The organism is Streptomyces smaragdinus (assembly GCF_009604385.1).
Lineage (GTDB): Bacteria > Actinomycetota > Actinomycetes > Streptomycetales > Streptomycetaceae > Streptomyces > Streptomyces smaragdinus.
Genome location: NZ_WEGJ01000002.1, coordinates 449,295 through 506,965, shown reverse-complemented (window position 1 = coordinate 506,965; position 57,671 = coordinate 449,295). Strand labels below are relative to the sequence as shown.

Genomic DNA, 57,671 nt, shown 5'->3' with positions numbered 1-57,671 from the left:
CGCCCGGGTGCTGAACCGCGAACGCCTGCGCGACCCGCGGCTGCGATCGCTGCTGGTGGTGGTCACCGACGGCCGGGCCACCGACGGCGCCGACGCCGTCGCCCGATCGCTCCGGGCGGCCGACCACCTGGCCGCCCTGGACGTCACCACCACCGTCGTCGACAGCGAGAGCGGACCGCTGCGCCTCGGTCTGGCCGCACGGCTGGCGGTCCGGCTGCGGGCCGAGCATCTGCCGGTCGCCGAGGTCAGCGCCGACACGCTGGCCGGCGCCGTACGCCTGCGTACCACCTCGACGGGAGCGGCCTGATGCCACAGGGACAGCCGCTGAACGTCCCCGACGACGGACTGACGACCCGTCAGCGCCGCAACCGGCCGCTGCTGATGGTGCACACCGGTGACGGCAAGGGAAAGTCGACCGCCGCGTTCGGTCTGGCCCTGCGGGGCTGGAACCAGGGATGGCGGATCGGGGTGTTCCAGTTCGTGAAGTCCGCCAAGTGGCGCATCGGGGAGCAGACGGTCCTCGAACGCCTCGGCCGGCTCCACGAGGAGACCGGGGAGGGCGGCCCCGTTCAATGGCACAAGATGGGCTCCGGCTGGTCCTGGACCCGTAAGCACGGGGAAGCCGGGGACCACGCGGCGGCCGCCGCCGAGGGCTGGCGGGAAGTCACCCGCCGGCTGGCGGCGCAGACCCACGACCTGCTGATCCTCGACGAGTTCACCTACCCCATGGCCTGGGGCTGGGTCGACGTCGACGAGGTCGTCGAGACCCTGACGAACCGGCCCGGCCACCAGCACGTGGTGATCACCGGCCGGCGCGCGGACCCCCGCCTGCTCGCCGCGGCCGACCTGGTCACCGAGATGGGCAACGTCAAGCACCCCATGGACACCGGCAGCAAGGGCCAGAAGGGCATCGAGTGGTGACGCTCCCCCGCCTGGTGATCGCCGCCCCGTCCACCGGCCAGGGCAAGACCACCGTCGCCACCGGCCTGATGGCCGCCCTGCGCGCTGCCGGCCACGAGGTCAGCGGCCACAAGACCGGCCCCGACTACATCGACCCCGGCTACCACGCCCTCGCCACCGGCCGCCCCGGCCGCAACCTCGACCCGCATCTGGTGGGCGCCGAACGCGTCGTACCGCTGCTGCTCCACGGCGCCTCCGTGCCGGCGCCCGCCGGCGTGGCCGTGATCGAAGGCGTCATGGGCCTGTACGACGGACGGCTCGGCACCGACGGCTTCGCCTCGACGGCACATGTCGCCGCACTGACCCGAAGCCCGGTCGTCCTGGTCCTCGACGTGGCACGGCTCTCCCGGTCGGCCGGGGCGATCGTCGCCGGCATGGCCGCCTTCGACCCCCGGGTGCGCCTCGCCGGAGTGGTCCTCAACCGGGCCCGCTCCGCCCGCAACACCGCCGAGATCACCCGGGCCGTGGAACGGGCCGGCCTGCCCGTCCTGGGCGTGCTGCCGTACGACGAGTCGCTGGCCGTACCCTCCCGGCACCTCGGACTGGTCCCGGCGGCCGAACGCGACGGCGCGGCCCGCGCGGTGGAACGCCTCGGCGCCGCTGTGGCACGCCACCTCGACCTGGACGCACTGCTGCGGACCGCCGCCACCGCCCCGGACCTGGACGCCGATCCCTGGCGGCCGGGCAACGAGGTCCGCTCCCCCGGCACCGGGCGGCCGGTCGTCGCCGTCGCCGGCGGGCGGGCCTTCACCTTCCGCTACCCGGAGACGGAGGAACTGCTGCGGGCCGCCGGCTGCGACATCGCCGTCTTCGACCCGCTGTCCGACCCGGCGCTCCCCGACGGCACCGCCGGCCTCTACCTGGGCGGCGGCTTCCCCGAGATGTACGCCGGTGAACTCGCCGCCAACCGGGGCCTGCTGGACGACCTGCGCCGCGCCGTGGAGGCGGGCACGCCCACCGTCGCCGAGTGCGCCGGACTGCTCTGCCTGGCCCGCGCCCTGGACGGCGTGCCGATGGCCGGTGCGCTGCCCGTGGACGCGGTCATGACCGAGCGCCTGACGCTGCGTTACCCCGTCGCGGTCGCCGCGGGCGACTCGCTCCTCACCCGGGCCGGCGAGCGGGTCAGCGGCCACGAATTCCATCGCACCCGCACCTCACCGGGGGCCGGTGAGGAGGCCGCCTGGCGGCTCGACGACGGCCCCGAGGGCTTCGCCTCCGCCACCCTCCACGCCTCCTACCTGCACGTCCACTGGGCCGGACACCCCCGCCTCGCCCAGCGGTTCGCCGACGCCGTCCACCACGCACGCCCGCTCGTACCCGCGCCCCCCGTCATCAGGGCAGAGCCCGAGACCCCCGTGGCCCACCCGCTGCGCCACCACGGCGACGCCGAAACCGGCGCCGGACTGCTCGACTTCGCCGTCAACGTCTTCCCCGGCCCCCGCCCCGCCTGGCTCGACCGCGCCCTGCACAACGCCGTGGACGCGGCCGGCGCCTACCCCGACGCCGCCCCCGCCCGCACCGCCCTCGCCCGCCACCACCACCGGCCCGAGACCGAGGTGCTGCCCACCGCCGGCGCCGCCGAGGCGTTCACCCTGATCGCCCGCCTGCGGCCCTGGCGGCGCCCCGTCGTCGTACACCCCCAGTTCACCGAACCGCACGCCGCCCTCGAACAGGCCGGACGAACCGTCACCACCGTCCTGTGCCACGCCGAGGATGGTTTCGCGCTCGACCCCGCCGCCGTCCCCGAGGACGCCGACCTCGTCATCGTCGGCAACCCCACCAACCCCACCGGCGTCCTGCACCCGGCCACCGCCGTACGGTCGCTGCTGCGCCCCGGGCGGCTCGTGGTCGTCGACGAGGCGTTCATGGACGCGGTCCCCGGCGAGACCGAGTCGCTGGTACGCGAGCGGCTCGACGGCCTGCTCGTGATCCGCAGCCTGACCAAGCACTGGTCGATACCCGCGATCCGCGCCGGATACGTCACCGGCGATCCGCGGACCGTCGGCGCGCTGGCCGCACTCCAGACCCCCTGGTCGGTGTCCGGACCGGCCGTCGCCGCCACCGTGGCCTGCCTGACGACCACGGCCGCCGCCGAGGCCCAAGACCGCACCGCCGCCCTCACGCGCTGGCGGGAGCACCTGGAGGACGGCCTGCGCGAACGCGGCATCGCAGCCGTCCCGTCCACCGCCCCCTTCGTCCTCGCCCGCCTCGGCGAGGGCGCACGCGGCGCCCTGCGCGAACGCGGCGTCGCCGTCCGCCGCGCCGACACCTTCCCCGGCCTGGACCCCGCCTGGGCCCGGATCGCGGTCCGGCCGCCCGGGACCACGGACCGTCTGCTCGGCGCCCTCGACGCGGCGGTGGTCCCGTCATGAGAAGCCGCGCCGCCGGACTCCTCCTCGGCTGGGCCGCCGACCGGCTCCTCGGCGACCCGCGTCGGCACCATCCGGTGGCGGCCTTCGGCACGGTCGCCCTCGCGGTCGAGCGGCGCCTGTACGGCGACTCGCGGCTGCGCGGTGCCGTCCACACGACGCTCCTCGTCGGCGGGGCCGCCGTACTGGGAGCAGCCGCCGAGCACGTCGCCGCCCGCCCGCTCGCCCGTACCGCGCTGACCGCCGCGGCCACCTGGACCGTCCTGGGCGGACTCTCCCTCGAACGCGAGGCCGCCGCCGTCCACCGGCACCTGGCCGCGGGCGACCTCCCCGCGGCCAGGCGGCGGCTGACCCACCTGGTCGGCCGGGACACCGGCGCACTGGACGCCGCCGAGATCTCCCGCGCGGTCGTCGAGTCCGTCGCCGAGAACACCTCCGACGCGGTCGTCGCCCCGCTGGTCTGGGGCGCCGTCGCGGGAGTGCCGGGGCTGCTGGCGTACCGCGCGGCCAACACCCTGGACGCGATGGTCGGCCACCGCAGCGCCCGCTACGCGAGATTCGGCTGGTCCTCGGCCCGCCTCGACGATCTGCTCAACCTCCCGGGATCGCGCCTGGCCGCCCTCCTCACCCTCGCCGCCGCACCCCGCCGCGCCCGCAGCGCCCGCCGGACCTGGCGGCGGGACGCGGCCGGACACCCCAGCCCCAACGCCGGAGTGGTGGAAGCCGCCGTCGCCGGGGCCCTGGGCATCCGGCTCGGCGGCACCAACCACTACCCGGGCGGCCGGACCGAACACCGTCCCCCGATGGGCGACGGCCGCAGCCCCCGGCCCGCGGACATCCCCCGGGCCAACGCCCTCGCCCGCCGCATCGGGCTGCTCGCCGCCTGCTGCTGCGCCGCGGCGGCAGCGGCGCGGTATGCCCGGACACGCCGGTGATCCAGTGAGCCCACCCGCGCGCCCGACGCAGGTCTCAGGCCGTCACCGCGTCAACTCCCGCACCCAGGTGACTGCCTCGTCGACCCGCCGGACGGTCGGCACACCAACCGGCCCCGCCGGACGTCGTACGACGACCACCGCGGCGCCGAGTTCCGCCGCCGCCCGCATCTTCGGCCAGGTCCAGGTGCCGCCGGAGTCCTTGGTGACCAGCACATCGGCGGCGTGCCCCCACATGAGGTCGAGTTCACCGTCGAGGGTGTAGGGCCCGCGGTCCAGGAGCAGCCGCCAGGCGGCGGGCAGGTCCGCTTCGGGGCGGTCGACGACGCGGGCCAGCACGGCGCGGTCGGCGAGGGCGGGGACGAAGCGGGCCAGTTCCCGGCGGCCGACGGTGACGAAGGGGCGCGTCCCGAGGGCGGCGGTCAGGGTCGCGGCGTCCTCGTGGGTGTCGGCGTAGTGCCAGGCGGGGTCGGGGGTCCATCCCGGCCGTTCCAGCCGCAGCAGCGGCAGACCGGTGCAGGCGGCAGCGGCGTTGGCCGTCATGCCCCGGGCGAAGGGGTGGGTGGCGTCGACCACGGCGTCGTAGCCGGCGAGGGCGGCGCGCAGTCCGGGGACGCCGCCGAAGCCGCCGATGCGTACCTTCCCGACGGGCAGCCGGGGGCGGGCGACCCGGCCGGCCAGCGAGGACGTGACGTCGATGCCGTCGGCGACCAGGCGGGCGGCCAGGTCGCGGGCCTCGGCGGTCCCGCCGAGCAGCAGCAGTCTCAGGGGCATCCGGTGCCTCCGGGCGGCAGCAGGGGAAGGGAGGCGGGGGCTCCGTCGCGGGCGAGGGCGAGCAGCGCGTCGACGTCGAGGTGCTGCTCCATCAGGTCGCCGAGCAGGTCGAGGCGGCGTTCGCGGGCGGCGGGGAAGGAGACGCCGGAGGGCGCGAGGCCGAGGGTCTCGGCGAGGAACGCCCGCCGCAGCGCGTCGCCCTCGAGGCTGCCGTGCCACATGGTGCCGAACACCTTGCCGGTGCGGGCGCCGCCGAGGAAGGGCTCCGCGTCGCCGCGGGTCACCCGGCCGTGGTGGATCTCGTAGCCGGCGGCGGGGACGCCGAGCGCGGTTCCGGCCGGCAGACGGAGGTGCTTGTCGGGCGTGAAGTCGGTGCGTACGTCCAGCAGTCCGAGGCCCTCGGCCTCGGCCCCCGACTCGCCCTCGACACCGTACGGGTCGGAGATGACGCGGCCGAGCATCTGGAACCCGCCGCAGATACCGAGCAGCGGGCGGCCGCGGCGCGCGTGCTCGGCCAGGGCCCGGTCCAGGCCCCGCGAGCGCAGCCAGGCCAGGTCGGCGAGGGTGGCGCGGGTGCCGGGCAGGACGACGAGGTCGGCGTCGGTGAGGTCGCGGGGGCCGGCGGCGAAGACGACGTCGAGGCCGGGTTCCAGGCCCAGGGCGTCGACGTCGGTGAAGTTGCTGATCCGGGGAAGGCGGACGACGGCGACCTTGCGGACGCCGGCGCCGCCCGAGCGGCGGCCCTCGAGGTCGAGGGCGTCCTCGGAGTCGAGCCACAGGCCGGGGTTCCAGGGCAGCACCCCGTACGTCCGGCGTCCGGTCAGCCGCTCCAGGGTGTCGACGCCCGGTGCGAGCAGGGACAGGTCGCCGCGGAACTTGTTGAGGACGAAGCCCGCGATCAGCTTCTGGTCCTCGGCCTCGAGCAGCGCCACCGTGCCGAAGAGGGCGGCGAAGACACCGCCCCGGTCGATGTCGCCGACCACCACCACGGGCAGCGCGCCGTGGCGGGCGAGGCCCATGTTGACGTAGTCCCCGGACCGCAGGTTGATCTCGGTCGGGCTGCCGGCGCCCTCGGCGACGACGAGGTCGTGCCGGGCGGCCAGGTCGTCGTAGGCGGCGTGCGCGGCCTCGGCCAGCGGGCGGCGCCCGGCCTCCCAGTCGCGGGCGGAGAGGTCGCCGGCCGGGTGTCCCATCAGCACGACGTGGCTGCGGCGGTCGCTGCCCGGTTTGAGCAGGACCGGGTTCATGGCGGGTTCGGGAACGGCCCCGGCGGCGAGCGCCTGCACCCACTGGGCGCGTCCGATCTCCGCGGTGCCGCCGTCCGGACCGGCGCAGACCATCGAGTTGTTCGACATGTTCTGCGCCTTGTACGGGGCGACCTTCAGCCCCCGCCGGGCGAACGCGCGGCACAGCCCGGTGGTGACGACGCTCTTGCCCGCGTCGGAGGTGGTGCCGGCCACCAGCAGCCCGCTCACCGGCCGGCCTCCGGGGCGCGGAGCAGGCACAGGTCCATGACCCAGCCGGCGGCCTCTTTGGCGCGGGCCCGCGCGGCGGCGACATCCTCGCGGACGTCGGCCGCCCGCCCGGCGACCAGTTCCTCGCCCCGGGTGCCGAGGTTGGCGCCCCACCACAGGGACCAGTCGTCGAGTCCGTCCGGTGCGGGGGCGGTGCCGCCGAGCATGACGACGATGTTGCGCCGGCCCGCCGCGACGGCCTCGTCCAGCCGCCGGGCGGTGGTGATGTGCACGGGCGCGCCCACCGGGTGCAGCACGATCCGGTGCCGGGCGGCCAGCAGCTGCGGGGCGCTGATGCCGGGCAGGACGTCGTACTCGGCCGGCAGCCGCCGCGCGAGTTCCCCGACGATGCGCAGGGTGGAGTCGTACAGCGACGGGTCGCCCCACACCAGGAACGCGGCGGTGCCGCCGCGTGTCCGCAGGACCCGCGCGTAGGCGTCGGTGCGGGCGCGGTGCCAGGCGCGGACGGCAGCGGGGTAGTCGGCGGGGTCGGCGCGGTCGCGCTCGGGGTCGGGCACGGCGACCAGTTCCGTGCCGTGCGCGGCGGCGGTCTCCCGGCGGACGGCGAGCAGCGGGTCGTCGCCGCCCTTGTCGGCGGCCACGACGTAGTCGGCGCCGCGCAGGGCCTCGGCGGCCTCGGCGGTGAGGTGGTGGGGGCCCATGCCCATGCCGATGACGCGGATCCTCATTCGGCGCGGTCCTCCAGTTCGCCCTCGACGTCCAGGTAGACCTGGTTCACGGCGGCCAGGGTGTCGGGGTCGGGGTCGGCCCACAGGCCGCGCCGGGCGGCCTCGTTGAGGCGTTCGACGACGGAGTGCAGGGCCCAGGGGTTGGAGCGGCGCAGGAACTCCTGGGTCGCCTCGTCCAGGACGTACTCGCTCGCGAGCTTCTCGTACATCCAGTCGTGCACCACACCGGCCGTGGCGTCGAGGCCGAAGAGGTAGTCCACCGTGGCGGCGAGTTCGAAGGCGCCCTTGTAGCCGTGGCGGCGCATCGCGGCGATCCAGCGGGGGTTGACGACCCGGGCGCGGAAGACCCGGGCGGTCTCCTCCGCCAGGGTCCGGGTGCGTACGGCGTCGGGCGAGGTGGAGTCGCCGACGTAGGCCTGCGGCGAGGAGCCCGTCAGGGCGCGGACGGTCGCGACCATGCCGCCGTGGTACTGGAAGTAGTCGTCGGAGTCGGCGATGTCGTGCTCGGCGCTGTCGGTGTTCTTCGCCGCCACCTTGATCCGCCGGTAGTTGGCCCGCATGTCGTCGGCCGCCGGTACGCCGTCCAGGCCGCGGCCGTACGCGAAGCCGCCCCACGCCGTGTACACGTCGGCGAGGTCGCGGTCGTCGCGCCACGACCCGGACTCGACGAGCTGCAGGATGCCCGCCCCGTACGAGCCCGGCGCGGAGCCGAACACCCGGGTGGTGGCGCGGCGCACATCCCCGTGGCCGGCCAGGTCGGCCTGGGTGTGCGCGCGGACGAAGTTGGCCTCGGCGGGCTCGTCCAGGCCCGCCGCCAGCGCCACCGCGTCGTCCAGCATCGTCACGACGTGCGGGAAGGCGTCGCGGAAGAACCCGGAGATCCGCACGGTGACGTCGATCCGCGGCCGGCCGAGCTCGGCGAGCGGGATCGCCTCCAGCCGGCCAACCCGCCGCGACGCCTCGTCCCACTCGGGCCGCACGCCGAGCAGCGCCAGCACCTCGGCGATGTCGTCGCCGCTGGTCCGCATGGCGCTGGTGCCCCACACGCTCAGCCCGACGGACTCCGGGTAGCGGCCGTGTTCGTCCAGGTAGCGGCGCAGCAGGGAGTCGGCCAGCGCCTGCCCGGTCTGCCAGGCGAGCCGGGACGGTACGGCGCGGGGGTCGACGGTGTAGAAGTTACGGCCGGTCGGGAGCACGTTGACCAGGCCCCGCAGCGGCGATCCGGACGGCCCGGCCGGGACGAAGCCCCCGGCCAGGGCGTGCAGCACCGCGTCGAGTTCGCCGGTCGTACGGGCCAGGCGCGGGACGACCTGCGCGGCGGCGAACGCCAGCACCCCGCGCACCCCGGGGTCCTCGTGCACGGCGGGCACGGCGGCCGGGTCCCAGCCCGCGGCCTCCATCCGCTCGACCAGCTCCCGGGCCCGGGCCTCGACGGCGTCGACGGTCCGCAGATCGGCGCCGTCGGTCAGGCCGAGGGCGGCGCGCAGGCCGGGGACGGCGTGGCCGACACCGCCCCACACCTGGGCGGCGCGCAGGATCGACAGCACCAGATTGACCCGCGCCTCCCCCGTCGGCGGCTGCCCGAGGACATGCAGACCGTCGCGGATCTGGGCGTCCTTGATCTCGCACAGCCAGCCGTCGACGTGCAGCAGGAAGTCGTCGAAGTCCGTGTCCTCGGGCCGCTCGTCCAGTCCGAGGTCGCGGTGCATCTCGGCGGCGCGCATCAGGGACCAGATCTCGCCGCGGACCGCCGGGAGCTTCGCCGGGTCCATCGCGGCGATGTTGGCGTGCTCGTCCATCAGCTGTTCCAGCCGGGCGATGTCCCCGTACGACTCGGCGCGGGCCATCGGCGGCACCAGATGGTCGACGATCACGGCGTGGGCGCGGCGCTTGGCCTGGGCGCCCTCGCCCGGGTCGTTGACCAGGAACGGGTAGACGAGCGGCAGGCTGCCGAGGGCCGCGTCCGGCCCGCAGGACGCGGACAGTGCGGCGTTCTTGCCGGGCAGCCACTCCATGGAGCCGTGCTTGCCCAGGTGCACCACGGCGTCCGCCCCGAAGCCGTGCTCGATCCAGCGGTAGGCGGCGAGGTAGTGGTGGCTGGGCGGCAGCTGCGGGTCGTGGTAGACGGCGACCGGGTTCTCGCCGAATCCGCGCGGCGGCTGGATGAGGATCACGATGTTGCCGGCCGTGAGGGCGGCCAGCACCAGGTGTCCGGAGTCGTCGACGAACAGGCTGCCGGGCGCCTCGCCCCAGGCCCGTACCATCTCCTCGCGCAGACCGGCGGGCAGATCGGCGGTCCACCGCGCGTACTGGGCGCCGGTGACCCGGACGTGGGCGTCGGTGAGCTGATCGCCCGTCAGCCAGTCCTCGTCCTGCCCGCCCGCCGCGATCAGCGCGTGGATCAGGGCGTCCCCGGCGGCGCTGTCGCCCTCCCGGCCGGCGCGCTCCAGGACCCGTACGACGTCGTTGTCCGCGCCCAGGTCGTACCCCTCGGCCCGCAGCCGGCGCAGCAGCCGGACGGCGGAGACGGGGGTGTCCAGGCCGACGGCGTTGCCGATCCGGGCGTGCTTCGTCGGGTACGCGGACAGCACCAGCGCCAGCTTCTTGCGGCCGTTGGGGATGTGCCGCAGCCGGGCGTGGTTGACGGCGATCCGCGCCACCCGGTCGCAGCGCTCCGGGTCGGCGACGTAACGGGGCAGGCCGTCGGCGTCGATCTCCTTGAAGGAGAACGGCGCGGTGATGATCCGGCCGTCGAACTCCGGGACGGCGATCTGACTCGCCGAGTCCAGCGGGGTCACGCCGTCGTCGGAGGCCTCCCACCGGGCACGGGAGGAGGTCAGGCAGAGGGCCTGCAGGACGGGGATGTCGAGGGCGGCCATCCGCTCCACGTCCCACGCCTCGTCGTCCCCGCCGGCACCGGCCGCGGCCGGGACGCTGCCGCCGGCCGCGAGCACGGTGACGACCAGGGCGTCCAGGCCGGCGAGCGCGGCGTACAGCTCGTCGGGCGCGGAGCGCAGCGAACCGGCGAAGACCGGGACGCCGACCGCCTGCCCGGTGGCGTCGATCGCGTCCGCGAGCGCGTGGGCGAACCCGGAGTTCCCGCTGGTCTCGTGGGCGCGGTAGTAGAGCACCCCGACCCGGGGCAGCCCGTCCCCGCCGCCGCTCCCGGCGCGGTCGGCCCAGCCCCAGGCCGGAACCGTCAGCGGCGGTTCGAAACCCACACCGGTCAGCAGCACCGTGTCGGACAGGAACGCGTGCAGCTGGGCCAGGTTCGCGGGGCCGCCCTCGGCGAGATAGCGGTGCGCCTCGGCGGCGACGCCCATGGGCACCGTGGACAGCTCCATCAGCTCGGCGCTGGGCTGCAGCTCACCGCCCAGGACCACCAGCGGCACCCCCCCCTCCCGTACCGCGGCCAGCCCCGGCCACAGGTCCTGCGGGGAGCCCAGCAGCCGGCAGACGACCAGGTCCGCGCCGTCGATCGCCGCGGTCAGGGCGGTGTCGTCGGCCCGGCTCGGATTGGCCCAGGTCCAGTCGGCGCCGCAGGCGCGGGCCGAGAGCAGATCCGTATCGGATGTGGAGAGCAGGGCAAAACGGATCGGCGCGGCCACGGGCAGCGGTCCTCCTCCGGGGTTCTCGCCCCGTACGTCGGTCGGATCACCCGCGGCCAGTATCTGGCTGCCCCGGCCCTGCCGGCCGGGATCACAGTGGCGGAACCGCCCCGGAATCTCACCGGGTTCCTGCACCGCGAGCGTGCCCGAAGCCTACGGGAGATTCCCCGGACCGTCTCCACCCGGCCCTCCCGTCCCGAAGGCGTGGTTGACGGCAGTCGGGAATCAGCGGGTACGGTGCACCCAGTGACAGCATGAGGAAGCCGGTGGGATTCCGGCACGGTCGCGCCACTGTGAACCGCCGCCTTTGAGCGGACGGCAAGTCAGACCCTCCCTGTCACGCCGCTCGAACGACCAAGGGACGCACGATCCCACGAGGAGGCACTTGTGAGCAGTCTGTCCGCATCCCCCGCCATCCCCGTTCCGGTGGTCCTGTCCGCCGCCAGGGCCGCCGCCTGGCTGACCGGAACCGCGGTGCTGGCCCTGCTGGTCTACTACTTCATCGGCGTCGACCAGGGCGCGTACTCCGTGCTCGGCAACGACACGCACATCCACGAATTCGTCCACGACGCCCGCCACTTCCTCGGCTTCCCCTGCCACTGACCCTGACGGGAACCGAGGACAACCGCACATGGAGAAGAAGCTCATCCTGCGCGGCCTCCTGGCCGGCGCAGTCGCGGGCCTGGCCGCCTTCGTCTTCGCACGGATCTTCGCGGAGCCGCTGATCGGCCGGGCCGTCGACTACGAATCCGCCCGCGACACGGCCCAGGCAGCCCTCGACCAGGCCGCCGGCACACCCGTGTCCGGGGGAGAACACGAGATCTTCACCCGCGCCGTCCAGGCGAACGCCGGCATCGGCCTCGGCATGATCGTCCTCGGCGCGGCCATGGGCGCGCTGACCGCCGTCGTCTACGCCGTCTGCCTGGGCCGGACCGGCAGGATCCGCCCCCGCGTGCTGGCGCTCCTCGTCGCCGCGGGCGGATTCGCCGGGTTCTACCTGATGCCGTTCCTGAAGTACCCGGCGAACCCGCCGTCCATCGGCCACGAGGACACCATCCGCGACCGCTCGAACCTCTATCTGGCGATGGTGGGGTGCTCGATCGTCCTGCTGGTCCTCGCCGTATGGCTCGGCAGAAGACTCGCCGTCCGGTACGGCAACTGGAACGCGACCCTGCTGGCCGGCGCCGGGTACGCCGTGGGCATCGGCCTGGTCATGTGGGGTCTGCCGGATGCCGGTGAACTCGCCGCCAACGTCGAGGTCTACGGCCACCACGCCACCGAGACACCACTGCCCCTCGAGAACGCGCGGGGCACCATCGTCTTCCCCGGATTCCCCGCGGACGACCTGTACCGGTTCCGGCTCTACTCCGTGCTGGCCCAGGCCCTGCTCTGGGGCTGCCTGGGCCTGGTCCTCGGACCGCTGGCCGAGCGTCTGCTGGCCCGGGATCTTCCTGCCTCGCCCCGTCCGACGTGAACCACCCCGACGGGTCCCCGAGGGCCGCGACGCCGTATCGGCTCGCGGCCCTCGGCCCGCATTTCGCCGTGCACACCCATGTCCCCGGTACGGTCCCATCCGCCGACACACCCTGGCGCACCATCGCCGAGCTGCGCCACGACCCCACCCTCCTGCGCGACCGCATGGACGCCACCCGCGCGCTGCTGGCCACCGCCGGAGGTCGCGACCCGCAGGAGATCGAACCGCCCGTCGCCGCCTCCGCCGCACACCTGGGCCTCATCGCCCGGCTCACCGCTCCCCTCCTCGCCCTCACCGCGCTTCACGACACGGTCCCCTCCGCCGACCCGGAATCCGTGTGGTGGCGTCCGCAACCGGGCGCCACGTTCCCGCTCTCGGTTCCCGCCGACCACGCCCGAGCCGTCACCACAAGTCCCGCCCCTCCGGCGACCACTCGCCCCGATCCACCGCGCCTGGCAGCCGTTCTCCTCGACGACCTCGCCCAGTTCCTCGCGGACACCTTGCGCCCGTACGGCCTCCACCCGCCTCTGGCCTGGGGAAACACAGCCTCCGCGATCCACTCCGCCTCGACCGCACTCACCACGGCCCGCCCCCACGAGGCCGACCGCCTTCGCACCCTGACCGTCCACCTGCTGGCTCACCCGTCCCTGCGCGACACCCACAACGACCGTTCCGGCCCGGCCTTCCGCCGCCGCACCTGCTGCCTCATCCACCGCGCGGCTCCGGCGGCCACCGGGCGGCCGTCGGCGGCCCTGCTCTGTGCCGACTGCCCGCTGGCGGGACGGTAGACCCGGCAACCGCCGCCAGTGAGTGGATGATCGGCGCGGGCCGCCGGCCGCCTTCACCGCCGGTTGTCGTAGGGGCCGTCTACCGTGTCCGGCATGAGCGATCGACTCCCCGATGAGGATGTCCTGGTGGTCCCGGATTCCTGGCGCGCGGTATTCCACCCGCGGCGTGGTGGCCTCGTGCCCGAGCCGGAAGTCGTCCCCGATCCGGGTGCTCGGGAGCGGGTGCGGAAGCGGCTCGAGGAGATCCGGCCGGATGTCGAGCACATCGTGGACAAGTTCACCCGGACCGCCCGAAGCGATGCCGAGGTGGCCTTCGTCAGGTCCATCTCCTCCTATCTGCGGGGTCGGCCGGATCCGGTGGGCGCGGCCGCGCTCGTACGGATCGAAAGTAGGTTTGTCCTCGAAGGAACGGGGCGGCTTTCCTCGCCCGAGGTGTGGAGCGACGCGTGGGTTGCCGAGCACGGCCTCGCCTTCGCCGCCCGCGCGTGCGCCGAGGTCGGTCAGATCTCCGCCCGGCGGACCGCGGGTGGTGACTTCGTCCTCGAGTACGGGCAGTACGACGCGTACTACGAGTGGGGCCACTGGGTGCTGAGCGGCGCGGGACGCCGGATGCGTGCCCTGCTCGCCGCCGCGCCCGAGGAGCACTACACGCGGGCCGTGCGGGAGCTGGCGGACCATCGCAGCAGTCCGCTGCAACAGCTCGTGGTGTCCTATCTCGTCCCCACCCGGCAGGACTGGGTGGCCGAGTGCCTGGCCCAGCACGTGTCGATGGCGCTGGAGAAGCGGCTGTTGTGGTGCATGGTGGGCTCCGAGGAGCAGGTCGTGGGCTTGGATCCCTATCCGCCCTACGAGCCCTGGGTGCGCGACTTCGGTTCCCTGCCGGGCCTGGTCGCCACCATGCTCGACGGGGTCGGCCCCGGCATCGCGCCGGTCCTGGCGAAGGCCGTCGACAGGGAGTCCGAAATCAAGGCACGCAAGCCGTACCTGGACGCCCTCGCGCTGATCCCGACCGATGAGGCGTTCGAGCTGATGACCGATCGCTTCGACCGCGACGACGTCCGTCCCCTCGTGGCGGCGATGGCGAACCGCTTCCCGAAGCGGGCGCTGCGCATGCTGACACCACTCGCCGGGGGCGACTCGAAGCAGGCACGGGCCGCTGCCGTCCTGCTGCGCGAGCATCTGCGCGCCTGGCCCGAGTTGGACGACTGGGATCTGCCCGCCCATGTCCGCACGGCGATAGAGGCGACGGAGAACACCCGAGTCGAGGACTCCACCCCGGACGAGCTCCCCAAGGCCCTGACCTCCGGATCCGTACCGTCCCTGCCGCCGTGGGCAATGCCCGTCTTCCTGCCGCAGCTGCTGCTCAGCGGCCGTGACCGTGCCCTGCCCTTCGACGCGACCGCCCGTCTGATCGGCGGACTGGCCAGGACCGGCCCGCGCCGCGCACCGGCGGCCGCCTTCCGGACGGCGCTGGACGCATGCGATCCCGGCTCGCTGGCCGAGTGGGGCTGGGCGCTGTTCGACCACTGGCGCGACTCGGCCGAGGCGGGCGACAACGGTTGGCCCCTCTCCCAGCTCCGCTGGACGGGCGACGCGGAAACGACCCGCCGCCTGGGCGCCTTCGCCCGTGGCGTCAGCTACTACGACCGCCACCGGAAGCTCGCGAACAACGCACTGGCCGTACTCGCCTCCACCGGCTCGGACGTCGCACTGATGCAGCTGAGCACGGTCATGTCCAAGGCCAAGACCAAGGGCCTCAAGAAGCGTGCGGCCAAGCTCCTGGACGACGTCGCGAAGGAACGCGGGCTGACGGCGGAGGAATTCGCCGACCGCCTCGTCCCGGACTTCGGCCTGGACCCCGACGGGGGTACAACGCTCGACTACGGGCCGCGACGCTTCCGGATCGGCTTCGACGAACAGCTCAGACCCCTGGTGTTCAACGAGGACGGCACGTCTCGCAAGAGCCTCCCCAAGCCTGGCGCCAAGGACGACCCGGAGCTGGCGCCCGCCGCCCACCGCGCATTCGCCGGACTGAGGAAGGACGTCCGCGCCCTGGCGGGCGACCACATCCGCCGCATGGAAGCCGCCATGGCGAACGAACGCCGCTGGAAGACCGAAGACTTCCTCGAACTCCTCGTCCACCACCCGCTGATGTGGCACATCGCGCGCCGCCTCGTCTGGACACACACCACCGACGACGGCGCGACGACGACCTTCCGGATCGCCGAAGACCGCACCCTCTCCGACCTGGACGACGAAGCGGTGACGATACCCACGTCCGGAACCGTGAGCATCACCCACCCGGTACACCTCGACCGGAATCTGCCCACCTGGTCCGAACTGTTCGCCGACTACGAGATCCTCCAGCCCTTCCCCCAACTGGGCCGCCCCGTCGAGGCATTCACGGACGCCGAGCGCAACGCCACCAAACTGGACCGCTTCGTGGGCAGCAAGATCCCCCCGGGCCAGATCCTCGGCCTGGAACGCCAGGGCTGGATCCGCGGCGGCAGAGGCGACGGCGGAATGCAGCACGAACTCACCCTGTCCCTGCCAGAAGGCCGCACCCTCGCCCTCGAGATCACCCCCGGCATCCCGGCGTGGAACCCGGGCCACACCGAACCCCAGGAACTACTGGCCGTCCAGATCGAGGGCGCGACCTTCGGCGATCTGGACGCGGTAACCGCCTCCGAATTCCTCCTGACCCTCCACACGATGACCGAAACACTCTGAATCACCGGGAGGGGCCCGACGCCAGACCGCCCGCGATGTCCGATTATGGCCTGATCGAGATGGCCGCTCTGGCTGCCTGCTCGATCTTCGCGCGGTGGGCGGCGCGGGCCTCCTCGTCGATCCGCGTCTCGTGTTCGGCGCGCAGTCCGGTCCGGCCGTCGATGCTTTCGCGCAGGATGTCCGCGTGCCCGGCATGGCGGACGGTCTCGCCGACGACATGGAGCATGACGGCGAACAGGTTCGTGTTGAAGTGAGGCTCCGGCCACCAGGGCACGTGGCCGGGAGCGTCGAGGGGGAGCTCGTTGATCGTCGCGTCCGAGTGTTCCCACGTGCGCCGGTAGAAGCCGATGATCTGGTCGCGGGTCTCGTCCCCGGCCGCCCACTGATCGCTGCCGTCGGAGTCCTGCCACCGGGACAGCGGTTCCGGGGACGGGCGGTCGAAGACCTCGCCGAAGTACCTGGCCTCGACGGTGGCCACGTGTTTGACCAGGCCGAGGAGGTTCGTTCCGGTCGCCGTCAGAGGTCTGCGGGCGTCGTATTCGGACAGGCCGTCGAGTTTCCAGAGCAGGGCCTCACGGTCCCGCCGCAGTCTCCCGTGCAGGTTGTCCTTCGCGAATTCGTCGATCATGTGGGTGTGAGCCTCCATGGGTGGTTCGTGGACCTTGTACGTGGTCCGCAGCGGCCGGCAGAGCCGACCTGAGCTGCCGGGACCAGCCGTCTGCCGGAGGGGCGCGGGAGTGGACCGACCTGCAACGGTTACCGCGCAGGAGCACTGTACGCATGCTGTCCTGCGCCGTTCTCCGACCCGGTCGGGCAGTCCCGGACAGGAGCCGGGGATATGGGTGAGTGCCAGGTGAGGATCCACCCGGCGGCAAGCGCCGCCACACCGCCCGCCAGGGCCATTGCCCCGCCGGTTCCGACGCCCGCGGCCACCGAGCCGAAGCAGGCCGGACCGACGCCCTGAAGCGTCATGCTGCCGGAGCCGAGCAGGCCGAAGGCCTGGCCCTGGCCGTCCTGCGGCAGGGCGTCCAGGAACGGCCGCTGCAGGCCGAGCCCGTAGGCGAATCCGAAGCCGCACAGCAGCAGCAGACAGCACGAGACGCCCACGCCCGGCTCGGCGGCAAAGCCGACCAACGGCACTCCCATCAGCAAAGCCAACGGCACCACCAGCCGCTCCCGGGTGGGCGGCCGCAGCAACCGCCCCACCAGCAGATCACCGACCAGCATGCCGACCGGCAGACACCCCATCAGCACCGCGTACCAGCCGGACGCGAAGTGGCGTCCGCCGGCGTAGGCGACGATCAGTCCCTCCGCGCCCGCCACGAACGCCGGCGGCAGCCACTGGGCCAGCATCAACCGCCGCACCGTACGCCCGCGCAACAGCAGCCCGGCACCGCGCAAGCTCGCCCGTACGGCCCCGCCGTCGCCGCCGGACTCCCCACGTTCCAGCCGGGGCAGCCGGAGGCGAACAGCCACCGCACAGCCGAGGTAGAGTGCGGCACTCACCGCGAGTGCCCGGCGCGGGCCGAGTGCCGCGACGACCGCGCCTCCCAGCGCCAGACCGAACAATTGCGCGCCGGAGGCAGCGATATTGTTCAGCGAACGGCCCAGCACATAGGCGTCGCCCTCCAGCCACTGCGCGACCAGCCGGCTCGACGCACCGCTGAACACCGGTGTGGTGAGGGCGACGAGCGCCACGACACCCAGGCTTGCCGCGATCGGCATCCGCACCAGGGCGAGCAGCAGGGCGGCGGCGCACTCCAGGGCGTAACCGCCGGCGATGAGCGCGCGGGGCGCCAGTCGGTCGGCGAGTGAGCCCAGCAGCAGCGAGCCGAAAAGCTGCGGGAGAAAGCCGATGCCGAAGGCCAGTGCGCTGAGCAGCGCGGAGCCGGTGGCCGCGAAGACCAGAACCGAGAACGTGGTGATCCGCAGCGCGCCCGCAGTGATCGCGACGGTACGGGTCGAGAAGAGCAGCCTGAATCGCGGCTCGGCCAGCACCTCCCGATAGGTGGCACGGTGGCTGCCCTGCGCGGGATCGGCGGTCGGGATCATGACGCCCAGCCTCACCGCACGTCCACGCCCCCACCAATGATTCGTCCCCCGACGAATCGAAACAGGCGTCCCCCGATAGCATCACCGGGTGCTCCGCTTCGAAGTCTCCGTCGACGACCTGCTGCGCAGCCGCTTCGCGCTGTCGCCCGCGCTGGACCTCTGTCTCCTGCTGCGCTCACTCGCCGGCCAGGACCAGCCGCTGCCGCGAGCCTGGGCCACCCGGCTCATGCCGACCTTCGAACGGCTTCGCCGCGAGACCGAACTGGACGCCGTCCTCGCCCTGCACACCCCGCAATCCGGACCCAACTTCGTCGCCCCTCCCCCACGCGGCCTCAACCAGACCTGGGCAGACGACCTGGCCACGATCCGGGCCACCCCGCTCGACGCGGCCCGCGACGAATACGCCGCCGCCGCGACCGGCCCATCCGCACGAGACCCCCGCGTACGCGCCGTGCTCGACTCACCGGACGCCGTCCCCAGGATCGCCGAGGCCATGGACCAGGCATGGCACGAACTACTCGCCGCGGACTGGCCCCAACTGCGCGCGATCTGCGAACGCGACGTCGTGCACCGGGTGGGCGTAATCGGCGAACACGGATGGGCCACGGCCGTCGAGAGCCTGCACCCGAGCATCACCTGGCGCGCCAACGGCATCGAAGTCGGCCACTTCCACCCGGTCGGAACCGTCCACCTCACCGGCGACGGCCTGCTCCTGATCCCCTCGGTCTTCGTCGCGAACATCGCCGCCCAACTGGAAGACCCCTGGCCCAAGACCCTGGTCTACCGCGCCCGCGGCACCGCCGCCCTGTGGGGCGAACAGGAAACCACCCCCCAACCCGACGCGCTGACCGCCCTGGTCGGCCGAGCCCGCGCCCGCCTCCTACTGGCGCTCGACGCCCCCGCCAGCACCAGCCACCTCGCCCGCAGCCTGGCCATGACACCCGGCGCGGTAGGAGACCACCTCGCCATCCTGCGAGACGCGGGGCTACTCGTCCGCGCCCGCTCCGGCCGGTCGGTGCTGTACCGGCGCACCCCGCTGGGCGAGGCACTGGTCGCCGGTTCGGGCTGAGGGTTGGGTACACCGCTGCTTTTGAGGCGCCGTCGGGAGAGAACACCGGCCAGGCCGTAAGTGACACCTCTATGACGTGGCCTGCCGCAAACCCCAGTGGAGTCGAGGCCAGTCAGCGGCGACTGGACGCGGCTTCAGGTCCACCTGGTTGCCTGATTACGCGGCGATGACGGGCCTGCCGCCCCAGTGGAGATCCTTCTCTTCGCGGGCCGACGCGTTCGTAGGCCTCCTCGGTGCGCGCGTCGTCGCGCCAGGCGAGGGCGCAGGCCGCCTCCAGACGTAGAAGTTGAACCGAAACGTTCCCCACACCGCTCCGACCTGCGAAAACGCAGCTGGGAGCGGTATGGGTCAGCACAGAACCAGCACAGGAGAACGAAGTCGGCACGACGGTGCGGAGTTCTCGTTCCCGTGCCGCACAGGACATCAAACCGGGCCCCGTCATCCGCAATCGCCGAACACGCACAACCGGCAGCAGCTCCACTCGACGATCGGTGGCCCGACAGCTCGACGGACACCACAGTACGTTCCGATCATGCCCGCCATTTCCCGACAGAGAAGTCCTTCTTCACGAATCCTTCCTCCACCAGGAACTCCTTCGTCGACTCCAGCAGTCCCACCCCCGGTCCGGGAAACGCCTCCGTCGGCAGCTGATCCCGGCGGATCGTGGACCTGATGAGGTCGTCCGGGAAATCGCTGAGTGTCAGTGCGAATTCCACGTACCCGTTCCAGTCGGCCAGCGCCTGACGCGCCGCGTCGTTCTGCAGCGTCCGCCACGTCCCCGCGAACGCCGGGTGGTCGCCGAGGAAATCACCGGTCGACACCGTGACACTCGTACCGGCGTAGTCCGGATGATCCTCCGCCAGATGGTCGATCACCCGGTAGCCCTTTGCGCGCAGCACCTCCGCGTTCGCCTGCGGCACGGCCGCCGCCGCGATGTCCCCGCGCTCCAGCGGCGCCTCGATGTCGGTGGAGTAGATGTGGGGCAGCTCCGACGGCTCCACGTCCGCGTCGCGCAGCGCGCCCAGCAGATAGCGGTGGATGTACGAGCCCGTCTGGACGCCGATCTTCTTCCCGTCCAGCCCGGCCAGTGACGTCGGCCCGTCCTTCCGTACCAGGACCGACGCGTCGAGACTGACCGTGGCCAGCGACACGAGCCGGGTGTCGAGCCCGCTGCCCCGGGCGACGAGGGCGGGCGTGTCGCCGTACGTCGCGAGGTCCAGACTGCCGCCCACCAGGGCCTGGTTGAGGTCGGGCCCGTTCGGGAACGGGAACACCTCTATCTTCGTGAAGCCCTCCTTCTTCAGCGCCGGCAGCAGCTGGTGCCGGGAGTGAAGGAAGCCGACGGGGCCGTTCAGGGTGTCCTTCGAGCCGATCACGCCGATCCGCAGGGTCTTCCCCGACGAAGCGTCACCGGCGTCCGCGTCGCCGCCGCAGCCCGTCGTCGTCAGGACGAGGGCCGTGGCGAGGATTCCGAGCAGGCGTTTCATGAGGTGGTGCCTTTCTTGTCCCTGGGGGGCGCCGGGCGGCGCAGTTCGGGGCCCACGGCCAGCCGGGCGCCCGGGGTGCGGCCCCGGCCCCAGCCGAGCCGCTCCCGGTAGCTGCCGAGGAGGTCGCCGAGACCGGCTTCGTCCACCGGCTCGGGATGGGTCGTCGGTGACACGAACAGCGCGTCCACCGGGCAGTACGCCTCGCACATGAAGCACGTCTGGCAGTCCTCCTGCCGGGCGATCTCCGGCAGCCCGTCGGGCGCCCGGTCGAACACGTTCGTCGGGCACACCGCGATGCACTTGTCGCACGTGATGCACCGCTCCGCGGAGACGATCTCGATCATGCGGGCACCGCCTGCGCAACCGCCGTCTCCGGGACACTCCACAGCTCGTCCAGACCGCCCGTGACCAGCCGCCTCCGCTGCCCCGGGTCGTCCTGCGCCGGGAAGTCCGCGCGCTTGTGCATACCCCGTGTCTCCGTCCGCGCCAGCGCCGCCGTGTACATCCAGCGGCCCGTCGCCGTCATCGCCGCCGCCTGCCGCGCCCGCACCGCGCTCTCCCCGGAGGCCGCCAGACCGTCGCGCACCTCGCGCCATATGCCGTTCAGCGTGCCGAGGGCCCGCGTCAGCACCGCGCCGGTGCGCAGATAGTTCTTGTCGTACGGGATCACCTCCGCCTGCACCGCGGCCACCACCTCCCGGTGCGTGTCCCGCCCCGCGCCGCCGGCCGGCCGCAGCCCCGCCCCGCCCACCGGGCTCGCCGCCCGCCGGCCCGCCGTGTCCCCCAGCGACCGGGCGAATGCCGACGCGCCCCGGCCGGCCCAGGTGCCCGACGACATCGCCCACGCCGCGTTGTGGCTGCCGCCGCCCGTGAACCCGCCGCAGATCAGCTCGCGGGTGGCGGCGTCGCCGGCGGCGTACAGCCCGGGTACGTCCGTCGCGCAGTCGTCGCCGGTGAGCCGGATCCCCCCAGTCCCCCGTACCGTGCCTTCCGCCAGCAGGGTCACCGGGAACAGCTGTGTGAACGGATCGATGCCCAGCCGGTCGAACGGCAGGAAGAAGTTCGGCTGGCCCAGCCGCATCGCCCGCCGCTCCGCCTCGCCCGCCCGGTCCAGCCGGCACAGCACCTTTCCCTCCGCCAGCAGCGTCCGCGCGATCACCGACCGCCCCTTCTGGCTGCCGGCACCCTCCAGCACACTGCCGTCGGCGTGATAGAACGTCGCGAACGTGTAGTACGCCGTTTTCGTCACCGACGTGAACTCCGGCGCGATCGCATACGCGTTGGAGAACTCCATCCCCGACATCGCCGCCCCGGCCTCCGCCGCCATCAGATACCCGTCGCCGGTGTTCACATTGCAGCCCAGCGCCCGCGACAGGAACGCGCACCCGCCCGTCGCCAGCACCACCGCACCGGCCCGCACCCGGAACGCCCGGTCCTCCTGCCGCCGGTACCCGACCGCGCCCGCCACCGCCCCGTCCGCGTCCGTCAGCAACTCCAGCACCGGACTGTGGTCGAGGATCCGCACCCCCGACCGCTGCACCCGCACCCGCATCCGCCGCATGTACTCCGGCCCCTGCAGACCACGCCGCGACTGCCGCCCCGAGGCGTCCACCGGGAACGGATACCGCGACACCTCCGCGACCTCGTCCATGTTCTGCCACGTCTGCTCCAGCACCCGGTCCATCCAGCGGTGATCCGCCAGATGCCCCCCGAGCGTCTCCCGGGACGCCTTCGCCGCCGCCCGTTCCTCCGGATGCGGCGGCACATACCAGACACCCGTCCCGGCTGCCGCCGTCGCGCCCGAACTCCCGCAGTAGCCCTTGTCGGCCAGCACCACCCGCGCGCCGTCCTCCGCCGCCTTCACCGCCGCCCACGCCGCGGCCGGACCACCGCCCACAACCAGCACGTCGGCACTCAGCTCGATGCTCATTCGGATCCCTTTCCCGTACGAATCTGATCCGGCCCGGTGTCCACACCGAGGCCGCCCAGCAACCGCCGCCGCAACTGCGCGAACCGCGGCACCTCCACCGAACGCGGCCGGTCCATCCCCACCGCGAACTCCTCCGCCACCACCCCGTCCCCGAGCAGCACCACCCGGTCCGCCAGCAGCAGTGCCTCGTCCACGTCGTGCGTGACGAGCAGCACCGACGGCCGGTGCTCCGCCCACAACCCCTCCACCAGCCGCTGCGCCTTCAGCCTCGTCAGCGCGTCCAGCGCGGCGAACGGCTCGTCGAGCAGCAGCAGCTCCGGAGTCCGCACCAGCGCCCTGGCCAGCGCCACCCGCTGCGCCTCACCGCCGGACAGCGTCCCCGGCCAGGCGTCGGCCCGCGCCGTCAGCCCCACCTCCCCGAGCGCGGCGACCGCCCGCTCCCGCAGCCGGCCCCCGTCCAGGCCGAGGGTGACGTTGCGCCACACCCGCTCCCACGGCAGCAACCGGTGCTCCTGGAAGACGACGGCGACCTTGCCGGGCACGCCGATCTCCCCCTCGGCCCCGGTGTCGATGCCGCCGACGATCCGCAGCAGGGTGCTCTTCCCCGACCCGCTGGGGCCGAGGAGCGCGACGAACTCACCGGGCGCGATGTCCAGGTCGACCCGGTCGAGGACAACCCGGCCGTCGAAGGCCCGGGTCACCCCCCGTACCCGGACACCGGGGTACGCGGGCAGGGACGGCGAAACGGACAAGATCTCTCCTCCGGGAGACTCAAACACCGGCGAACCCGCGACGCCAGGCCAGCGCGCGCCGCTCCATCAGCCGTACCAGCAGATCGGACAGCACGCCGAGGACGGCGTACGTGACAAGCACGACGAACATGACGTCGGTGCGCAGGAACTCCCGGGCGTCGGTCATGAGATAGCCGATGCCGGAGGTCGTCGCCGTCTGCTCGGCCACCACCAGCGTCAGCCACCCCACGCCCAGCGCCTGCCGCAGCCCGACGAGGATCTGCGGCAGCGCCCCCGGCAGAATCACCCGCCGGGTCAGCCCCCACCGCCCCAGCCCGCACGAACGCGCCGCCTCCACCAGCCGGTTGTCGACGCCCCGGATGCCGTGCAGCACGTTGATGTACAGGGGGAACACCGGCCCGATGAGGATGAGCATCGTCTTCGACGTCTCACCGATGCCGAACCAGATGATGAACACGGGCGCCAGCGCCAGGTGCGGCAGCATCCGGAACGCCTGCACCGGCGCGTCGATGACGTCCTCCACCGCGCGCGTCAGCCCGGCCGCCAGCCCCAGCGCCACCCCCAGCGGGATGCCGATCAACAACCCCCGGCCCACCCGCTCCAGCGAAACCAGCAAGTGATGCCCGTACTCCCCGGATCCGACGAGTTCCACGCCGGCCCGCCACACCGCCGCCGGCGACGGCGTGGTCGACCCCAGCCACCCCTGGACCGCCCCCAGCCACCACAGCAGAACGGCGGCAGCCAGCCCGCTGACCCGGCGCAACTGCCGCACTCCAGGCAGCAGCAGCCGGGTGCGGCGCAGGGCGAGCGTGCGGACCGGGACGACAGACACGGGCGGACGAGTCGGGGCAGGGGAAAGCACAGCAGGCATGACGGAGAGACCTTTCCGGTACGCCGGTGCGGCCGGACGCGAAAGCGTGACTGCAGCGGAGAAAGGGCAGGTTGAAACAGAGAAAAGGGGGCGCGAAAGAATCAGCGCAAAGAATGTCGCGGAAATGATCCACCCGGATACACCGCGGCAACGACGGAGCACGGCAGCCGAAGGGAAACGCGCTACAGGAACCAGCGCACGCCGAACGCGGCAGGCGGCAGCAGGGTCAACAGGCCGTGGTGCCGATCAGCATGTAATCGACCACCCGGCGACTGATCAGCAGGGTTCCTGGCATACGAAGGAGAGTTTCACCTCGTACGGAAAAGGTCAAGCGCGGACCGATTGGCGAAACAGTTTATTCACACATGACACTGCTGACACGGCGGGCCGGACCCCGGCGCACGTCAACCGGCAGAGCTCGCAGTTCAGCACGGGCATGCGCGCAGTAGGTACGACTGCCCTGCCGCCCGGCATCCGGACCAGCCCGGTTGGGTGCCGACGCGGTGAAGTCACGCTGCACCAGGTCGTCGGCGAGGGTGGCGTCCGGGTCGCGGCGGGTGAAGCTCGTGGAGCGGCGCGGGCTGACGCCCTGCAGGTCGGCGGCCCGCATCAGACGCTCCACGCGCTTGCGGCCCACCTGCGCGCCCTCCCGCCGCAGGACGGCGTGCACCCGTGGGGAGCCGTAGCTGCCGCCGGAGTCGGTGTGGATCCGCCGGATCTGCTCGGTCAGTTCCGCGTCCCGGCGGATGCGCTCGCAGGGCCCGCGCTCCGCGCGGCACCAGCGGTAGTAGGTGGAGGAGGGGATGTGCAGTTCCCGGTGCCACAGGACGTCGGCGAGGAACCGGCGGTGGACGGGGTCGGGGTGATGACGCAGGGACACCAGGTCGGACCAGTCCTGCGGGCTTCCGCGGTGGGCAAGGATGTAGCCCGCCGTGGACCCGTTGATATGCGTTCTGTCCGGGTACGGGACGGCGCGTGCCATCAGCTCCGCCACCGGCGGCAGGACGCCGAACGCCCACTCCAGCGAGGTGAGGACGGCGATGTGGCCTGCCCGGACGGTGAGCCCGCCGAGGGAGACCTCCTCGACGTGCGTGTATTTGTCGTCCTCGGTCAGACGCCGGGTGGCCGGGACCGAGGTCCCCGTGCGCCGGCGCAGTTCCTCGGCCGTGCCGGTCTCGTGCCAGTGCCGGGCGAGGTCGAGCAGTCGCTTCTGGGCAGCCTCGGCGAGCCGCAGCCGAGGGTCCTTGCCGAGCACGGCGCCGACCAGCGCCGGGGAGCCGAGGTCGACGGCGCGAAGGAGTGGTGTGGTGCCGTCCGGCAGCTCACGGTCGGAGTCGGCGCCGCCCTCTGTCAGTGCCTCGGCGGTCTCGTGGTCGAATCCGGCCACGGCGGTGCAGAGCAGTGGCAGGCCGTCGGGACCCGGAGTGTTCGGATCGGCGCCGTCTCCCAGACATGCCCACACCGCGTCGGAGTGCTTGGCGGTTACGGCTGCCGCGAGCCGGTCGTCCAGGCCGTGCCGCTGCGCTGCCATCTGCTCCCCCTGGTGACCCTGCGGACAGAAGGCCATCCCGGGTCGGAGCGGCGATCGTCGTGCCCTGCGGCGAAATACTCAGCCCGGCCCACGACCGACCGCCGGAGGCATGGCCACGAGGTATCTCCACAACCGCACTTGACCTGGAGCGCGCACCAGCTCCGAGGATGACGGGCATGAACCTCAACATCACCGGCCCCCAGATCGTCCTCGGCACGATGGACTTCGGCACCCGCGTCGGCGCGGACGACGCTTTCGCGATCCTCGACTCCTTCGTCGCCGGCGGCGGTGTCTGGCTCGACACCGCGAACTGCTACTCCTTCTGGGCCGATCCGAGCGGCGTCGGTGGCGCCAGCGAGCGGGTCATCGGGGCGTGGCTCCGGGCCCGCCCCGGCGCGCGTGAGGCGGTGCGGATCGCGACGAAGGTCCGGCAGAATCCGCTCGTCGCCCACTCCTGGCCGCAGAGCGCCGAAGGTCTTTCCGCCCGTGCCGTGCAGGCCGGTGTCGAGGAGAGCCTGGGGCGTCTCGGGGTCGGTCACGTCGATCTTCTATGGGCCCACGCCGAAGACCGCGCCGTGCCGCTGGCGGAGACCGTCGGCGCTTTCGGTGCGCTGGTCACGAAGGGGGTGGCTCGGCGGGTGGGGGCGGCCAATCATGCCGCCTGGCGCGTCGAGCGTGCCCGGTCGCTGGCTCGGGAACAGGGCGTGGAACCGTGGACGGCCCTGCAGTTGCGGCACTCGTTGGTCCAGCCGCGTCCCCTCGCCCCTGTCGCGGAAGCCGGTCATCGCCTGCTCGCCGACGAGGACTTGGACCTCGCGCGGTCGGAGGGGCTCGGCGTGTGGTCGTACACCTCGCTGATGTGGGGCTCCTACGTGCGCGCGGACAAGCCGCTTCCGCAGACTTATGATCATCCCGGTACTGGCCGGGTGCTCTCGGTCCTCGAGGACGTGGCCGGTGAGCTGTCGGCCACGAAGAACCAGGTCGTCCTCGCGTGGCTGATGCGTCAGGGGATCGATCCCATCGTCGGTGCGAGCCGGGTGGAGCAGGTCGAGGAGGCACTCGCCGCACGCCGTGTGCGGCTCGACGACGGGCACCTGGTGCGCTTCGCCGAAGCGCGGTAGCAGCGTTCGGAAAGGAAATCCCGTGACCACTTTCCTCACCCCGGCGGCAGCCGCCGACCGCACCGGTGTCTCCCTCGACACGCTGCGGTACTACGAGCGTGAGGGGCTCATCGGCCCGATCAGCCGCTCCGGCGGCGGACGCAGGCAGTACACCGAGGACGACGTCTTCTGGATCGGTCTGGTCACGTGCTTTCGTGACGCCGGCCTCGGCATCGCGGACCTGCGGGAATTCGTCGCCATCCTGCGCGCCGACCATTCTGCGCAGGACCGGGTCGCTTTCCTCCGCGAGCGCCGTGCCGGCCTGGAGCAGCGAGTCGCGGCGCTGTCGCGGGCGATCGGGGTCCTCGACGACAAAATCGCCTACTACAGCTGAGCCTCAGTATTCGACGTCGATGTAGTCGATGTCGGTGAACTCGACCTCGAGTTGGTCGGCGCGGCGGCCGCCGTCCTTGAAGTAGTGCTCCTGGAGCCCCTCCGCGAGTACCTCGTTCGGGGACTCGCCGGTGCGGCCGGCCCGGGCGTCGAACAGGCGGCGAGCGTAGGGCGGGGGGAGGTGGACGGTGAGGCGGCGGGAGCGGCCGTCGTCCGTGGTGCCGATGGGGGCCGTGTAGCCGAATCGGGCGCGGGTTTCGATGGTGATTCCGCCTGTGGTCGCGGCGTGTTTTTGCCGGCGGGCGCGGATGCGGGGCTGCCAGTGGGTCCGGACGGTTGCGTTGATGCGGTCGGTGATGGCTTTGGGCGGGGTCTTGCGGTCGCCGGTGCGGTAGCGCTCCACCGAGCGTTGGCTGACGCCGATCGCCTCTGCCACCGCCCGGGTGGTCTTCAGCGTACGGATCAGGAAGTTGATGCGGCCCTTCAGGGTTTTCGGCGGTTCGCGGGTGAACGCTTCCTGGCCGGTGCGTTCGATCGCCTGGGTGATCGCCTCGTCGTCGGCGGCGGCGCCGGTGGGGCGGATACGGCGCGTCATGGGTTACTCGCCGTCCTCGAGGACGGCGTCGCCGCCCTTGATGTGGCGGGCCGGGTTCAGGCCCTGGGTCATCAGGTCGATCGCCCAGGGCAGGTCCTGGACGCCTTCGAGTTTGGCCAGGCCCGGGGTGGGGCCGAGGCGGAAGACGCCGGGCTGGGGCTTGCCGGGGGCGGCGTAGGGCAGGAAGGACAGGGGGCTTTCGCCCGGGGAGGGGTAGACGACGCAGTCGGACAGCACGGCCAGAGGGTACAGGCCGGTGAGCTCCGCCATGTTACGGAGCTTGCGATGCATGTTGACCCGCGCCTTCGCGATCACCGCGGCGCGGATGTCGGGGCGCCAGGTCGGGCGGGACAGGGCCGGCCACGGTTCGCCGTCACGGTAGTGACGGCCCTGGGGACGTTCGCGGAGTTTGCCGATGCCGCCCTTGACCGTCGCCTTGATCGCGGTGAGGACCGCGGCCAGGCCTGGGTCGGTCTTCTTGTGGACGGCCATCGCGGCGAGGAACTCGGTGTCCGTCAGATCTGCGGTGACGCCGAGGTCGGCGAGGGTGTCGACGTACGCGGCGCGCAGCCGGTCGTGCCACGGGTCCAGGTAGGCGCCGGTCTCGCGGCGCAGGTACGCCTCGACGGGGGTGACGTCGTGGCCGAGTTCCTGGGCGTAGGCGACGGTGTGGGTGGTGTACCAGGCCGGGCCGGTGGGGCGTTCTCCGGTGGGGGTGAACGGGGAGGGCAGGCGCGGGTCCACGGGGATGTGGGAGAGGTCGACGTACCAGCTGCCGGGGATCCGCTTGTCGAACGCCGGTCGGGCCACATGTTCGGGGGCGGACAGGCCTACGGTCAGTCGGGCGGCGGCCGCGAGGAACGCGGTGTTCAGGTCCAGGCCGACCGCGTAGGGCAGGAGGCGTTCCTCCTGGGTGAGGAGGCCGGGGTCGCGGACCCACTGGTAGGCCTCCTCGTCGAGGAAGCCGCCGTCCCAGTCGCGGGCGACGGGGTGTTCGGGGGTGGCCTCCGGCGGTGCCGGATCCACCGGCCGGGTGCCGAGGCTGCCGGGGTTGTACGCGGAGGACCACTGGCCGGTCGTCTTGTTCTGCACCGCCTTGGTGGGCGGGCGCAGCGCGGACATCAGCTCCAGCCCGCACACCGCGGTGGACCCGCGCGGGGTGAGCACGCGGGCCGCGTACACCCCGAGCACGCGGGCGATCTCCGGCGGATCCATCTCCGCCACGCCGGGCCAGGAACGCTCGTCGAGGGCGTCCCACGGCAGTACGGCCAGCTGTACGCACTGACGGCTTCCGGTGGTCGCGGGACGGTAGACGCGCGCCCAGGGGCCGAAGCCGCGCTGGGTGAGCTGCCACTTCGCGGCGATGATCTCGCGGACCACCGGGTGGTCCGGCTCCAGGCGCAGATTGCGGCGCTGTTCGTGGCCCTCCAGGCGCTCCGGCAGCCCAAGCCGTACCGTGGCCGCCGCGGTGAGGACGATCAGGGGGTCCGCGTCGAAGCCGTTACGGTTCAACCGCTCCGCGCCCAGACCGGCTTCGCCCAGCACCCACGTCACGAGCTCGGGGACCGTGGCCGCGGGGCAGTCCAGCACGATCCCGTCGATGCCGTAGGCGCGTCCGTCGCCGTCGAGTACCGCGAGCGGGCCGTGGGGGAAACGGGGGTCCGCGACGGGGGGCTTGGCCGGCTTGCGGGGCGCCGGGCGGCGTGAGGGTGCGGCCGTACGCCGCGGCGTGGGTGCGTCCGCAGGGGCTTGCGCCGGTGGCGTATCGGGGAGTCGGGGTGTCGGGGCAGCCACGGGATAGCGTGCGGCGAGGCCCTCCAGGAGTTTCCGGTAGGCGTGCAGTCGCTCACCGGTCGGTTCGCTGCGGCCCTCTTCCCAGGCGACGACGCTCACCGCTCGCGTCTTGAGCGCCTGGGCGACGGCGGCATGGCTGAGGCCGGCTGCTTCCCGCAGCCGGACCCGCTCGGCGGTCGGGGGCAGCAGCCGGCCGTCGTCGACGGCGGCGAGGAGAGAATCGACGGCGGCGTCGAACTCGAACGGCTCCTGGGTCATCGCGGTCTTCCTCTTCGCCTCTTCTACCGCACGCCCTGGCGGATCTCCTCCAGGCGGGTCACCAGTCGCTGGTAGCGCTGGGAGGCCGCCTGGGAGGAGTTCAGGCCCTGACGCGCGGCGATCTGCCGCCAGTCCATGCCGCAGCGCCGGGCTTCCAGCACCACGCCGGCCTCGAGCCGGTCCAGCGACAGACGCAGCCCCGCGAGCAGAGCGAGCGCCGCGGCGACAGCCGCCTCGTCCTCCGGAGCGCGGTGGGTGTCCGCTGCGGCCAGCATCCTGCCGACCAGGGCCGCGTCCTGGGCAAGACGCTGGGCCGGGGTGTCGGGGTCGGCGGGGCCGCCCGCGAGTGCCGCCAGGTGGCGGCGGGCCTCGTCATCGGCGTCTTCGGGCATGCGGCTCACCCTACCTCAACGAGACAAGGAAACAACGGATTGTTGGACCCAGATAGTGGGCCGACCGCGTGAAACAAACCGATCATGCAGGAAACCTGCCCGAGCGATGGATCCGCCGGTCCCGCCGTTTGGCAGTCTCAAGCCGTGACCGATTCCCAGTTCCGCACCCCGATCGCGGCTGATGGCCGGCTGGGCACCGCCTCGGAGCACCCCGGATTCGCAGATCCGGCATATCTGCGGCGCCGGCAGGCGATCGCCGCGTCCGCTCGCGGCCATCGGGTGGGGGATCCGTCGCCACCAGTGGCGTACAGCAGTGCCGAGCACCAGACCTGGCGCAGGGTTCACCGCGTTGTGTGGAGCACGCAGGCCGAGCATGCCTGCCGGGCGGTCCTGCAGGCCAGGGAACAGGCCCCCATCCCCGCGGACAGAATCCCCCAGCACACGGAGGTCGGCGCGCGGCTGCGCGCCCTGACGGGTTTCGATTTCACGCTGGCGGGTGGTCCGGTCGCCAACAAGCGGTTCCTCGGGGCGATGGCCCGCGGCTACTTCCACGCGGTCCAGTTCGTCCGCCACCCGGCGATGCCCATGTTCACCCCGGAACCCGATGTCATTCACGACGTCCTCGGCCACGGCATCCACCTCTCGCACTCGCAGTTCGCCGACATCTACCGGCTGATCGGGCAGACGGTGACGAGGATCGACAACCCGGACGTACTGCAGATGATCAGCGACGCCTACTGGTTCACCCTGGAGTACGGAGTCCTCGACGAAGACGGCCGTCCCAAGGCATACGGTGCCGCCCTGCTCTCCTCCTACGGCGAGATACGGCAACTCCACCGCTCCACCGTCCGCCCGCTCGACATCGACGCCGTCCTCACCACCAGATACGCCATCAGCGGCTACCAGCCGGTGCTCTTCGCCGCCCGGAGTCTGGAGGAGGTCACCGACATCCTGCGGGCCTTCCTGACCCGGCTCGACGACGACAGCGCACCGCCCGGCCGTACACACACCTGACGCTCCTCGGGCCACCGGCCGTGCCCCTGGCGTCCGCGACGAGGCAGGGAAACCACCGGCCGTAACGGCAAGTCAGTGCGGCGTTGGGCCATGGCGGTCATCCTCGCGCCACCGGCGGCGTGGCCCTCCGACCGGCCCGTGACCAGCCGATACACACGCTTGGTGATCAAGAACCTCACCCGCGGCCTCGCCGCGATCTCACTCGCCCTCGCGTCCCTCACGGCCGCCGCCCCCGCGCACGCCGCCGCCCCCGACCCCTCCGTACTCCCCCTCGGCGAAGCCATCACCCTCCTGCCCCTGGGCGCCGAGTCCCGTGAGGGCTACACCCGCGAAGCCTTCAAGCACTGGAACTCCGGCGCCAACCCCACCGACGGCTGCAACACCCGCAACGAAGTCCTCCTCGCCGAAGCCGTCACCCCACCCACCGTCGGCTCCCGCTGCGCCCTGACCGGCGGCTCCTGGTGGTCGTACTACGACAACACCATCGTCACCGCCGCCTCCAACCTCGACATCGACCACATGGTCCCCCTCGCCGAGGCCTGGGACTCCGGCGCCTCCGCCTGGACCCCCGAACGCCGCGAGGCCTACGCCAACGACCTCGGACAGTCCACCAGCCTCATCGCCGTCACCGCGGGCTCCAACCGCTCCAAGTCCGACCAGGACCCCGCCGAATGGCTGCCGCCCGCCCCCGAGGCCGTGTGCCGCTACGCCACCGAATGGACCGCGACGAAACTCCGCTGGGGCCTGACGATCGACACCGCCGAGCAGATCGCACTCCAGGCCCTCGCGGTCAGCTGCCCCACCAGCACCGTCGTCTACGAACCCGCGTAACAGCCGTGGTCCCGGGGCGGGGGCGTCCCGGGACCACATACCGGCTGGTCAGGCCATCCGCCGGAACGTGTATCGCGACCGTATCGAAAAACGCATACGCCAGCGCAACAGTCACCCGTCTTCAGTGGACCACTGAACGTCACAGGTCAGTTCGTCCATCGGAAAAGGACTGTAATCATGAATTCGGATTCCGCACGTGGTGTCCACCGGCGGTGGCTGCTCGGGTGGGGAGGATTGGCGGCTGCCGGTGCGGTGGCAGGCACATCGCTGGTCAACGCCCGCCAAGGGCACGCCGACCAGACCCCGACCGACCGCATCCCTCCAGACACCCTGCCCGGCGGAGCCTACGACCGGTACGTGGCAAAGCTGGCCGCCGAAGGCAGGTTCTCGGGCGTGGTGCTGTTGGCACACCATGGCCGTACGGTGTTGTCCCGCAGCTACGGCACGGCCGACGAAGAAAGAGGAATCGCCAACCACGAGGGCATCGCGTTCAGCCTCAGCTCGGCGGGCAAGCCGTTCGGCGCGGTGGCCGTCCTGCAGTTGGCGCAGCAGGGCAGGCTCAAGCTGTCGGACACCGTGGGCACCCATCTGAAGGGGTTCGCCGAGGAGATCGCCGAGCGGGTGACCGTCCACCATCTGTTGTCCGGCAGCTCCGGGCTGGTCAGTCCGGACGAGGACGTACGACGCGTCTTCCAGAGCCGCGACGAAGTACACGAGTACTACGACCAGCGCGCCCGGCAGGCCGAACTGGTGGGCGTCCCCGGCATCCCGAACACCGCCCACACGGAGGCGGACGTCACCATACCCGCCCTGATCGTGGAGGCCGTGACCGGCGAGACGTACTGGGACTACGTGCAGGAGAACATCTTCGGACGCTGCGGCATGACCGGCTCGGCGTTCTGCACCCGGCCTCAGTGGCTCACCGACAAACACATCGCGCACCCGTACATGCGACTGGCAGACGGCAGCACGGTGGACGCCGTACGCAACCTGGACGCCGACAGCCCGGACCCGAACGTACTCGGCAAGAATCCGGGCCGGGCCTTCATCGACCCTCCCGGGGACGGCGGCTTCGCCACCGCGCCCGACCTGGTCCGCTTCGCCCGCGCGCTGGCCGACGGCACGCTCCTGGACCGGCCCTGGGCCGACGTCCTCACCGCCGCCAAGACTCCCCACGGACCGGCGTCGTTCGGGGCGTACGGGATGCCGGTCTCCATCGTCAACGGCCAGTGGATCCACCAGCGCGCCGGCGGCAACCCCGGCGTCGGCGCCAGCTGGAGCGTCTATCCGGACAGCGGCTGGGTCGGCGTCATCCTCGGCAACCGCGACGGCGCACCGCTGCAGGAGATGATCGGGCAGGAGAGGCAGGCCATTACCGGAGCCCCGGCCGGAGGAGGATCAGGCGGCTGAATCACCGACGGCAGGCAGGTGTTCAGCCCAGCCAGACTATGACGGGAATGCGGATCTCCCGGATGTCGTGATGCAGTTCGTACTCAAAGAGGACGCTCTCACCGGGGATCTGCAGCCCGTAGCGATTGTGGCTGTCGTCCAGCAGGTCGCCCGGCGGGCGGCGGCCGACGGCGAGGGCGCCGCCGGCTTCCAGGGCCAGGGCGGCGAAGAAGTTCGTCACCTGCTTCGCCAGATCCGGCGGCATCGCGAGGATGGTCGCGGCAGATCGTTCTTCCACGGAGGCGGTCCAGCTGCGCCGGGCGGGTCGGTCCTCGGTCACTGAACGGTATCCACTCGCTCCATGAGGTCGTCCAGGGAGACCAGGTTGCGCCCGGCGTGGGCGTTCGCGCGGCTCTCGGTCGCACCGGGGGCCGCGTCCAACGTCGCGCGCATCCACCAGCGGCGCATGACCGCGGCGACGTCGGACTCGTCGGCAGCGAGGACTTCCCCGTAGAAACGGGCGCGGTTCTCGCCGACGAGAACCCCGCCGATGGCGTTGATGGTGTGGGGAATCTGGGGGGCCGGTTGGTCCGACGCCGTGTACTCCGGCTGAGCGGTCATGCTCGTCCCCTCCTGGTCGGTCGCATCCTCGATCCCGCTGCATCGACGGTAGCGCGAATTGCGGGGTAGGGGACTCATAATCCGTCGGCCGTGGGTTCGAGCCCCGCCTGCTCCGGTCGGCGCTTACCGCATGCAGGAACCAGGTTGGAGCCTATCGTTTGCGGCCGACACCGCAGCAGGCGCCGACCTCGGTCGGCGGGCCGCCGATCTGGTGGTCGTCCGGGCGCCAGAGGGACGTGGAGACGACCCCGGGTTCCAGCAGCTCCACGCCGTCGAGGAAGCCGGCGATCTGGCGGGGGCTGCGGTTGGTGTACGGGTTGGCGGCCTTCTGGTTGTATCCCTCTGTGGCCTCTTCCCGCTCGGCCGTGTCGATGCCGTCGTTGATCACCAGGTAGCTGCCGGGGACGACCGCGTCCGTCAGTCGCTTCACGATGGAGCGGCACTGGTCGTAGTCGGGCACGTTGCCCAGGACCCCGAGCAGCATCAGTGCCACCGGCTGGGTGAAGTCCAGTGTTCCGGCGGCGCCGGCCAGAATGCGGTCCACGTCGCGTGCATCGGCTTCGATGTAGTCCGTGGCCCCTTCCGGACTCGAGGCAAGCAGCGCACGGGCGTGCGTGAGCACCAGAGGGTCGTTGTCGACGTACACGATCCGACACGTCGGGTCGATGGCCTGGGCGACCTCGTGGGTGTTGTTCGCGGTGGGCAGGCCGGTGCCGATGTCGAGGAACTGGCGGATACCGGCTTCGACGGTCAGGTGGCGCACGGCGCGCATCAGGAAATGACGGGACTGGCGGGCCACATCGACTATGCCGGGGAAGACCTGCATGACCTGGTCCGCCATCTCCCGGTCGGCGGCGTAGTGGTCCTTGCCGCCGGCCCAGTAGTTCCACACCCGGGCCTGGTGCGGGCGGGTGGGGTCGATCGGAGGGGTCGACCGTATGTCGTCGCTGATGGAGCCGTCGGGCATGGAAGGTTTCCTCGATGGAATCGACGCCGGTGTCAATGAAGACCGTACACCTGCCGGTTGGGCAGGGTGATCGGGCATTCTGCACAGCCGTGCGGGGGGCGTCTGTTGATCCGGACGATCCGGTGGGCGAGGTGGGGTAGATCGCCGGGCCCGGGCTGTGGTCAGCCCGGGTGAAGCCGCCCCCCTGTCGATGGCTCAGTGTGCGGGAGGCCGCTGGTCAGTTGGTGGCGGCTCCGTAGGCGAGGGTCCAGGGTGGGTTGCCGATGGAGGGGGCGACGGTGGTGTCGCGCAGGTAGAGCCTGCCGGCGGTGAACAGGGGCAGGTTCTCGTAGCCCCACAGCTTGAAGTGGTCCTGGGATTCGGCGCCGGTGTCCGGGAGTTGGAGCCAGACCTCGCGGGTGCCGGTGGCCGGGTTGAGGTGCAGTACGCGGGCTGCGGAGCCCGGGACGATCGTGCTGTGCCGGGTCTCGCCCGGGGACTCGTAGGCGATGAGGCCGCCGTTGCGGCCGTCGGCGCGTAGTGGTGCGAGGTCGCGGTTGTCCTGTGCGGACGTGGTCCATTTGCGGGCGCCGGTGCTCGCGTCGATGGCGGTGATCTTGCCGGGGTGTTTGGTGGAGTCCGAGGCGATGTAGATGGTGTCGGCGGTGGCCACGATGCCGCCGCAGCGGCCCGTGAAGGCGCTGCATCCCGCGTCCAGGTCCTTGATGGGGATCTCGGTTTGTTCGGTGCCGTCGTCGGCGAGGGTGATCAGGCGGGTGGCGTGGGTGAGGACGGGTTCGTCGGCGGTCTTGTCGCGCTTGTCGTAGACCGCGAGCACCATGGGGTTGCTCTCGGCCAGGTAGAGGCCCGCGTACGGTTCGCGGGCGCGGTAGGTCCACAGCGTCTTGCCTGTGGCGGGGTCGATGCGGTGGAGGGAGAAGAAGGTCATTCCGTCGCTGACGCAGCCGCGGGTTACGTGGAGCCAGGTGCCGCCGGTGTACTCCTCGCCGCACAGGCTGCTGCCCAGGTCGGTGTCGGGGCGGGGTTTGTTCCACAGTTGCCTGGTGCCGTCCAGGCTGTAGCCGAGGGCGCCGGAGGTGCTCGAGCCCGGTGGGTTCCAGGCTGCTGCCGCGGTGGTGTCGGTGACCGCGACGGTCAGGCCCATTCCCTTGGTGCCTTTTCCGGGCAGGGGGTGTTGCCAGAGCAGGGTTCCGCGGTGGGTGTCGATGACCGCGAGGCGGTTGCAGTAGCCGTTTTCCGCGCGGGTCGCCTTGAATACGAGGGCGACCTTGCCGTCGGAGGTCATGGTCTCGCTGCCCCGGCAGACCGGGCCGGGCAGGGGGACGTGCCACTGTTCGGCTCCGGTGAGCGGGTCGTGGGCCTGGATCGCGTACGGCGCTGTGGTGACGTATGTGTCGGGGGCGGCCCAGGCGTCGGGGGCGGAGACCGGTTCGCCGTGGGCGATGCCGTCCGGGACGGGGAGCGCGAAGAGTTCGCGGCCGGTGGTGGTTCGGGGCTTGAGTGTCGTCGCCGAGTTGTTCCGTGCGTTCGGAGTCTTGTTGCGGGAGGTCGTGGAGGTTTGCTGGGATGGCTCCTGTCCCGCGCAACCGGTGAGCACTGCGACTGCGAGGGCGGCGCCTGCCAGTAGGGCCTGGCCCCGGTGGCGGGGCACCATCGCCGGCCGTCGTGGTTCGCGGGGTTCGGATCCGGCACGGGCGCGGGGAACGGCCTGTTGCGGCGGGAACGGGGGCACGGGTGTGGGGTGTTCATGGCCCCCGGGGCGGAGATCCGGGCTGTTCGGCTGGAGGCCTGGCTGAGACCGCAGGGGGCGGCTGGTCGGCGTGTCGAGGTCGGGCGTGGCGCGGGGGCGGGTCGTGCCGGGCATGCGTGATTCCTTGCTGGGAGGTCTCGTAGGGCGGCCGCGTACGTCCGGGGATGGCGGCCGTGATCTTCCGGTTGAGGGGGAAGGCTATTCGTAAGATCTGTGGGCAGAACCGTCCCAGTCAGTTAATAACCCGATCGAGTGGGGCGTTCACCGGAGTCCCGCAACGGGTGGCAAGCCGGCAGCATGTTGACGCCAATCCCGAGACCAGGGGGCTGCCACTGAGGTGGTCGGGCTTGCGGGCGCTGGTCGGGAGTACAGCCGTCCGTGGCTATGACGTTGTTAAGCGGCTCCACCATGTCGGCGCGATCAGGCGGATATACGCCACGGGAGATTTCGTGTCTCCGACACGGTGCCATTGTCGTTCAGGATCCATACGTTTCGGGAATGACACTCGCACACATGCCCTGGCTGAGTACGGACCTGGTGACCGCCCGCCCCTGTATGCGCGACGAGACCCAGGAGTTGTCCTACGGCGACTTCCGCGACCGGGTCGAGGCCGCCGCGGAGCAGTTCCCCGAACTGGGTGTCGGCCACGGATCGGTCGTCGCGGCGATGCTGCCCAACCAGGTGGAACTGCTCATCACGATCGAGGACGCCGGCGCCGCGCCGGTCGTCGCCGGTGCCGACGACGAGCGCACCGCGGGCCGCCCCGTCCTGCTGCCCACCGACCTGCGGACCGAGGCCCGGGGCGGCGTCCTCTCCTCCGTCGATACCGGCGCCGACGACCTGGATCTGCTCATCTGCACCAGCGGCTCCACCGGCCGCCCGCAGGGTGTCCGGCTGGACCACGCCAACCTCGCTGCGACGGCCGACTCGATGGCTCAGGCCATCCGGCTCACCGACACCGACCACTGCCTGCTGGTCCTGCCGCTCTTCCACGTCAACGCCATCTGCGTGAGCTTCCTGGCCACGATGCCGGCGGGCGGGCGGCTCTCGATCCTGGCCCGGTTCCACCCGGTGGAGTTCCTGAAGGCGGTCACCGAGCTGCGGGCCGCCGAGGAACGCTTCGGCTTCCCCCTCATCGAGGGTTACGGCCTCACCGAAGGCACCTGCGCGTCGACCGCCAATCCGCTGGACGGGCCGCGCAAGATCGGCACCGTCGGCGTCGCGCTGCCCGGTCAGGAAGTGGCCGTCATGTCTCCCGACGGCGACCTCCTCCCGGCGGGCGAGCGCGGCGAGGTCGTCGTCCGCGGCGCCAACGTCATGCGCGGCTATCTCAACCGCCCCGAAGCGACCTCCGCCCCAAGGAGATCGAGACCGTCCTGCACACGCATCCGGCCGTCCTGGAGGCGGCGGTGATCGGCCGGCCGCACCCCGCCCTCGGCGAGGAACCGGCCGCATACGTCACGCTGCACGCCGAACGCGACATCACGCCCGGCGAGCTCCGCGAGCTGTGCGCGGCCGACCTGACCAAGGTGACGGTTCCGGTCGGCATCACGATCCTCGCGGCGCTGCCCATGAACAAGCCCGCCCTGCGGGCACAGACCACGGAGGCATGACATGGGATTCCTCACGCCCGCCCCCGAGCCGAGGCCCGCCGCCGAAGTCCTCGCCCTTCCGCTGCAGGAGCGGATCCGGCACATGACGACGACCTGGGTCACCGAGGGCTTCAACACGCCCCGCGTGCTGCACGTGATCTACGTCCTGAAGATGCTGGGCCTCTACTTCGTCGTCGGCCTGGCCCTCACCTCCGCCACCACCGACCACGTGTCCTTCACCGATCCGGGCACCTGGTTCGACAGCGTCGCCGCCTACCAAAAGCTCGCCGTCTGGCTGATGGCCCTCGAGGTGCTCGGCTTCGGCGGCACGTTCGGCCCGCTGTGCGGGCACTTCGCGCCGATGATCGGCAACGTACGGTTCTGGCTGCGGCCCGGCACCGTCCGGATGGCCCCCTGGCCCGGCAAGGTCCCGCTGACCGGCGGCCACACCCGGACGTGGTTCGACGTACTGCTGTACGTGGCCGTCCTGGGCTCACTCGCGTGGCCGCTGCTCGCGGGCACCGAGCCCGTCGCCCTCCTGCCGTCCGGCACGGATCCGCAGGAGCTCGTACCGCCGGTCGCGTTCGTCCCGCTGCTGGTCCTGATGCCGCTGATGGGACTGCGCGACAAGGTCGTCTTCCTGTCCGCGCGCTCCGAGCAGTATCTGCCGGTCATGCTGTTCTCGGCGGTCCTGGGCGCGCTCGTGCTGCGCGACGGGGCGACGCCGGGCGACTTCGTCGACCTCGTCGTGGCGTTCAAGCTGATCATCTGTGTGGTGTGGATCGGCGCCGGCGTCTCCAAGCTCGGCGAGCACTTCGTCAGCGTCGTCCCCGTCATGATCTCCAACACCCCGGGGCAGCCGAACGCCGTCAAGCGGGCCCACTACCGCGACGGCGGCGTTCTTCCGTCGGGCTTGGCGTGGTTCCTCGCGCACGTCGGCGGTACGACGGTGGAGGTGCTGGTCCCGCTCGTCCTCATGCTGACCGCGAACACCACCGTGGCCGTCGTGGGAGCCATGGTGATGCTGGTCTTCCACCTCTTCATCACCTCGACGTTCCCCCTCGCTGTGCCATTGGAGTGGAACGTCTTCTTCGGCTACGTCGCCATCGTGCTGTGGGTCGGTTTCGACGCCTCGACGTACAACATAGGGGACATGGAACACCCGGTCCTGCTGCTCCCGGTCTTCGCGCTCCTGCTGTGGGGGCCGGTGCTGGGCAACCTGCGGCCCGATCTGGTCTCGTTCCTCCCCTCGATGCGTCAGTACGCGGGCAACTGGGCATCCGGCGTCTGGGCGATGAAGCCGGGCGTCGAGGCCCGGCTCAACGAACTGCCCCTCGTCGAGAACCAGCTCGACCAGCTCCAGCGCATGTGGCCGACGCCGTACTCGCCCGAGGACGCCGAGCTGACCATGCAGAAGGCGCTCGCCTTCCGCTCGATGCACAGCCAGGGCCGAGGCCTCTTCTCGGTACTGATCGACCGGCTCCCCGACGTCGAGGCACGGACGATCCGCGAGGGGGAATTCGTCTGCAACTCCGTCCTCGGCTGGAACTTCGGCGACGGGCATCTGCACGACGAGCGCCTTGTCGCCGCGGTCCAGGACCGGCTGGACCTCGCCCCTGGCGACCTGGTCGTGGTCTATTGCGAGTCGCAGGCCACGCCATGGCGGACCTCCGTACCGCAGCGTTACCGGATCATCGACGCCGCCCTCGGTGTCGTCGAGCGGGGTACGTGGGACGTGCGCCAATGCGTCAGGGAACAGCCCTGGCTGCCGAACGGACCCGTACCGCTCACGGTGTCCTGGCGTCACCCGGACTTCCACGGCATCACCGCACAACCGGAGTCGCACGCATGACCCACTCCGTCGTCGTCGGCAGCGGGCCCAACGGGCTCGCCGCCGCGATCCGCCTCGCCCACGCGGGCCACGAGGTCACCGTGCTCGAGGCCGCGGACCGGCCCGGCGGCGGCACCCGCACCAGCGAACGCACCCTGCCCGGCCTGCTCCACGACGACTGTTCGGCCTTCCACCCCACGGGGGTCGCCTCGCCGTACTTCCGTGCGCTCGACCTGGAGCGTCACGGTCTGAAGTGGCTGTGGCCCGACATCGACCTCGCCCATCCCCTCGACGACGGCCGGGCTGGAGTCGCGGCACGCGACGCCGCGCTGACCGCCGCCTCCCTCGGCGTGGACGCGGACCGCTGGCGCCGGCTCTTCGCTGCGACGGTCCGCGGCTACGACGACCTCATCGACGAGGTGCTCCGGCCCGTCGCCCACCTCCCGCGTCACCCGGTCGCCCTGGGCCGGTTCGGGATGCGGGCACTGCTGCCGGCCACACGGCTCGCCCGGATGTTCGAGGACGAGCCGGCGCGCGCCCTGTTCATGGGCGTGGCAGCGCACAAGTTCGGTCGGCTCGACCAGCCCCTGAGCAGCTCCGTCGGGATGATGCTGACGGCCGCCACGCTGACCGTCGGCTGGCCGGTCGCCCGGGGCGGCAGCGAGGCGATCACCAGGGCGCTGCTCGCCGAACTGGCCGAGTACGGCGGCCGGGTGCTCACCGGGGTCAGGGTCCGCTCCCTCGACCAGCTCACGGAACTCACCGGCTCCCGCCCGGACGTGACCGTCCTCGACACCTCCCCCGCCGGCGCCGTGGCCATCGCCGGCCAGACGCTGCCCGCCCGGGTCCGCCGCGCGCTGGAGCGCTACGCGTACGGCCCGGGCGCCTTCAAGCTCGACGTCGCCATCGAGGGCGACATCCCGTGGACCAACGAGAACTGCCGCCGGGCGGGCACCGTCCACCTCGGCGGCTCGGCCGCCCGGATCGCGCGGATCGAAGCCCAGACCGAGGCCGGCGGCATGCCGGACCAGCCGTTCGTCCTGCTCGGCCAGCAGTACCTCGCCGACCCGTCCCGCTCCTCGCCCACCGCCAACCCGATCTACGCCTACGCCCACGTACCGAACGGCTACACCGGCGACGCCACCGAGGCAATCCTCGGCCAGGTCGAGAGATTCGCCCCGGGATTCCGCGCCCGAATCCTGGCCGTGGCGGCACGGAACACCGGTGCCATGGCCTCGTACAACGCGAACTACATCGGGGGTGACATCAGCGCCGGCGCGAACACCGCGCGCCAGATCATCGCCCGGCCCCGGGTCGCGGCGAATCCGTACTCACTCGGCGTGCCCGGTCTGTATCTGTGCTCGTCGGCCACGCCCCCCGGCGCGGGTGTCCATGGCATGGGCGGGTTCCATGCCGCGGAGAGCGCTCTGCGGCAGCTGAGGCGGGCCAAGAGCAATCGATGACTGCACGGCCCGGAGGCCGCGCCGGAAATGACGTCGTCATCAGCGGTGGCAGCAGGCCCCCTCGGCCGTCCTCGAAATCGAGCCGTCTCGCGGAGCGGTTGGCCGGGATCGTTCCGGCCCCGTCGCCGGACAGCTCCTGCAACCAGCCGGCGGGCCCGGGACGGCACGAGCGGCCACAAGTCGGGCATCGAGTTCGGGTCCTCGGGCATCCGTTCATGGTCTCGGGCACGAATCCGGGGCTCCGGGAGGAGCCGGTCCGCTGACTGACCCCGCGCCGTCGGCGGTGGACACGCCGGATACGTCCAGCCGCTTGCCGCTGTTGCGGTTGACCGGGACGTACCGGGCCTGGGTGTCCACCGCCGACGCGCCGGGAGGGGCGGGGGAGGCCGCGCCGTAAGCCTCCCCCGGTTCAGCTTTCTTCTTCGGGGCTGGACCCCTCAGGAGCGGGTCCAGCGCTGGTTGCTGCCGCCCGAGCAGGAGTAGAGCTGGATCTGGGTGCCGTTGGCGGTGCCGGCTCCGACGGCGTCGAGGCAGAGGCCGGACTGGACGCCGACGATGGATCCGTCGGAGTTGAGGCGCCATTTCTGGTTGTCGCCGCCCCAGCAGCTGTAGATCTGGATACCGGCGCCGTTACCGCTGCCGCCGGCGTCCAGGCACTTGTTGCCGTAGACCCTGAGCTCGCCGGACGCCGTCTGCGTCCACTGCTGGTTGGTGCCGTTGTTGCAGTCCCACAGCTGGACCCGGGTGCCGTCGGCGGTGCTGACGTTGGGCACGTCCACGCAGCGGCCCGAGCCGACGCCCCTGATCATCAGTCCGGAATCCCCGGGCGGGGTGGAGGAGCCGCCGTTGAGCGCGTTGAGGACGGCGGTGTACGCGGGCTTCTTGCTGCCGTCGCCGTTGAACAGGAGCGGGGTGTCCCCCGACCGCCAGGAGTCGGTGTCGCGTACGCCCCAGACGGTGATGCCGAGGCAGCGTGAGACGGCCAGGCAGTCGTTGGTCACGTTGGCGTACGTCGTGGACGAGGCGCCCTGGATGTCGAGTTCGGTGATGGCCACGTCGACGCCGAGGGCGGCGAAGTTCTGCAGCGTGGTACGGAAGTTGCTGTTGTAGGGGCTGCCGCTGTTGAAGTGCGACTGGAAGCCGACGCAGTCGATCGGCACGCCGCGCTGCTTGAAGTCGCGGACCATGTTGTACACGCCCTGGGTCTTGGCCCAGGTCCAGTTCTCGATGTTGTAGTCGTTGTAGCAGAGCTTGGCGGCCGGGTCGGCAGTGCGCGCGGTGCGGAAGGCGACCTCGATCCAGTCGTTGCCGGTGCGCTGCAGGTTGGAGTCGCGCCGCGCCCCCGTGCTGCCGTCGGCGAATGCCTCGTTCACGACGTCCCACTGAGCGATCTTGCCCCTGTAGTGGGCCATCACGCCGTTGATGTGGTCGATCATCGCCTGGCGCAGCGTGCTGCCGCTGAGGTTCTGCATCCAGCCGGGCTGCTGGGCGTGCCAGGCCAGGGTGTGGCCGCGCACCTTCTTTCCGTTCTGCACCGCCCAGTTGAAGACGCGGTCACCGGCGGAGAAGTTGAACTGGCCCCGCTGCGGCTCGGTGGCGTCGATCTTCATCTCGTTCTCGGCCGTCACCATGTTGAACTCGCGGCTCGCGATCGACGTGTACGCCGAGTCGCCCAGCCTGCCTGAGGCGATGGCGGTGCCGAAGTAGCGGCCGCTCTGCGCCGCTGCGGCGCCGAGCGTGCTCTCGGCGGCGTGGGCGGGCGCCGGCGCGGTCAGCGCGGCGGCCGCGAGGAGGCCGGCGGCCAGCGATGGCAGCAGGCCGCGGAGCGTGCGGCGGAGATCTGGGCGTGGAAGGGCGTACGAGCCCATGACGGTGCCTCCAGGGGATGGGTCACGAAGGGAAAGGAGTCGTCCGTTGCCACTCGGCACACGGACGTGATGAGCCAGAACCCGACAGCACGGAATCGCCGAGGACCGCGGTTGGGGCGGTCTCGCCCCGGCACGGGCGGCATCCGCTCGGCCTGCGGACGGTGGTGTTTCCGTACGGGCATGGAGGTGCTCCCCAGCGGCTCAGCCGGGGGCCGCCACACGGCGTCGCGTGACTCTCCGCTTGCGCGAAGAGCCGGGACGCACGGGTGCGGACCTCACCGGAGTGAAATTGGGAGCATCGGTGTGGAACGGTCTGACACGGGTGCTTCGGTGTGCGGATCTGTCGTACGGCGGTGCGGAGGGAGCTGCGGCGCAGCACCGCCCAGGGCGGCCGACGCGGTTCGAGATACCGAACAGCGACCGGACCCTCAGACAGGAATGATTGAGCCTTGACGGTGGATCGTCAACACCTTCCGCAGAATTTTCCGGTCTCGGGCCGAAAGATTTCAGACCCGAGCGATCAGCCGAGAGGTCACCACACCCCCGGCTCCATCACCAGTGATTGGCCTGCACCTGGCCCTGAGCCGAGACGAGCACGGACGCCAGGCGCTGTTCGCGGACAGATCTGCGGCAAGTCCTGACCGGAAGACCCTGATTTCCTGGCTCGCAGCGCTGGAACATCCGGAAATTCTTCGAAAATTTTCGGCACTGCGCCCCGGCCGGTCGCTCCGCAGTTCTGCCCGCACGGTGGGCACCTCAGAGGACCCGCCCGTAAAAGATCCGACAGCGCACCATGTCCGCGCCCGCCGGGGCCGCGCCTACCAGCCGGTTCAGACCAGAGTTGGAGCGTGTCGCACGGCTGTGCCCCACCGGGCCAGACTCTGGAGCGCGTCATCCGCAGAGGGGGAAGCAATGCACACACGTACGTCACGCAAGTCCGTGGCCGGCACCATGGCGCTGGGGCTGACCGCCGCCCTCGGGATCGCCGTCGCCGCGCCGGGCACCGCCGTCGCCGACACCGGCGACCGTACGCAGACGACGACCTGCGAGTCGCTGTGGGTCAACGACAAGAACGGCGCGACCCACGCCAGGCTCCGGAACTGCACCGTCACCTGGGGCAAGAACATCTACGACGGCTCCTACTGGCAGACCGTCCGGTTCGAACTGCTGGACGCCGCCACCGACGGTGTCTGCGCCAAGTCGAACGTCATCCAGTCACCGGCCGGAACATACGCACAGGCCAGCGAGTGCAACGGCGTGTGGACGAAGAAGACGGCGAGCTTCAACGGCCGGGCGACGAACTTCTTCATCCGCATCGGCTACGGCGCCAACTCGTCGTACGGCCACGTGTACACGAACGAGGCTCCGCCGGCCGGGTTCTGAGTGGGCCGACCGACGACCACACCCCGATCCGTCTCTCGGAAGTCTGTCCTCCTGCCCGTGGCGACCGCCCGGGCCCGATCAAAGGATGTGTCATGCGAGGAAGTCGACAGGCGAAGCTGGCCGCGCTGGCGGTCGGAATGATCATCACTCCACTCGCGCTTGCCGCGGGAGCCGCCGGGCCCGCCGCGGCAAGCGCGTCCTGCGGTCGTCCCGGGGTCATCATGGTGGGCGGCAGCGCACGGATGACCGCGGGCGTCAGCGCCAATATGCGCAGCGGCTCCAGCACTGCCTGCAAGGTCGTCGGCTGGGCCGACAACCAGGACTACCTCATCTACTACTGCTGGACTGTCGGCGAGAACGGCACCTGGACGTATCTCTACAACCAGCACGACGACCGGTTCGGATGGGTGAAGGACTCCCTGCTGCCCGGGAACGGAGCCGGACCCTACTGCGGCTTCTGATCCGTCGCAGCAGCCCTTCCAACGACCGGAGGTATCCATGAAGAACAAGCTCGTCCCGCTCCTCATCACCCTCGGGCTGGCCCTGGGCACCGTCGCGGTCGCCGCCGGCCCCGCATCCGCGAGTCCCGTATGCTCCACAGCCAGCTACGTGGAAGCCAGGACCACCATGTCGTACATCGCCGTGCCCTCCACCTCCGGCGGAGACACCTACTGCCACCTGCAGCGCGGCGCGGGCGGCGAGGGCGTCAAGACCCTGCAGACCTCGCTCTACCAGTGCTACTACCTGCGCGGGCCACGTCTGGCAGTGTTCAACATCGCCCGCGACGGCAGCTATGGCCCGAAGACCGAGGCCGCCGTCAAGGCTGCCCAGCAGTACCACAGGATCTCCGCCGACGGCATCTACGGTCCGCAGACCCGCAACTACATGATGCATTTCGGTAATTGGGAGGGCGACGTCGCCTGCGGCTACTTCGACACATCCGCCTAGGCAAGCCCACGATCCGCGGCTCGAGGGGGATCGGGAACTGAGCGGCAACCTCTCGTCCGGGTAGAAACGACGAACCCATGCCCCCGTGCGGCGCCCGCGCGGGGGCATGTTGGGTTGTCACGACCCTCTGCGGTGAGTGTCGGCCATGAGCGTCACGGCATCGCTGCCAAACCCCGCCCCAGCGGGGTAGCCGCATACAGGATCTGCGGTCCGTCCGGGAGGGCGATGACCAGTCCGGCTTCGCGCAGCACCTTGAGGTGGTAGCTGGTGATGGCGGGTGAGTTTCCGGTGCGGCGGGCGAGTTCGCCGCTGGCGCCGCCGTCGGTGGCTGCCCGGAGGAGGTCGGCTCGGGTGGCGCCCAGCAGGGATGCCAGTGGGTCGGTCCGGCGGGTGGTGGGTTCCGGTGTCCACCAGGTGGGGGTGCGGTCGACCGGGTAGACGACGACCGGTGGCAGCGCCGGGTCGATCCACGTCACCGGGGTGCGCCAGCAGAACACCGAGGGGATCAGGAGCAGTCCGCGGCCGTCGAGGTGGATGTCGCGGTCCGTGGGGTAGTCGGCCTCGAGCACCGGGGACTGCCAGCGGAGGGTGGGGCGCAGGCTGTCGAGGAGGCCGTCGGCGCCTCCTGCCATGAAGGCCCTGGCGCGCCGGACCCGGTCCGCTTCGATCTGGGCCTGGACGCGTGGCCAGCAGGGGCCCATCACGTGGGCGAAGTAGTCCTTGAGGGCTTGGCCGAGCACCGTGAGGGCCTCGAGTTCGCCGCGTATCAGCGGACCTGCCCAGGAGGGGATTCGGCTCAGGGCCGTCAGTTCGCGCGCGAGTTGCCGGCGCCGCGTGGACAGTACGGCGTCGATGCCCGCTTCGATGCCCTTCTGGGCGGCCAGCGGGGTGAGGAGGTCGGGGAAGTCGCCGCTCGGTGGGGCCAGGAGGCGGATGAGCTGGCCCACGCTGCGGGGGAGCTTCTCCAGCCGGGTCCGGGCTTCGGTGCGCCAGGCAGCGAACACGGCCCTGCCGTCGCGGTTTCCCAGCAGGTTGGCGCTCATGACCAGCTCCCAGAGCGGGTCCGGTTGGCAGGCGACCCGTGTGCGTCCCAGGTCACCGGACGAGAAGTGCAGCCGTAACACACCCATGCGCAGCCCCCCCGAAAACGCTTCCCCCCACGGCGGTCGGCCGTGGCGCCCTCTACTCCGTTAAGACGTGTGCGACGTGGTTCCACGTTCCGTCCGGTTTTTCGCGCCGGAGCCGACGTACGGGCTCGCAGTCACTCTGCCTTCGTTGGAAAGGCGCTGGTCAGCCGGTTGCGTCAGCCCGCGCAGGGGGCGCCGCCCCGCCAAAGGGTCACCGGATCGTAATTGAAGCTTTATCCAGGAAAAGCGGACGATCAGGGCATTTGATGCCACTGAATGTGGCTGCTACGCGGCAGGCGGGTGCTGGATCTCTAGGACGATCGCCGTGCCGGCGATCGTGCGGTCTTCGTGCATGGTGATCGATTGACCGGGCTGAAGCTGCCGCCACCTGGATGGGACAAGTGGGGCAAGACGCACGGTGGCCCGGCCTCCCGGGTCCATGGCAGGTGTGAACTCCACCCAGAGTCGGGCTACGTGGAGGTTGGGTTCGCCGGTCGGGGTCGTGTCTCCGATGTCCCACATGGGTCGCAGGACGCCGGCTCCGGAAAAGGGTGTCTGCCGGGTGGCCTCCTGCGGCGGCCTGAGGGTGAGGTCGGCCCGGATGATGCCGTGGCGCGTTTCGTAGCAGCGCCAGTGGCACCAGGCCGCGCTCCTTTCGAGGCTCATTCGCTCGGCGGCGGTGGCGAGGGTGTCCCAGAAGGTGAGCGGGAGCGGGTGGGCGTCGCCGAGTTCCTCCAGCAGGTCGAGAGCGACTTCCCACTCGTCGTGGGCGAGGTACTCCCAGACGTCGTTCACCGTGATGTCGTTCTCGGTGGCGACGGCTTCGGGGACGAGCAGCGAGGCGGCTTCCAGGAGCTTGGGGACGTCCATGCCTCGATTCTGGATGATGGCGGCTCTCTATGGCCGGGCCGGGCCGTCGGGGCGGGGGCGCATGCGGCGGAGGGCCGGGCGGGTTGCGGGCGGGGATTCTGGGGTGGCGTCGGTGAGGAGGGTGTCGAGGGCCGCGACCGTGGGGTGGTCGAAGAAGGTGCGGAGGGAGAGGGTGCCGCCCAGGTCGTTGCGGATGCGGCCGACGATTCTGGTGGCCAGGAGGGAGTGGCCGCCGAGGTCGAAGAAGCTGTCGTCCACGCCGATTTCGTCGAGGCCCAGGGTCTCCGCGAAGACCGCGCACAGGAGTTCCTGGCGGGGGGTGAGGGGGGCTCGTCGGGTGGTGGTCGGTGTGTGGCGGGGTGCCGGCAGGGCGGCGCGGTCGATCTTGTTGTTGGCGGTCAGGGGGTACTCGGTCAGGGGCAGCAGCAGCGGCACCATGTACGGGGGGAGTTTCCGCCTGGCATGGGCGTGGATGCTCGCGGTGTCCTCGGTGTCCGTCACGACGTAGGCGACCAGGGTCTTCTCGCCCGGGCGGTCCTCGCGGACCAGGACCAGGGCGCTGCGAACGTCGGGGTGCTCCGTCAGGACCGCCTCGATCTCACCGGGTTCGATGCGGAAGCCGCGGATCTTCACCTGGTCGTCGCCCCGGCCCAGGAACTCCAGCTCGCCCCCGGTGCTCCAGCGCACCACGTCGCCCGTACGGTACATCCGCTCACCGGCGTCGCCGAACGGGCAGGCCACGAAGCGCTCCGCCGTCAGTCCCGGGCGGCCGGCGTAGCCGCGGGCCACGCCCGGCCCCGCCACGTACAGTTCGCCCGCCACGCCCGGTGGCACGGGGCGCAGGAAGTCGTCCAGGACGTACGTCCGTACGTTGTCCAGCCCCGCGCCGATCGGTACGCCCCCGCCGGCCTCGTCCGGTGAGGCGAGAGGGCGGCAGGTCGCGAACGTCGTGGTCTCCGTCGGCCCGTACACATGCACCGCCCGCAGATCCGGGCACGTCTCGAGTACGCGGCGGAAGGATCCCGGCGAGACGGCCTCGCCTCCCGACCACACCTCCGCCACTCCGGCGAACGCCGAGGGGTCGTCCTGCGCCACCACGTTGAACAGCGCCGTCGTCATGAACAGGGCGCCCACCCGGCCGTCCGCCAGCAGCCGCCGGTAGTCCGCCACGTCCAGCCGGCCCGCCGGTGCCACCACCACGCGGCCGCCGCGCAGCAGCGGCACCCACAGCTCGTACGTCGCCGCGTCGAACGCCACCGGCGAATGGAACAGCACCCTGCGGTGCCCCTCACCGTCGAAGCATCCGCTGAACGCCAGGTCCACCACGTTGCGGTGGGTGACGACCACGCCTTTCGGCACGCCCGTGGAGCCCGACGTGAACATCACGTACGCAGAAGCATCCGGCTCCACCCGGGGCGGTACGAATTCCTCGGTGCCGTCCTGCGGCCGGTCGGAGACGACGACCACGGGTACCTTCGCCGTCTTCACGAGGTCGTGTTCCCGGTGGTCCTTGTCGACCAGCAGCGCCGTCACCCCGCCGGCCGACATCACCTGCGACAGCCGCTCCACGGGATGCCGGTCGTCCAGCGGCACGTACCGGCCCCCCGCCAGCACCACCGCGACCAGCCCCGCCACCTGCCCCACGGACCGCTCCGTCAGCACCCCCACCGACGACTCCGGCCCCACACCGGCCGCCGCCAGCGCTCCCGCGAGCCGCCCCGCCCGGCCCAGCAGCTCCGCGTACGAGAGCACCGCTCCGTCCGCGCCCTCCACCGCCACCGCGTCCGGAGTACGCCGGGCCCGCGCCGCCAGCAACTCCCCCAGCGACCCGTCCGGAACCTCCCGCTCCGCGCCGTTCCACTCCACCAGCACGCACTCGCGCTCCGACGGCGTGACCAGCTCGATGTCCGCCAGCCGTCTCTCCGGCCGCTCCGCGACGGCCTCCAGCAGCCGGACCAGCCGCCCGGCGAGACTCGCCACCGTCTCCTCGTCGAACAGCTCCGCGGCGTACTCCACCGTGCCGTGGATCCCCGCCGGGACGGCGTCGGACGTCCAGGTCTCGGAGAAGTCGAAGGACAGGTCGTACTTGGCCAGGTCCAGGTCGAAGGTGTACTCCGCGCAGGCAAGGTGGGCGAACTCCGTCGGCAGCGGAGTCTGGCTGTTGATCGTCACCGCGGTCTGGAACAGCGGGTGACGGCCGGGCTGCCGCTCCGGATTGAGGTGTTCCACCAGCCGCTCGAAGGGCACGTCCTGGTTCTCGTACGCCGCCAGGCCGGTGGTGCGGACCCGGGCCAGCAGGTCGGTGAAGGCCGGGTTGCCGGCCGTGCTGGTGCGCAGGGCCAGGTTGTTGACGAAGAAGCCGACCAGGTCGTGGAGGGCTTCGTCGGTACGTCCGGCGACGGCCGCGCCAAGGACGATGTCCGTGCCCGCGCCGATACGGGTGTAGAGGGCGGCCACCGCGGCCTGGCACACCATGAACATGCTGACCTGGTGCTCCGCGGCGATCCGTGTGAGCGCCCCGTGTACCGCCGCGTCGACGTCGAAGCGCAGGAAGCCGCCGTGGTGTTCGGTTCTGGACGGCCGCGGGTGGTCGTAGGGAAGTGCGAGCTCGTCGGGGGCGTCGGCGAGGGTGCGGCGCCAGAATTCCAGCTGTCGCGACGCCGGTGTCCGTGCGTCGCCCTCGTCGCCCAGCGATTCGCGCTGCCAGAGCGTGTAGTCCGCGTACTGCACCGGCAGCGGCTTCAGTGCGGGGGTGTCACCCGCGACCCGGGCCGCGTACGCGGTGCCCAGGTCCGTGAACAGGGGTGCGGCCGACCAGCCGTCGCTGGCGATGTGGTGCAGGGCGAGGACGAGGACGTGGTCGGTGGCGGAGATGCTGAACAGTGCGGCGCGGAAGGGCGCTTCCGCGGAGATGTCGAAGGTGCGCAGGCCCGCCGCCCGTACCGCCTGGGCGCGTGCCGCCTCGTCCGCGACGGTCGCCGTTTCCAGCGGCACCTCGGTCTCGTCGGGCGCGAGGATCCGCTGGTACGGCTGGCCCTGGGGGCCGACCGGGCATACGGTCCTGAGCGCCTCGTGCCGGGCCGCGACGTCGCGGAGGGCGGCGCGCAGTGCCGGGAGCTGGATCTCGCCGTCCAGCCTGATCGCGAAGGGGGTGTTGTAGAGGGCGCTCGGGCCCTCCAGCTGTTCCGCGAACCACAGGCGTTGCTGGGCGTACGAGAGGGGGATCGGGTCGGGGCGTTCCGTCGCCCGTACCGTCGGCCGGTCGACGAAAGTCGTCAGCCGCTGGTCGAGTTCGGTCACGGTGGGGTGCTGGAAGAGGGTTTTGACGGTGAGGTCCGCGGCCAGTGTCCTGCGGATGCGGCCGACCAGTTTCATCGCGGCGAGGGAGTGGCCGCCGAGGTCGAAGAAGCTGTCGTCCGGGCCGACCCGGTCCAAGTCCAGCACCTCGGCGAACAGGGTGCACAGGGCTTCCTGGCGGGGGGTGAGCGGTCGGCGCGGCGTCTGCCCCACGGGAGGCTGTTCGGGTGCCGGTAGTGCGCTGCGGTCGATCTTGTTGTTGGCGGTCAGGGGGAACGCGTCCAGCGGAACCAGCAGCGGCACCATGAACGGGGGCAGTTTCCGCGTCGCGTGGGCGCGGATCGCCTCGGTCTCCGTCGCGTCGGCGATCACGTAGCCGACGAGGGTCTTCTCGCCCGGGCGGTCCTCGCGTACCAGCACCGTGGCCCGGCGCACGGCCGGATGCTCCGCCAGGACCGCCTCGATCTCACCGGGTTCGATCCGGAAGCCGCGGATCTTCACCTGGTCGTCGTCCCGCCCCAGGAACTCCAGCTCACCCCCGGCACTCCACCGCACCACATCCCCCGTGCGGTACATCCGCTCGCCCGCGCCACCGAACGGACACGCCACGAACCGCTCCGCCGTCAGCCCCGGCCGCCCCTCGTACCCCCGCGCCACACCCGGCCCCGCCACGTACAGCTCCCCCGCCACCCCCGGCGGCACCGGACGCAGCAAGCTGTCCAGGACATACGTCCGCGCGTTGTCCAGCCCCACCCCGATCGGCACACCCCCGCCGACCTCGTCCGGCGAGGCCACCGGACGGCACGTGGCGAACGTCGTGGTCTCCGTCGGCCCGTACCCGTTCACCACTCGCGCACCCGGACACGCCTCGAGCACCCGCCGCAGCGACCCGCCGGAAATCGCCTCTCCCCCGGCCCACACCTCCGCGACGGTGGCGAACGCCGCCGGGTCCTCCTGCGCGACCAGGTCGAAGAGCGCCGCCGTCATGAACAGGGCGCCCACCCGGCCGTCCGCCAGCAGGCGCCGGTAGTCCGCGACGTCCAGCCGGCCCGCCGGGGCAACCACCACGCGGCCACCGCGCAGCAAGGGGGCCCACAGCTCGTACGTCGCGGCGTCGAACGCCACCGGCGAGTGAAACAGCACCCTGCGGTGCCCCTCGCCGTCGAAGCATCCGCTGAACGCCAGGTCCACCACATTGCGGTGGGTGACGACAACGCCCTTCGGCACGCCCGTGGAGCCCGACGTGAACATCACGTAGGCGGAGGCATCCGGCTCCACCCGAACGGGAATCACCGGCTCCGCGGACTCCAAGCGGTCGCCCACGACAATCACGGGCACGTCCGCTCCCCGCACCGAGTGGTCCTCGTCGACCAGCAGCGCCGCCACACCGCTGTCCCGCATCACCTGCGACAGCCGCTCCACGGGATAGCGGTCGTCCAGCGGCACGTACCGGCCCCCGGCCAGCACCACCGCCGCTGTCCCCACGACCTGCCGCACCGACCGCCCGGTCAGCACCCCCACCGACGACTCCGGCCCCACACCGGCAGCCACCAGCGAACCCGCCAGCCGCCCCGCCCACGCCACCAGCTCCGCGTACGAGAGCACCGAACCGTCCGCGCCCTCCACCGCCACCGCGTCCGGAGTGCGACGAGCCTGAGCCACCAGCAGCTCCCCCAGCGAGGCCGCCGGATGCTCTTTGCTGTTCCAGCCCAACAGCACACGCTCATCGGGCAGCAGCAGATCCGCCGAGGCGACAGCATCCAGGGAGTCGTCGCCGAGCTGGGTGAGGATCAGTTGGAAGCGGTCCAGGAGGGCCTCCGCCCCGGTGAATGCCCCGGGCTGGTGGTCGAGCTGGAGGCACAGGCCCTCCCCCGGCAGGACGGCCAGGATCAGCGGGTAGTGCGCGCTGTCCACGTCCTCCCGGAGTTCGACCTCGACGCCGTCCAGCAGCGGCCCGCCGAGTTCCCCGGGCGACGGGTAGTTGCCGTACGCGACCAGGGTGTCAAAGAGCGGCCCGTGACCGGCGGCCCGCTGGATCTCGGGCAGCCCGAGGTGCTGGTGCTCCATCAGCCGGGCCTGTTCGCCCTGTACCCGCTCGAGGAGTGCCGCCCAGGTGTCGTCCGGCCGGATCCGTACCCGGACCGGGACGGTGTCGATGAGGAGGCCCACCATGCGCTCCACGTGCGGGAGTTCGTGCGGGCGGCCGGAGACCGCGGAGCCGAAGACGACGTCGTCCTTGCCGGTGAGGGCGGAGAGGAGGACACCCCAGGCGCACTGGATCAGGGTGTTGACCGTCACGCCGTGGCGCCGGGCGGTGCGGCCCAGGGCGTCGGTGACGTGGTGCGGGAGTTCGCGGGTCAGGCGGTGCGGGATCACGTTCCGGTGGGAGGGCGGGGACGCGGTGACGAGGGTGGGGCCGGGGAGGTCCTCGAGGGCCCGGGTCCATGCGGTGTGGGCGGCCGGCTTGTCCTGGGCGGCGATCCAGGAGAGGTAGTTCTCGTAGGAGGTGGCCGGCGGGAGGGCGTTCGGGTCGCCGTGTGTGGCGTAGAGGGTCCACAGTTCCTGGGCGAACACCGGGACGGACCAGCCGTCGAGCAGGATGTGGTGGGTGGTGACGATCAGCCGGTGTTGGCCCGGGGCGAGGCGCAGCAGGAGCCAGCGGATGAGGGGTGGGGCGGTGAGGTCGAAGCGGCGGGTGCGTTCCTCGGTGACGACGGCGGCGGCGGCCGCTTCGGGGTCGGGGGCGTCGCTGAGGTCCCGTACGACGAGCTGCGGTTCGCCGTCGTCGTGGACGACCTGGAGGAGGGTGCCGTCGTCCTGGGTGTGGAAGCCTGCCCGCAGTTGGGGGTGGCGGGCCAGGAGGGCGGTCGCGGCGGTGCGCAGGCGGTGCTCGTCGGGGGTGCCGGTGATGTCGAAGACGGAGACGGCCGTGTAGACGTCGGTGTCGTGGCGGTCGTAGTCGGCGTGGAAGGCCATGCCGGTCTGCATGGGGGTGGCCGGCCAGACGTGGGTGAGGCGGCCGTGCGCGGCGAGGGCGTCGAGGGTGGGCTGGTCGGGGTGGGCCAGGGGGAAGTCGGAGGGGACGTGGCCGTGTACGGCGCCGGTGCGGGCGTGGGTGACGAGGCCGCGCAGGGCGGTGAACCAGGCGTCGGCTAGTTCGGTGACGTCGGTGTCGGTCAGGAGCCTGCCGGCCCAGCTCCATTCGGCGAGGAGGGTCGGGCCGTCGGCCGTGTCGAGGGCGAGGACATCGAGGCCGAGTGCGTGCGGCAGGGCCATGTCGGCGTCGGCGCCCTCGCCGAGCAGGTCGGCGCCGTCGAGCCAGTCGGCGGCGGTGACGCCGTCCTGGGGGAAGCGGCCCAGGTAGTTGAACTCCACGTCGGGTTCGGGGGTACGGGCGAGGGTGGGCGCGGTCGTGGGGTTGAGGTAGCGCAGCAGTCCGTAGCCGATGCCGTGGCCGGGGAGGGTGTGGAGCTGTTCCTTGACCCGGCGCAGGGCGGCGCCGAGTGCGTCCCCGCCGTGTTCGACGTCCCGCCAGGGGGTCGGGCCGGGGTCGAGGCGGACCGGGTGGACGGCGGTGAACCAGCCGACCGTACGGGAGAGGTCCAGTCCGGGGCGGAGCTCCTCGCGGCCGTGGCCCTCGAGTCCGATCAGTACGGCGGTGGCGGCGTCGGGGTCGCGCCGGGTCCGCCAGTGGGCCAGGGCGAGGGAGAAGGCGGTCAGCAGGACGTCGTTGACCTGGGCGCCGAAGGCGGCGGGCAGGTCGGCGAGGAGGGCGCGGGTGGTGTCGGCGGGCAGGGCGAGCCGGAGGCGGCCGGCGGTGGCGTGGGTGTCCCGCGCGGGGTCGAAGGCGAGGGGGCCGGGCAGGGTGGCGGGGGTGTCCAGGACCTCGCGCCAGAAGGGGAGTTCGGCCTCGCGCGCTTCGTCGGCGAGGAGCCGGGTCCAGGTGCGGAAGGAGACCGCGGGGGCCTCGAGCACCGGGGGGTGTCCGGCGCGGGCGGCGGTCAGGGCCGTGTGGAGGTCTTCGCGCAGGATGCGCCAGGAGACGCCGTCGACGACGCGGTGGTGGGCGACGAGGATGAGGTACGGGGGGCCGTCCGGCGTCCGCGGGGCGAGGCAGCGGGCCTGCAGGACGATGCCGTGGTCGGGGTCGAGGTGGAGGCGGGCGTCCTCGGCGAGGGCGGTCCGGTCGCCGTCGCGTACCCACTCGAGGATGTCTTCGGCCCGGACGGTTCCGGGGGCTGTCGTTCGGGAGCCGTGCAGCCGCAGCATGTCGTGGCGGTCGAGCAGGGCCTGGAGCGCGGCGGTGAGGTGGGGCCGGGTGGTTCCGGCGGGGAGGGAGAGGCCGAGGGACTGGTGGTAGCCGGTCTGCGGGCCGGGGCGGGTGTCCAGCCAGGCGGTGATCGGGGTGGGGAGCAGGGTGCCGATGCCCGCGCCGGGGTCCTCGGCGGGCGTCTCGTCGGTGGCGACGGGTGCGGCGAGGGTGGCCAGGGCCTGTGGGGTGGGTGAGGCGAACACCTGGCGCGGGGTGATGCGCAGGCCGGCGCGGCGGGCGGTGGAGACGAGCTGGATCGCGGTGATCGAGTCGCCGCCGAGGGCGAAGAAGGAGTCGGAGACGGCCACGGCGGGCAGGCCGAGTACCTCGCCGAAGAGGTGGCACAGGGTGTTCTCGGTCGCGTCGGCGGATCCGCCCGGGGTGGCGGGGTCGGGTGCGAGGACCGGGGCGGGCAGCGCGGCGCGGTCGACCTTGCCGGACGTGTTGTGCGGGAGGGCGGGGAGGACGACCACGGTGGTGGGGACCATGTAGTGCGGCAGGCGTTCGGCGCAGTGTTCGCGCAGCCCGGCGGGCGGGTCCGTGTCGCATACGGCGTAGGCGACGAGGTGGCGGCGGCCCGCGTTGTCGGTCCAGGCGGTGACGGCGGCCTCGCGGACGTCGGGGTGGGTGCGCAGGGCGGCCTCGATCTCGCCCGGTTCGATGCGGAAGCCGCGGATCTTGATCTGATCGTCGAGGCGGCGCAGGAAGTCCAGCTGTCCGTCGGGCAGCCGGACCGCCAGGTCACCGGTGCGGTACATGCGTTCGCCCGGGGAGCCGAAGGGGCAGGCGACGAACCGTTCGGCGGTCTGGGCGGGGCGTCCCAGATAGCCGCGCGCGAGGCCCGGGCCCCGCAGGTAGATCTCCCCGGGGACGCCGTCGGGGACGGGGCGCAGCCGGTCGTCGAGGAGGTGGACGTGGCTGCCGAGGCAGGGGGTGCCGATGGGCGGGCGGCGCAGTCCGGTGAGGGGGGCGGAGAGGGTGGCGGTGACGGTGAACTCGGTGGGGCCGTAGCCGTTGCGGACCTCGGCGCGGTCGGCCCAGCGGGCGACGAGTTCGCGGGGCACGGCCTCGCCGCCCAGGACGACGGAGCGCAGGGTCGGCAGGGGGCCGTCGGGGAGGGAGGCGAGCATGCCGACGGAGAGGTCGGCGTGGGTGATGCCCTGCCGGTCGATCAGCGCGGCGAGTTCCTCGCCCACCACCTGGTCGGACTCCTCCGGCAGGACCAGGGCGGCGCCCCGGGTGAGGGCGGCCAGGAGGTCGGAGACGGACACGTCGAAGCTCGGTGAGGCCGCCTGCAGCACCCGGTCGCCGGGACCCGTCCCGGTCGCGCCGCCGTGGGTGGCGGCGAGCGCGGCGAGGCCGGCGTGGGTGACCGCGACGCCCTTGGGGCGGCCGGTGGAGCCGGAGGTGTAGATGACGTACGCGGTGTTCGCCGGGCCGTACGGGCGTACCGGCACCGGCAGGTCCGCCGGCCCGTCCGCGAAGGCGTCGACGGCCTCCGGGGCGTCCGGCGGCAGCACCGGCCGCACCGTACCCCCGGTGACGACCAGCGCCGCCGCCGCGTCACGCAGCATGCCGGCCAGACGCGCCGGGGGCAGGGCGGGATCGAGGGGGAGCCAGGCCGCGCCGGTCATGGTGACGGCGTAGAGCGCGCAGACGGCGCCGACGGAACGGGGCATGGCCACGGCGACGACGTCCTCGGCCCCGATCCCCCGCCGGACCAGGATCCCGGCGAGCCGGGCGGCCCGGGAGCGCAGTTCGCGATACGTGACCTGCTCGTCCCCGCGGATCAGCGCGACGGCGTCCGGAGTGCGGTCGCACTGGGCGCCGATCAACTCGGCCAGCGTGTCCGGCCGCGGGGGGACGTCTGCCGTCGGTGCCATCGCGAACGCTCCCGTCAGTCCTGCGCCATGGCCTCGACGAGGCTGCGCGGCCTCATGTCCGTCCAGGACGACTCGATGTGGGCCAGGCACTCCTGCCGGGTCGCCTCCCCGAAGACCCGGTCCCAGCCGGCGGGTACGTCCGCGAACGCCGGCCACAGGGAGTGCTGACCCTCGGAATTCACCAGGACCAGAAAGACGGATTCGTCGTCGTCGAAGGGATTGACCACAGCGCTGCCCTTTCTCTCCGGCGCGCCGGCCGTCCCGAGAATTCCGGGACCGACACACCATCAGAAGGAATACGGGAGGGACGGAACCGGCCGTCGGGGACGGGGCCGCGCAGAGTCAACAACAGCGCCCCAGGTCCGTCAAGTGAACACCCCCGGCGAGGCGTTGCCGCCGGTCGGCGGGGTCCCGCTCTTGTCGAACGCTCCCGCGGTCATGGATTGTGGGCCCCGTTCCGGCA

The 57,671-nt window shown here is 71.9% G+C and carries 45 protein-coding genes and 1 riboswitch (1 of these 46 only partly in view); of the genes, 21 read left to right on the top strand and 24 right to left on the bottom strand.

All coding sequences use genetic code 11. From position 1 onward, the window contains the following. The 4 genes in view from SRB5_RS05860 to SRB5_RS05850 are tightly spaced (each overlapping or abutting the next) and all read left to right on the top strand, a layout consistent with a single transcriptional unit that may run on beyond the window. Nucleotides 1-307 carry the end of a VWA domain-containing protein gene (locus tag SRB5_RS05860; protein ID WP_153450313.1) on the top strand. 1,703 nt of this gene lie to the left of the window's left edge, so only the last 307 of its 2,010 coding nucleotides appear in the window; its start codon lies off the left edge, out of view; the stop codon is at nt 305-307. After that, nucleotides 307-921, top strand: coding sequence for a cob(I)yrinic acid a,c-diamide adenosyltransferase (gene cobO / locus SRB5_RS35820; protein WP_194292846.1), 615 nt, complete (start codon nt 307-309; stop codon nt 919-921). The genes SRB5_RS05860 and cobO overlap by 1 nt, the downstream gene beginning before the upstream one ends. Further along, the gene (locus tag SRB5_RS37410) at nt 918-3,332 is read left to right on the top strand and encodes a cobyrinate a,c-diamide synthase (RefSeq protein ID WP_323377129.1); all 2,415 of its coding nucleotides are present in this window, start codon (nt 918-920) and stop codon (nt 3,330-3,332) included. Before cobO ends, SRB5_RS37410 begins: the two co-directional genes overlap by 4 nt. Then, on the top strand, nt 3,329-4,264 hold the full coding sequence (locus SRB5_RS05850; RefSeq protein WP_153450311.1) for a cobalamin biosynthesis protein: 936 nt from the start codon (nt 3,329-3,331) through the stop codon (nt 4,262-4,264). The genes SRB5_RS37410 and SRB5_RS05850 overlap by 4 nt, the downstream gene beginning before the upstream one ends. Before the next feature lie 42 nt (nt 4,265-4,306). On the opposite strand, the gene SRB5_RS05845 is transcribed toward SRB5_RS05850, so the two are convergent. From SRB5_RS05845 to cobN, 4 genes are read right to left on the bottom strand one after another with little or no spacing between them, the layout of a single operon-like run. Further along, complete coding sequence (locus SRB5_RS05845) at nt 4,307-5,035, bottom strand: cobalt-precorrin-6A reductase (protein ID WP_228389794.1); 729 nt, start codon at nt 5,033-5,035, stop codon at nt 4,307-4,309. Continuing rightward, the gene (locus SRB5_RS05840) at nt 5,026-6,510 is read right to left on the bottom strand and encodes a cobyric acid synthase (RefSeq protein WP_323377127.1); all 1,485 of its coding nucleotides are present in this window, start codon (nt 6,508-6,510) and stop codon (nt 5,026-5,028) included. Before SRB5_RS05840 ends, SRB5_RS05845 begins: the two co-directional genes overlap by 10 nt. Then, nucleotides 6,507-7,238 (bottom strand): precorrin-6A synthase (deacetylating), encoded by a 732-nt coding sequence (gene cobF / locus SRB5_RS05835; RefSeq protein ID WP_153450310.1) that lies wholly within the window; start codon nt 7,236-7,238, stop codon nt 6,507-6,509. The genes SRB5_RS05840 and cobF overlap by 4 nt, the downstream gene beginning before the upstream one ends. Then, a complete protein-coding gene (gene cobN / locus SRB5_RS05830; RefSeq protein ID WP_323377126.1) occupies nt 7,235-10,846 on the bottom strand; it encodes a cobaltochelatase subunit CobN in 3,612 nt (1,203 codons plus the stop codon). Before cobN ends, cobF begins: the two co-directional genes overlap by 4 nt. A gap of 37 nt (nt 10,847-10,883) precedes the next feature. After that, nucleotides 10,884-11,000: riboswitch (cobalamin riboswitch) on the bottom strand. 233 nt (nt 11,001-11,233) lie between these two features. Between cobN and SRB5_RS05825 the strand changes: the two genes are divergently transcribed. From SRB5_RS05825 to SRB5_RS05810, 4 genes are all read left to right on the top strand, one after another. Beyond that, nucleotides 11,234-11,449, top strand: coding sequence for a CbtB domain-containing protein (locus tag SRB5_RS05825; protein WP_407703879.1), 216 nt, complete (start codon nt 11,234-11,236; stop codon nt 11,447-11,449). 28 nt (nt 11,450-11,477) lie between these two features. Continuing rightward, entirely contained in the window at nt 11,478-12,320 is an 843-nt protein-coding gene (locus SRB5_RS05820) for a CbtA family protein (RefSeq protein ID WP_153450308.1), read from the top strand. A gap of 68 nt (nt 12,321-12,388) precedes the next feature. Beyond that, entirely contained in the window at nt 12,389-13,108 is a 720-nt protein-coding gene (locus SRB5_RS05815; protein WP_153450307.1) for a (2Fe-2S)-binding protein, read from the top strand. Between the two features lie 93 nt (nt 13,109-13,201). Beyond that, on the top strand, nt 13,202-15,838 hold the full coding sequence (locus tag SRB5_RS05810) for a DUF4132 domain-containing protein (protein WP_153450306.1): 2,637 nt from the start codon (nt 13,202-13,204) through the stop codon (nt 15,836-15,838). A 43-nt stretch (nt 15,839-15,881) separates the two neighbouring features. On the opposite strand, the gene SRB5_RS05805 is transcribed toward SRB5_RS05810, so the two are convergent. Both SRB5_RS05805 and SRB5_RS05800 read right to left on the bottom strand, forming a co-directional pair. Continuing rightward, on the bottom strand, nt 15,882-16,466 hold the full coding sequence (locus tag SRB5_RS05805) for a DinB family protein (RefSeq protein WP_153450305.1): 585 nt from the start codon (nt 16,464-16,466) through the stop codon (nt 15,882-15,884). Between the two features lie 128 nt (nt 16,467-16,594). Continuing rightward, nucleotides 16,595-17,890, bottom strand: coding sequence for an MFS transporter (locus tag SRB5_RS05800; RefSeq protein ID WP_153450304.1), 1,296 nt, complete (start codon nt 17,888-17,890; stop codon nt 16,595-16,597). An 88-nt stretch (nt 17,891-17,978) separates the two neighbouring features. Here SRB5_RS05800 and SRB5_RS05795 point away from each other — a divergent pair, with 88 nt between their 5' ends. Continuing rightward, nucleotides 17,979-18,959, top strand: coding sequence for a winged helix-turn-helix domain-containing protein (locus SRB5_RS05795; RefSeq protein WP_323377125.1), 981 nt, complete (start codon nt 17,979-17,981; stop codon nt 18,957-18,959). Between the two features lie 530 nt (nt 18,960-19,489). Here the strand turns inward: SRB5_RS05795 and SRB5_RS05790 are convergent. The 6 genes from SRB5_RS05790 to SRB5_RS05765 form a co-directional block, all read right to left on the bottom strand. Next, on the bottom strand, nt 19,490-20,446 hold the full coding sequence (locus SRB5_RS05790) for an ABC transporter substrate-binding protein (protein WP_153450303.1): 957 nt from the start codon (nt 20,444-20,446) through the stop codon (nt 19,490-19,492). Then, a complete protein-coding gene (locus tag SRB5_RS05785; RefSeq protein ID WP_153450302.1) occupies nt 20,443-20,790 on the bottom strand; it encodes a 4Fe-4S dicluster domain-containing protein in 348 nt (115 codons plus the stop codon). Before SRB5_RS05785 ends, SRB5_RS05790 begins: the two co-directional genes overlap by 4 nt. After that, the gene (locus SRB5_RS05780; RefSeq protein ID WP_153450301.1) at nt 20,787-22,376 is read right to left on the bottom strand and encodes an FAD-binding protein; all 1,590 of its coding nucleotides are present in this window, start codon (nt 22,374-22,376) and stop codon (nt 20,787-20,789) included. Before SRB5_RS05780 ends, SRB5_RS05785 begins: the two co-directional genes overlap by 4 nt. Next, on the bottom strand, nt 22,373-23,131 hold the full coding sequence (locus SRB5_RS05775; protein ID WP_407703882.1) for an ABC transporter ATP-binding protein: 759 nt from the start codon (nt 23,129-23,131) through the stop codon (nt 22,373-22,375). The genes SRB5_RS05780 and SRB5_RS05775 overlap by 4 nt, the downstream gene beginning before the upstream one ends. Nucleotides 23,132-23,147: 16 nt before the next feature. Then, the gene (locus tag SRB5_RS05770) at nt 23,148-23,960 is read right to left on the bottom strand and encodes an ABC transporter permease (protein ID WP_323377124.1); all 813 of its coding nucleotides are present in this window, start codon (nt 23,958-23,960) and stop codon (nt 23,148-23,150) included. 394 nt (nt 23,961-24,354) lie between these two features. Further along, on the bottom strand, nt 24,355-25,530 hold the full coding sequence (locus SRB5_RS05765) for an IS3 family transposase (protein ID WP_153450298.1): 1,176 nt from the start codon (nt 25,528-25,530) through the stop codon (nt 24,355-24,357). 167 nt (nt 25,531-25,697) lie between these two features. Between SRB5_RS05765 and SRB5_RS05760 the strand changes: the two genes are divergently transcribed. Beyond that, the gene (locus SRB5_RS05760; RefSeq protein ID WP_194292845.1) at nt 25,698-26,651 is read left to right on the top strand and encodes an aldo/keto reductase; all 954 of its coding nucleotides are present in this window, start codon (nt 25,698-25,700) and stop codon (nt 26,649-26,651) included. A 22-nt stretch (nt 26,652-26,673) separates the two neighbouring features. After that, complete coding sequence (locus SRB5_RS05755) at nt 26,674-27,024, top strand: MerR family transcriptional regulator (RefSeq protein ID WP_323377123.1); 351 nt, start codon at nt 26,674-26,676, stop codon at nt 27,022-27,024. 3 nt (nt 27,025-27,027) lie between these two features. Here the strand turns inward: SRB5_RS05755 and tpg are convergent, their stop codons facing one another. From tpg to SRB5_RS05740, 3 genes are read right to left on the bottom strand one after another with little or no spacing between them, the layout of a single operon-like run. Continuing rightward, nucleotides 27,028-27,618: a telomere-protecting terminal protein Tpg gene (gene tpg / locus SRB5_RS05750; RefSeq protein ID WP_153450296.1), complete on the bottom strand. Its 591-nt coding sequence runs from the start codon at nt 27,616-27,618 to the stop codon at nt 27,028-27,030. Between the two features lie 3 nt (nt 27,619-27,621). After that, the gene (gene tap, locus SRB5_RS05745; protein WP_153450295.1) at nt 27,622-29,670 is read right to left on the bottom strand and encodes a telomere-associated protein Tap; all 2,049 of its coding nucleotides are present in this window, start codon (nt 29,668-29,670) and stop codon (nt 27,622-27,624) included. Between the two features lie 23 nt (nt 29,671-29,693). Continuing rightward, the gene (locus SRB5_RS05740) at nt 29,694-30,062 is read right to left on the bottom strand and encodes a hypothetical protein (protein ID WP_153450294.1); all 369 of its coding nucleotides are present in this window, start codon (nt 30,060-30,062) and stop codon (nt 29,694-29,696) included. Nucleotides 30,063-30,206: 144 nt separating this feature from the next. Between SRB5_RS05740 and SRB5_RS05735 the strand changes: the two genes are divergently transcribed. From SRB5_RS05735 to SRB5_RS05725, 3 genes are all read left to right on the top strand, one after another. Beyond that, the gene (locus SRB5_RS05735; protein WP_194292844.1) at nt 30,207-31,076 is read left to right on the top strand and encodes a phenylalanine 4-monooxygenase; all 870 of its coding nucleotides are present in this window, start codon (nt 30,207-30,209) and stop codon (nt 31,074-31,076) included. Nucleotides 31,077-31,238: 162 nt separating this feature from the next. Continuing rightward, entirely contained in the window at nt 31,239-31,907 is a 669-nt protein-coding gene (locus SRB5_RS05730) for an HNH endonuclease family protein (RefSeq protein WP_323377122.1), read from the top strand. Nucleotides 31,908-32,264: 357 nt separating this feature from the next. Further along, the gene (locus SRB5_RS05725; RefSeq protein WP_323377121.1) at nt 32,265-33,317 is read left to right on the top strand and encodes a serine hydrolase domain-containing protein; all 1,053 of its coding nucleotides are present in this window, start codon (nt 32,265-32,267) and stop codon (nt 33,315-33,317) included. Nucleotides 33,318-33,339: 22 nt separating this feature from the next. Here SRB5_RS05725 and SRB5_RS05720 read toward each other — a convergent pair whose 3' ends face one another. The 4 genes from SRB5_RS05720 to SRB5_RS05705 all read right to left on the bottom strand — a co-directional run bounded on the left by SRB5_RS05720 (nt 33,340) and on the right by SRB5_RS05705 (nt 36,481). After that, complete coding sequence (locus SRB5_RS05720; RefSeq protein WP_228389793.1) at nt 33,340-33,636, bottom strand: hypothetical protein; 297 nt, start codon at nt 33,634-33,636, stop codon at nt 33,340-33,342. Continuing rightward, nucleotides 33,633-33,917, bottom strand: coding sequence for a hypothetical protein (locus SRB5_RS05715; protein ID WP_153450290.1), 285 nt, complete (start codon nt 33,915-33,917; stop codon nt 33,633-33,635). The genes SRB5_RS05720 and SRB5_RS05715 overlap by 4 nt, the downstream gene beginning before the upstream one ends. 151 nt (nt 33,918-34,068) lie before the next feature. Beyond that, nucleotides 34,069-34,884, bottom strand: a complete 816-nt coding sequence (locus SRB5_RS05710) for an SAM-dependent methyltransferase (protein WP_153450289.1) — start codon at nt 34,882-34,884, stop codon at nt 34,069-34,071. Between the two features lie 217 nt (nt 34,885-35,101). Beyond that, on the bottom strand, nt 35,102-36,481 hold the full coding sequence (locus tag SRB5_RS05705; RefSeq protein WP_194292843.1) for an outer membrane protein assembly factor BamB family protein: 1,380 nt from the start codon (nt 36,479-36,481) through the stop codon (nt 35,102-35,104). Between the two features lie 651 nt (nt 36,482-37,132). Here SRB5_RS05705 and SRB5_RS05700 point away from each other — a divergent pair. The 4 genes from SRB5_RS05700 to SRB5_RS05690 are packed head-to-tail and all read left to right on the top strand — an operon-like array spanning nt 37,133 to nt 41,520. Next, nucleotides 37,133-38,047 carry a class I adenylate-forming enzyme family protein gene (locus tag SRB5_RS05700; RefSeq protein ID WP_228389792.1) on the top strand — a complete coding sequence of 305 codons (915 nt, stop codon included), beginning with the start codon at nt 37,133-37,135 and terminating at the stop codon, nt 38,045-38,047. Further along, entirely contained in the window at nt 38,044-38,247 is a 204-nt protein-coding gene (locus SRB5_RS36275) for an AMP-binding enzyme (protein WP_323377120.1), read from the top strand. The genes SRB5_RS05700 and SRB5_RS36275 overlap by 4 nt, the downstream gene beginning before the upstream one ends. 1 nt (nt 38,248) lies before the next feature. Beyond that, nucleotides 38,249-40,078: a DUF3556 domain-containing protein gene (locus SRB5_RS05695; RefSeq protein WP_153450287.1), complete on the top strand. Its 1,830-nt coding sequence runs from the start codon at nt 38,249-38,251 to the stop codon at nt 40,076-40,078. Next, nucleotides 40,075-41,520 carry a phytoene desaturase family protein gene (locus SRB5_RS05690; RefSeq protein WP_153450286.1) on the top strand — a complete coding sequence of 482 codons (1,446 nt, stop codon included), beginning with the start codon at nt 40,075-40,077 and terminating at the stop codon, nt 41,518-41,520. The genes SRB5_RS05695 and SRB5_RS05690 overlap by 4 nt, the downstream gene beginning before the upstream one ends. 437 nt (nt 41,521-41,957) lie before the next feature. Here the strand turns inward: SRB5_RS05690 and SRB5_RS05685 are convergent, their stop codons facing one another. Further along, complete coding sequence (locus tag SRB5_RS05685; protein WP_153450285.1) at nt 41,958-43,388, bottom strand: endo-1,4-beta-xylanase; 1,431 nt, start codon at nt 43,386-43,388, stop codon at nt 41,958-41,960. A gap of 912 nt (nt 43,389-44,300) precedes the next feature. Between SRB5_RS05685 and SRB5_RS05680 the strand changes: the two genes are divergently transcribed. The 3 genes from SRB5_RS05680 (at nt 44,301) to SRB5_RS05670 (ending at nt 45,719) form a co-directional block, all read left to right on the top strand. Then, the gene (locus SRB5_RS05680; protein ID WP_153450284.1) at nt 44,301-44,771 is read left to right on the top strand and encodes a hypothetical protein; all 471 of its coding nucleotides are present in this window, start codon (nt 44,301-44,303) and stop codon (nt 44,769-44,771) included. Between the two features lie 92 nt (nt 44,772-44,863). Beyond that, nucleotides 44,864-45,232: an SH3 domain-containing protein gene (locus SRB5_RS05675; RefSeq protein WP_153450283.1), complete on the top strand. Its 369-nt coding sequence runs from the start codon at nt 44,864-44,866 to the stop codon at nt 45,230-45,232. A gap of 37 nt (nt 45,233-45,269) precedes the next feature. Continuing rightward, nucleotides 45,270-45,719, top strand: a complete 450-nt coding sequence (locus tag SRB5_RS05670; RefSeq protein ID WP_153450282.1) for a peptidoglycan-binding domain-containing protein — start codon at nt 45,270-45,272, stop codon at nt 45,717-45,719. A 152-nt stretch (nt 45,720-45,871) separates the two neighbouring features. On the opposite strand, the gene SRB5_RS05665 is transcribed toward SRB5_RS05670, so the two are convergent. The 4 genes from SRB5_RS05665 to SRB5_RS05650 form a co-directional block, all read right to left on the bottom strand. Next, nucleotides 45,872-46,762: an ArsR/SmtB family transcription factor gene (locus SRB5_RS05665; RefSeq protein ID WP_194292842.1), complete on the bottom strand. Its 891-nt coding sequence runs from the start codon at nt 46,760-46,762 to the stop codon at nt 45,872-45,874. Nucleotides 46,763-47,131: 369 nt separating this feature from the next. After that, complete coding sequence (locus SRB5_RS05660) at nt 47,132-47,716, bottom strand: hypothetical protein (RefSeq protein WP_153450280.1); 585 nt, start codon at nt 47,714-47,716, stop codon at nt 47,132-47,134. Between the two features lie 27 nt (nt 47,717-47,743). Next, the gene (locus SRB5_RS05655; protein WP_153450279.1) at nt 47,744-57,208 is read right to left on the bottom strand and encodes a non-ribosomal peptide synthetase; all 9,465 of its coding nucleotides are present in this window, start codon (nt 57,206-57,208) and stop codon (nt 47,744-47,746) included. 14 nt (nt 57,209-57,222) lie between these two features. Then, nucleotides 57,223-57,435 carry an MbtH family protein gene (locus SRB5_RS05650; RefSeq protein WP_323377119.1) on the bottom strand — a complete coding sequence of 71 codons (213 nt, stop codon included), beginning with the start codon at nt 57,433-57,435 and terminating at the stop codon, nt 57,223-57,225. Nucleotides 57,436-57,671 lie beyond the last annotated feature (236 nt).

Coding starts and splice junctions, on each gene's coding strand:
- cobO (WP_194292846.1), top strand. CDS start 307: ATGCCACAGGGACAGCCGCTGAACGTCCCCGACGACGGACTGACGACC.
- SRB5_RS05850 (WP_153450311.1), top strand. CDS start 3,329: ATGAGAAGCCGCGCCGCCGGACTCCTCCTCGGCTGGGCCGCCGACCGG.
- SRB5_RS05845 (WP_228389794.1), bottom strand. CDS start 5,035: ATGCCCCTGAGACTGCTGCTGCTCGGCGGGACCGCCGAGGCCCGCGAC.
- cobF (WP_153450310.1), bottom strand. CDS start 7,238: ATGAGGATCCGCGTCATCGGCATGGGCATGGGCCCCCACCACCTCACC.
- SRB5_RS05820 (WP_153450308.1), top strand. CDS start 11,478: ATGGAGAAGAAGCTCATCCTGCGCGGCCTCCTGGCCGGCGCAGTCGCG.
- SRB5_RS05810 (WP_153450306.1), top strand. CDS start 13,202: ATGAGCGATCGACTCCCCGATGAGGATGTCCTGGTGGTCCCGGATTCC.
- SRB5_RS05805 (WP_153450305.1), bottom strand. CDS start 16,466: ATGATCGACGAATTCGCGAAGGACAACCTGCACGGGAGACTGCGGCGG.
- SRB5_RS05800 (WP_153450304.1), bottom strand. CDS start 17,890: ATGATCCCGACCGCCGATCCCGCGCAGGGCAGCCACCGTGCCACCTAT.
- SRB5_RS05790 (WP_153450303.1), bottom strand. CDS start 20,446: ATGAAACGCCTGCTCGGAATCCTCGCCACGGCCCTCGTCCTGACGACG.
- SRB5_RS05785 (WP_153450302.1), bottom strand. CDS start 20,790: ATGATCGAGATCGTCTCCGCGGAGCGGTGCATCACGTGCGACAAGTGC.
- SRB5_RS05780 (WP_153450301.1), bottom strand. CDS start 22,376: ATGAGCATCGAGCTGAGTGCCGACGTGCTGGTTGTGGGCGGTGGTCCG.
- SRB5_RS05765 (WP_153450298.1), bottom strand. CDS start 25,530: ATGGCAGCGCAGCGGCACGGCCTGGACGACCGGCTCGCGGCAGCCGTA.
- SRB5_RS05760 (WP_194292845.1), top strand. CDS start 25,698: ATGACGGGCATGAACCTCAACATCACCGGCCCCCAGATCGTCCTCGGC.
- tpg (WP_153450296.1), bottom strand. CDS start 27,618: ATGACGCGCCGTATCCGCCCCACCGGCGCCGCCGCCGACGACGAGGCG.
- tap (WP_153450295.1), bottom strand. CDS start 29,670: ATGACCCAGGAGCCGTTCGAGTTCGACGCCGCCGTCGATTCTCTCCTC.
- SRB5_RS05740 (WP_153450294.1), bottom strand. CDS start 30,062: ATGCCCGAAGACGCCGATGACGAGGCCCGCCGCCACCTGGCGGCACTC.
- SRB5_RS05715 (WP_153450290.1), bottom strand. CDS start 33,917: ATGACCGCTCAGCCGGAGTACACGGCGTCGGACCAACCGGCCCCCCAG.
- SRB5_RS05710 (WP_153450289.1), bottom strand. CDS start 34,884: ATGCCCGACGGCTCCATCAGCGACGACATACGGTCGACCCCTCCGATC.
- SRB5_RS05700 (WP_228389792.1), top strand. CDS start 37,133: ATGACACTCGCACACATGCCCTGGCTGAGTACGGACCTGGTGACCGCC.
- SRB5_RS05695 (WP_153450287.1), top strand. CDS start 38,249: ATGGGATTCCTCACGCCCGCCCCCGAGCCGAGGCCCGCCGCCGAAGTC.
- SRB5_RS05690 (WP_153450286.1), top strand. CDS start 40,075: ATGACCCACTCCGTCGTCGTCGGCAGCGGGCCCAACGGGCTCGCCGCC.
- SRB5_RS05685 (WP_153450285.1), bottom strand. CDS start 43,388: ATGGGCTCGTACGCCCTTCCACGCCCAGATCTCCGCCGCACGCTCCGC.
- SRB5_RS05680 (WP_153450284.1), top strand. CDS start 44,301: ATGCACACACGTACGTCACGCAAGTCCGTGGCCGGCACCATGGCGCTG.
- SRB5_RS05675 (WP_153450283.1), top strand. CDS start 44,864: ATGCGAGGAAGTCGACAGGCGAAGCTGGCCGCGCTGGCGGTCGGAATG.
- SRB5_RS05670 (WP_153450282.1), top strand. CDS start 45,270: ATGAAGAACAAGCTCGTCCCGCTCCTCATCACCCTCGGGCTGGCCCTG.
- SRB5_RS05665 (WP_194292842.1), bottom strand. CDS start 46,762: ATGAGCGCCAACCTGCTGGGAAACCGCGACGGCAGGGCCGTGTTCGCT.
- SRB5_RS05660 (WP_153450280.1), bottom strand. CDS start 47,716: ATGGACGTCCCCAAGCTCCTGGAAGCCGCCTCGCTGCTCGTCCCCGAA.
- SRB5_RS05655 (WP_153450279.1), bottom strand. CDS start 57,208: ATGGCACCGACGGCAGACGTCCCCCCGCGGCCGGACACGCTGGCCGAG.